The 57,111-nt window shown below is 40.2% G+C and carries 55 protein-coding genes and 1 tRNA gene (2 of these 56 only partly in view); 30 read left to right on the top strand and 26 right to left on the bottom strand.

Annotated elements, in window-relative coordinates; genetic code table 11:
• The 9 genes in view from flgE to fliP are tightly spaced (at most 42 nt apart) and all read left to right on the top strand, a layout consistent with a single transcriptional unit that may run on beyond the window.
• Nucleotides 1-914, top strand: the 3' portion of a protein-coding gene (gene flgE, locus TDE_RS13030) for a flagellar hook protein FlgE (RefSeq protein WP_002680830.1). Its footprint begins 478 nt before the window's first position; the window shows 914 of its 1,392 coding nt (coding positions 479-1,392); the start codon falls outside the window, past its left edge; the stop codon is at nt 912-914.
• 25 nt (nt 915-939) lie between these two features.
• Nucleotides 940-1,137, top strand: coding sequence for a flagellar FlbD family protein (locus TDE_RS13025; protein WP_002680829.1), 198 nt, complete (start codon nt 940-942; stop codon nt 1,135-1,137).
• A gap of 21 nt (nt 1,138-1,158) precedes the next feature.
• Nucleotides 1,159-1,938: a motility protein A gene (locus tag TDE_RS13020; protein ID WP_002666986.1), complete on the top strand. Its 780-nt coding sequence runs from the start codon at nt 1,159-1,161 to the stop codon at nt 1,936-1,938.
• A gap of 1 nt (nt 1,939) precedes the next feature.
• Nucleotides 1,940-2,659 carry a flagellar motor protein MotB gene (gene motB / locus TDE_RS13015; RefSeq protein ID WP_002666988.1) on the top strand — a complete coding sequence of 240 codons (720 nt, stop codon included), beginning with the start codon at nt 1,940-1,942 and terminating at the stop codon, nt 2,657-2,659.
• 42 nt (nt 2,660-2,701) lie between these two features.
• Complete coding sequence (locus TDE_RS13010; RefSeq protein WP_002666989.1) at nt 2,702-3,247, top strand: flagellar basal body-associated FliL family protein; 546 nt, start codon at nt 2,702-2,704, stop codon at nt 3,245-3,247.
• Nucleotides 3,248-3,261: 14 nt separating this feature from the next.
• The gene (gene fliM, locus TDE_RS13005) at nt 3,262-4,296 is read left to right on the top strand and encodes a flagellar motor switch protein FliM (protein WP_002666990.1); all 1,035 of its coding nucleotides are present in this window, start codon (nt 3,262-3,264) and stop codon (nt 4,294-4,296) included.
• The gene (gene fliN / locus TDE_RS13000; RefSeq protein ID WP_002680828.1) at nt 4,289-5,470 is read left to right on the top strand and encodes a flagellar motor switch protein FliN; all 1,182 of its coding nucleotides are present in this window, start codon (nt 4,289-4,291) and stop codon (nt 5,468-5,470) included. Before fliM ends, fliN begins: the two co-directional genes overlap by 8 nt.
• A 25-nt stretch (nt 5,471-5,495) precedes the next feature.
• Nucleotides 5,496-6,155, top strand: coding sequence for a flagellar biosynthetic protein FliO (gene fliO, locus TDE_RS12995; protein ID WP_002680827.1), 660 nt, complete (start codon nt 5,496-5,498; stop codon nt 6,153-6,155).
• Complete coding sequence (fliP, locus tag TDE_RS12990; protein WP_002680826.1) at nt 6,152-6,967, top strand: flagellar type III secretion system pore protein FliP; 816 nt, start codon at nt 6,152-6,154, stop codon at nt 6,965-6,967. Before fliO ends, fliP begins: the two co-directional genes overlap by 4 nt.
• Here fliP and TDE_RS12985 read toward each other — a convergent pair.
• The 3 genes from TDE_RS12985 to TDE_RS12975 are packed head-to-tail and all read right to left on the bottom strand — an operon-like array spanning nt 6,962 to nt 8,310.
• Nucleotides 6,962-7,672, bottom strand: coding sequence for a ClbS/DfsB family four-helix bundle protein (locus tag TDE_RS12985; protein ID WP_002680825.1), 711 nt, complete (start codon nt 7,670-7,672; stop codon nt 6,962-6,964). The two genes, fliP and TDE_RS12985, sit on opposite strands and share 6 nt — an antisense overlap.
• Entirely contained in the window at nt 7,662-8,018 is a 357-nt protein-coding gene (locus TDE_RS12980) for a HepT-like ribonuclease domain-containing protein (protein ID WP_002680824.1), read from the bottom strand. Before TDE_RS12980 ends, TDE_RS12985 begins: the two co-directional genes overlap by 11 nt.
• Entirely contained in the window at nt 8,002-8,310 is a 309-nt protein-coding gene (locus TDE_RS12975; protein ID WP_002667001.1) for a nucleotidyltransferase family protein, read from the bottom strand. The genes TDE_RS12980 and TDE_RS12975 overlap by 17 nt, the downstream gene beginning before the upstream one ends.
• Nucleotides 8,311-8,515: 205 nt before the next feature.
• Here TDE_RS12975 and TDE_RS12970 point away from each other — a divergent pair, with 205 nt between their 5' ends.
• From TDE_RS12970 to TDE_RS12960, 3 genes are all read left to right on the top strand, one after another.
• Nucleotides 8,516-10,135 (top strand): peptide ABC transporter substrate-binding protein, encoded by a 1,620-nt coding sequence (locus TDE_RS12970; protein ID WP_010957310.1) that lies wholly within the window; start codon nt 8,516-8,518, stop codon nt 10,133-10,135.
• 117 nt (nt 10,136-10,252) lie between these two features.
• Nucleotides 10,253-11,272 (top strand): ornithine cyclodeaminase, encoded by a 1,020-nt coding sequence (locus tag TDE_RS12965; protein WP_002680822.1) that lies wholly within the window; start codon nt 10,253-10,255, stop codon nt 11,270-11,272.
• Between the two features lie 111 nt (nt 11,273-11,383).
• The gene (locus TDE_RS12960) at nt 11,384-12,475 is read left to right on the top strand and encodes a peptidoglycan DD-metalloendopeptidase family protein (RefSeq protein ID WP_002680821.1); all 1,092 of its coding nucleotides are present in this window, start codon (nt 11,384-11,386) and stop codon (nt 12,473-12,475) included.
• 117 nt (nt 12,476-12,592) lie between these two features.
• Here TDE_RS12960 and TDE_RS12955 read toward each other — a convergent pair whose 3' ends face one another.
• The 6 genes from TDE_RS12955 to TDE_RS12930 form a co-directional block, all read right to left on the bottom strand.
• Complete coding sequence (locus TDE_RS12955; RefSeq protein WP_002667009.1) at nt 12,593-12,865, bottom strand: glutaredoxin domain-containing protein; 273 nt, start codon at nt 12,863-12,865, stop codon at nt 12,593-12,595.
• A 3-nt stretch (nt 12,866-12,868) separates the two neighbouring features.
• Nucleotides 12,869-14,581 carry a hypothetical protein gene (locus TDE_RS12950; RefSeq protein ID WP_002680819.1) on the bottom strand — a complete coding sequence of 571 codons (1,713 nt, stop codon included), beginning with the start codon at nt 14,579-14,581 and terminating at the stop codon, nt 12,869-12,871.
• A 55-nt stretch (nt 14,582-14,636) separates the two neighbouring features.
• Nucleotides 14,637-14,709, bottom strand: a tRNA-Ala gene (locus TDE_RS12945).
• Nucleotides 14,710-14,774: 65 nt separating this feature from the next.
• On the bottom strand, nt 14,775-15,950 hold the full coding sequence (hflX, locus tag TDE_RS12940; RefSeq protein ID WP_002667011.1) for a GTPase HflX: 1,176 nt from the start codon (nt 15,948-15,950) through the stop codon (nt 14,775-14,777).
• A gap of 56 nt (nt 15,951-16,006) precedes the next feature.
• On the bottom strand, nt 16,007-16,357 hold the full coding sequence (locus TDE_RS12935) for a type II toxin-antitoxin system HicB family antitoxin (protein ID WP_002667012.1): 351 nt from the start codon (nt 16,355-16,357) through the stop codon (nt 16,007-16,009).
• A gap of 59 nt (nt 16,358-16,416) precedes the next feature.
• Nucleotides 16,417-16,875 carry a GNAT family N-acetyltransferase gene (locus TDE_RS12930; protein ID WP_002680818.1) on the bottom strand — a complete coding sequence of 153 codons (459 nt, stop codon included), beginning with the start codon at nt 16,873-16,875 and terminating at the stop codon, nt 16,417-16,419.
• Nucleotides 16,876-17,090: 215 nt separating this feature from the next.
• On the opposite strand from TDE_RS12930, the gene TDE_RS12920 reads away from it, so the two are divergent.
• Genes TDE_RS12920 through TDE_RS12905 form a run of 4 tightly spaced genes read left to right on the top strand, consistent with a single transcriptional unit; the run spans nt 17,091 to nt 23,778 of the window.
• Nucleotides 17,091-19,895, top strand: coding sequence for a type I restriction endonuclease subunit R (locus TDE_RS12920; protein ID WP_002680808.1), 2,805 nt, complete (start codon nt 17,091-17,093; stop codon nt 19,893-19,895).
• Nucleotides 19,896-19,897: 2 nt separating this feature from the next.
• A complete protein-coding gene (locus TDE_RS12915; RefSeq protein ID WP_002667015.1) occupies nt 19,898-21,340 on the top strand; it encodes a type I restriction-modification system subunit M in 1,443 nt (480 codons plus the stop codon).
• Entirely contained in the window at nt 21,337-22,152 is an 816-nt protein-coding gene (locus TDE_RS12910; protein ID WP_002667016.1) for a Fic family protein, read from the top strand. Before TDE_RS12915 ends, TDE_RS12910 begins: the two co-directional genes overlap by 4 nt.
• 27 nt (nt 22,153-22,179) lie before the next feature.
• A complete protein-coding gene (locus tag TDE_RS12905; RefSeq protein ID WP_002680807.1) occupies nt 22,180-23,778 on the top strand; it encodes a restriction endonuclease subunit S in 1,599 nt (532 codons plus the stop codon).
• Between the two features lie 7 nt (nt 23,779-23,785).
• Here TDE_RS12905 and TDE_RS12900 read toward each other — a convergent pair whose 3' ends face one another.
• Entirely contained in the window at nt 23,786-24,313 is a 528-nt protein-coding gene (locus TDE_RS12900; protein WP_002680806.1) for a restriction endonuclease subunit S, read from the bottom strand.
• 60 nt (nt 24,314-24,373) lie between these two features.
• Between TDE_RS12900 and TDE_RS12895 the strand changes: the two genes are divergently transcribed.
• Entirely contained in the window at nt 24,374-25,183 is an 810-nt protein-coding gene (locus TDE_RS12895; protein WP_002680804.1) for a tyrosine-type recombinase/integrase, read from the top strand.
• A gap of 157 nt (nt 25,184-25,340) precedes the next feature.
• On the opposite strand, the gene TDE_RS12890 is transcribed toward TDE_RS12895, so the two are convergent.
• The 10 genes from TDE_RS12890 to TDE_RS12845 form a co-directional block, all read right to left on the bottom strand.
• The gene (locus tag TDE_RS12890; protein WP_002680802.1) at nt 25,341-26,120 is read right to left on the bottom strand and encodes a tetratricopeptide repeat protein; all 780 of its coding nucleotides are present in this window, start codon (nt 26,118-26,120) and stop codon (nt 25,341-25,343) included.
• A gap of 172 nt (nt 26,121-26,292) precedes the next feature.
• Nucleotides 26,293-26,769 (bottom strand): restriction endonuclease subunit S, encoded by a 477-nt coding sequence (locus TDE_RS12885; RefSeq protein WP_245522429.1) that lies wholly within the window; start codon nt 26,767-26,769, stop codon nt 26,293-26,295.
• Between the two features lie 124 nt (nt 26,770-26,893).
• Nucleotides 26,894-27,310, bottom strand: a complete 417-nt coding sequence (locus TDE_RS12880) for an EamA family transporter (protein WP_002667028.1) — start codon at nt 27,308-27,310, stop codon at nt 26,894-26,896.
• A 179-nt stretch (nt 27,311-27,489) separates the two neighbouring features.
• Entirely contained in the window at nt 27,490-29,220 is a 1,731-nt protein-coding gene (locus tag TDE_RS12875; protein WP_002680798.1) for a M3 family oligoendopeptidase, read from the bottom strand.
• Between the two features lie 152 nt (nt 29,221-29,372).
• Nucleotides 29,373-30,113, bottom strand: a complete 741-nt coding sequence (locus tag TDE_RS12870) for a leucine-rich repeat protein (RefSeq protein WP_002680795.1) — start codon at nt 30,111-30,113, stop codon at nt 29,373-29,375.
• Between the two features lie 333 nt (nt 30,114-30,446).
• A complete protein-coding gene (locus TDE_RS12865) occupies nt 30,447-31,829 on the bottom strand; it encodes a leucine-rich repeat domain-containing protein (RefSeq protein WP_010957306.1) in 1,383 nt (460 codons plus the stop codon).
• Nucleotides 31,830-32,201: 372 nt separating this feature from the next.
• The gene (locus TDE_RS12860; RefSeq protein WP_002680792.1) at nt 32,202-32,912 is read right to left on the bottom strand and encodes a DNA-binding domain-containing protein; all 711 of its coding nucleotides are present in this window, start codon (nt 32,910-32,912) and stop codon (nt 32,202-32,204) included.
• 24 nt (nt 32,913-32,936) lie between these two features.
• Nucleotides 32,937-33,410 (bottom strand): hypothetical protein, encoded by a 474-nt coding sequence (locus TDE_RS12855; protein ID WP_010957305.1) that lies wholly within the window; start codon nt 33,408-33,410, stop codon nt 32,937-32,939.
• A gap of 199 nt (nt 33,411-33,609) precedes the next feature.
• Nucleotides 33,610-34,620: a tRNA dihydrouridine synthase DusB gene (gene dusB, locus TDE_RS12850; protein WP_002680788.1), complete on the bottom strand. Its 1,011-nt coding sequence runs from the start codon at nt 34,618-34,620 to the stop codon at nt 33,610-33,612.
• 3 nt (nt 34,621-34,623) lie between these two features.
• Nucleotides 34,624-35,397 (bottom strand): TatD family hydrolase, encoded by a 774-nt coding sequence (locus TDE_RS12845; protein WP_002680785.1) that lies wholly within the window; start codon nt 35,395-35,397, stop codon nt 34,624-34,626.
• 178 nt (nt 35,398-35,575) lie between these two features.
• Here TDE_RS12845 and TDE_RS12840 point away from each other — a divergent pair, with 178 nt between their 5' ends.
• The 8 genes from TDE_RS12840 (at nt 35,576) to TDE_RS12805 (ending at nt 45,037) form a co-directional block, all read left to right on the top strand.
• The gene (locus tag TDE_RS12840; protein WP_002667037.1) at nt 35,576-36,277 is read left to right on the top strand and encodes a lysoplasmalogenase; all 702 of its coding nucleotides are present in this window, start codon (nt 35,576-35,578) and stop codon (nt 36,275-36,277) included.
• Nucleotides 36,278-36,687: 410 nt separating this feature from the next.
• The gene (rsgA, locus tag TDE_RS12835; RefSeq protein WP_002680783.1) at nt 36,688-37,782 is read left to right on the top strand and encodes a ribosome small subunit-dependent GTPase A; all 1,095 of its coding nucleotides are present in this window, start codon (nt 36,688-36,690) and stop codon (nt 37,780-37,782) included.
• Between the two features lie 81 nt (nt 37,783-37,863).
• Nucleotides 37,864-38,832 carry a GGDEF domain-containing protein gene (locus TDE_RS12830; protein WP_002680781.1) on the top strand — a complete coding sequence of 323 codons (969 nt, stop codon included), beginning with the start codon at nt 37,864-37,866 and terminating at the stop codon, nt 38,830-38,832.
• Complete coding sequence (locus TDE_RS12825; protein ID WP_002680778.1) at nt 38,825-39,793, top strand: GGDEF domain-containing protein; 969 nt, start codon at nt 38,825-38,827, stop codon at nt 39,791-39,793. The genes TDE_RS12830 and TDE_RS12825 overlap by 8 nt, the downstream gene beginning before the upstream one ends.
• 112 nt (nt 39,794-39,905) lie before the next feature.
• Entirely contained in the window at nt 39,906-41,162 is a 1,257-nt protein-coding gene (locus tag TDE_RS12820; protein ID WP_002667047.1) for a ribose-phosphate pyrophosphokinase, read from the top strand.
• Nucleotides 41,159-42,367 carry an FGGY-family carbohydrate kinase gene (locus TDE_RS12815; protein ID WP_002680777.1) on the top strand — a complete coding sequence of 403 codons (1,209 nt, stop codon included), beginning with the start codon at nt 41,159-41,161 and terminating at the stop codon, nt 42,365-42,367. Before TDE_RS12820 ends, TDE_RS12815 begins: the two co-directional genes overlap by 4 nt.
• A 60-nt stretch (nt 42,368-42,427) precedes the next feature.
• On the top strand, nt 42,428-44,200 hold the full coding sequence (locus TDE_RS12810) for a DNA repair helicase XPB (RefSeq protein ID WP_002680776.1): 1,773 nt from the start codon (nt 42,428-42,430) through the stop codon (nt 44,198-44,200).
• On the top strand, nt 44,201-45,037 hold the full coding sequence (locus tag TDE_RS12805) for a 16S rRNA (uracil(1498)-N(3))-methyltransferase (protein WP_002680775.1): 837 nt from the start codon (nt 44,201-44,203) through the stop codon (nt 45,035-45,037).
• Between the two features lie 10 nt (nt 45,038-45,047).
• On the opposite strand, the gene TDE_RS12800 is transcribed toward TDE_RS12805, so the two are convergent.
• Nucleotides 45,048-45,938 (bottom strand): Rpn family recombination-promoting nuclease/putative transposase, encoded by an 891-nt coding sequence (locus TDE_RS12800; protein WP_002680773.1) that lies wholly within the window; start codon nt 45,936-45,938, stop codon nt 45,048-45,050.
• A 184-nt stretch (nt 45,939-46,122) separates the two neighbouring features.
• Between TDE_RS12800 and mgtE the strand changes: the two genes are divergently transcribed.
• Together mgtE and TDE_RS12790 are read left to right on the top strand one after the other, a co-directional pair.
• On the top strand, nt 46,123-47,481 hold the full coding sequence (gene mgtE / locus TDE_RS12795) for a magnesium transporter (RefSeq protein WP_002680769.1): 1,359 nt from the start codon (nt 46,123-46,125) through the stop codon (nt 47,479-47,481).
• Nucleotides 47,482-47,485: 4 nt separating this feature from the next.
• Nucleotides 47,486-48,112, top strand: a complete 627-nt coding sequence (locus TDE_RS12790) for a diacylglycerol/polyprenol kinase family protein (protein ID WP_002680767.1) — start codon at nt 47,486-47,488, stop codon at nt 48,110-48,112.
• A 19-nt stretch (nt 48,113-48,131) separates the two neighbouring features.
• Here TDE_RS12790 and TDE_RS12785 read toward each other — a convergent pair whose 3' ends face one another.
• Nucleotides 48,132-48,788: an HAD family hydrolase gene (locus TDE_RS12785; protein WP_002680765.1), complete on the bottom strand. Its 657-nt coding sequence runs from the start codon at nt 48,786-48,788 to the stop codon at nt 48,132-48,134.
• Nucleotides 48,789-49,153: 365 nt separating this feature from the next.
• Here TDE_RS12785 and TDE_RS12780 point away from each other — a divergent pair, with 365 nt between their 5' ends.
• Nucleotides 49,154-51,406, top strand: a complete 2,253-nt coding sequence (locus TDE_RS12780) for a formylglycine-generating enzyme family protein (protein ID WP_002680763.1) — start codon at nt 49,154-49,156, stop codon at nt 51,404-51,406.
• Here TDE_RS12780 and TDE_RS12775 read toward each other — a convergent pair.
• The gene (locus tag TDE_RS12775; protein ID WP_155116693.1) at nt 51,369-51,542 is read right to left on the bottom strand and encodes a hypothetical protein; all 174 of its coding nucleotides are present in this window, start codon (nt 51,540-51,542) and stop codon (nt 51,369-51,371) included. The genes TDE_RS12780 and TDE_RS12775 overlap by 38 nt on opposite strands.
• A 166-nt stretch (nt 51,543-51,708) precedes the next feature.
• Here TDE_RS12775 and TDE_RS12770 point away from each other — a divergent pair, with 166 nt between their 5' ends.
• Nucleotides 51,709-52,476, top strand: coding sequence for a TrmH family RNA methyltransferase (locus tag TDE_RS12770; RefSeq protein WP_010957298.1), 768 nt, complete (start codon nt 51,709-51,711; stop codon nt 52,474-52,476).
• Here TDE_RS12770 and TDE_RS12765 read toward each other — a convergent pair.
• The 3 genes from TDE_RS12765 to TDE_RS12755 form a co-directional block, all read right to left on the bottom strand.
• The gene (locus TDE_RS12765; protein ID WP_002680759.1) at nt 52,448-52,975 is read right to left on the bottom strand and encodes a TDE2712 family protein; all 528 of its coding nucleotides are present in this window, start codon (nt 52,973-52,975) and stop codon (nt 52,448-52,450) included. The genes TDE_RS12770 and TDE_RS12765 overlap by 29 nt on opposite strands.
• 96 nt (nt 52,976-53,071) lie before the next feature.
• Complete coding sequence (locus TDE_RS12760; protein WP_010692188.1) at nt 53,072-53,971, bottom strand: PD-(D/E)XK nuclease family transposase; 900 nt, start codon at nt 53,969-53,971, stop codon at nt 53,072-53,074.
• A 117-nt stretch (nt 53,972-54,088) separates the two neighbouring features.
• On the bottom strand, nt 54,089-55,453 hold the full coding sequence (locus tag TDE_RS12755; RefSeq protein WP_002673471.1) for an MATE family efflux transporter: 1,365 nt from the start codon (nt 55,451-55,453) through the stop codon (nt 54,089-54,091).
• A 221-nt stretch (nt 55,454-55,674) separates the two neighbouring features.
• On the opposite strand from TDE_RS12755, the gene TDE_RS12750 reads away from it, so the two are divergent.
• Nucleotides 55,675-57,111, top strand: partial view of an Ig-like domain-containing protein gene (locus tag TDE_RS12750; RefSeq protein ID WP_002680753.1) — the 5' portion only. Its footprint extends 3,228 nt past the window's final position; the window shows 1,437 of its 4,665 coding nt (coding positions 1-1,437); its start codon is at nt 55,675-55,677; the stop codon falls past the right edge of the window.

Below are 57,111 nucleotides of genomic sequence, written 5' to 3'. Positions count from 1 at the left end.
TTCCTATAGGTCAAAAACTTGATGCAAAGGCAACCACAAGTGTAAACTATGCTTGTAACCTTGATAAGAGGCTGCCTGAATTGCCCGAAGGAGCAAACCGGGCTCAAATTTTGGAATCTACTTGGTCTACCGAATTTAAGGTATATGACAGCTTCGGTGAAGCCCACGAGCTGCAAATCGATTTTGCCAGAGTTCCCGGGGAAGTAAATGCTTGGCGGGCAACCGTAAATGTCGATCCGACAAATGCAGACGCTACAGCTACCCGTGTAGGAATTGGAACAACCGACGGCGTTCAAAACAGCTTCATAGTCCGTTTTGACAATAACGGACATCTTGCTTCCGTTACCGACACTGCAGGAAACGTAACGTCTCCCGCAGGGCAAGTTTTGGTTCAAATTTCATACAATGTAGTAGGCGCAAACCCTGATGAAGCCGGAGCTCCCACAAGACATACATTTGACGTAAACTTAGGCGAAATCGGAACTTCCAAAAACACCATTACTCAGTTCTCCGATAAGAGCACTACAAAGGCCTATGAACAGGACGGATATACTCTAGGTTATCTTGAAAACTTTAGAATCGACCAAAGCGGTATTATTACCGGCGTTTATTCCAACGGGGTAAGGCAGGAAATAGGTCAGATAGCTATGGCCGGTTTTGCCAATCAGGGCGGTCTTGAAAAAGCGGGACAAAACACCTATGTTCAGTCCAATAACTCGGGTATTGCCAATGTTTCCACATCGGGAACCGTAGGTAAGGGCTACTTTATCGGCGGAACACTCGAAATGAGTAACGTAGATTTAACCGACCAATTTGTAGACATGATCGTTACTCAAAAAGGCTTTCAGGCAGGTGCTAAAACAATACAAACTTCGGATACAATGCTTGAAACAGTCTTGAACTTGAAACGATAGTATGGTATAATATAGGGTATTATTTATGATACAGGTAACGCGGCTAAACGGAACAAAGTATTGGATTAATCCTCATCAAATTGAAACTATTGAGTGTAATCCGGATGTTACTTTGCAGATGCTTTCAGGAAAGTATTATGTAATTAAGGAAAGGCCTGAAGAAATTTTGGAAGCTATAGTCGCGTACCGCCGTAAAATCGGTATATTTAAAAATGAGTTGTAGTAGAAGCAAAAAGGGGTAGATATGGATATAGCGTCGTTTATAGGAATATTCGGAGGTATAGCAGTTGTTGCATTCGGTGCCATCCTCGGCGGTTCGGCCGGAGGGCTTATTCACCCGGCTTCAATGTTCATTACAATTGGCGGCTCCTACATGTGTCTTTTTTTAACCTATCCTTTATCCTATACGATAGGAATTTTCAAGGTTGTTGCAAGAGTTTTTAAGGTAACCGATTACGGTGAAAAGGCTCTGGTTCAACGTTTTGTTGCTCTATCCGAAAAAAGCCGCCGCGCAGGTCTTCTTGCATTGGAAGAAGAAATTGAAGACTTTGAAGATCCCTTTATGCGCTCAGGTCTAAGGAACGTAGTTGACGGTATTGACGGAGAGGCTATCCGCTCTCTTATGGAGAACGAGCTTAATCAAATGGAAGAGCGCCATAACACATGGATATCCTTAGTAAATGCTTGGGCAACCCTCGCCCCCGGTTTCGGTATGTTGGGAACGGTTATAGGTCTTATCGGTATGTTGTTAAACTTGGATGATAAAACTGCTCTCGGCCCTAACATGGCTACGGCTCTTGTTACAACCTTTTACGGTTCTCTTATGCAGAACTGGCTCTTGGTTCCTATAGCAACAAAGCTTATGTACCAAAACAATATGGAAGTTAAATCCAAAGAAATGATTATAGAAGGTGTACTTGGAATTCAAGCCGGAGATAACCCTCGAATTTTGGCTCAAAGGCTTATTACGTATTTGACGCCTTCCGATAGAAAAGCAATTGAGGCGGAAGTATTAAAGGATTAAAATGGCAAGGAAAAAGAAACACGGTCCAAGCGCCGCCGGAAGCGGTTGGCTTACCACTTATGCAGATATGGTTACTCTCATGCTTTGCTTTTTCGTAATGCTTTTTGAGCCGTCTGAGGTCGATGTAACTCAGCTCATGGCTCTTTCCGCATCAATAAGCGGTGATCCGACCGGAGGCGGTCTTTCTGTTTCTGCAGGCAGACTTTCAGACCTTGGAAACACCATAAGCTCAATGCCTTCAATGGAAAAAGGGAAAATGCTTGCAAGTGCCTTAAAAAAGGCTGTTTCGCTTTTTGCTCCCGAAATCAAAACAAATAAAATTGCAGTTACAAGCGATGAGAGGGGGATAGTAATCAGCTTGGCATCGGATGTTTTCTTTTATCCCGGAAGTGCAGAGCTTAATATTGCCGAATCCAGAGATACGCTTTTAAATCTCGCTCAGTTTTTATCTTCTCAAGATTTGGCTTCCTATAGGTTTAGGGTTGAAGGGCATACCGATTCGGGCGTAACGGATCCGAATGTATGGAAAAGTAATTGGGAGCTTTCATCTGCAAGGGCAATAAATATTTTGCACAGCCTTACGGACTTCGGAGCTCAAGAATCCAGATTTTCCGTAGCAGGCTACGCAGACACTCGCCCTATCTTTTCAAATGATACGGCAGAAGGAAGAGCCTACAATAGGCGGGTTGATATAATTATTCTTGATGATGCACATTTTTAGTAAAAATAAAAATGTGCCGATTATAATAGTAAGGAGAAAATTATGGCTGATAATGACTTAATGGATGACGATGATATTCAGGAAAATATGGCTTCATCAGTAGATACCAAAAAAAGAGGTGCAGGTCTTATACCCATGCTGATAAAATGGGTTGCTATTGTATTGGTTGCTCTAATATTCATTGTTACCGTTGTAGTTATTACAATGAACATAAGAGATAAAAAAGGCTCATCTCATTCAATATCCCCCGTTTCTGAAGAGTACAGGGAAACAAGGGATGTTTTGCAGTGGTATCAGGCAATCGGTATTTTGAAGGTACATACGGCAGATAGAATTCCTGCAACCTTGATAGTAGATGTCGCCTTAGGCTATACCAACAACGATAAGTCGACACCTCAAGAGCTTTCTGCAAGAAAGGTCGAAATAATAGACTTTTTACGCTCTTATTTTAAAGGCAAGACTACTGCCGAATTAAGACAGGAAGAAAAAATAAAGATTGAAATAAAGCACGAAATAAACGATAATGTACTTACAAAAAATAAAATAAAGGATGTTCGATTCACGCAATACGATATTGTTGAACAATAAAGGATAGGAGAGCCATGACAGAAGTTCTTTCGCAGGATGAAATAGATCAGCTTCTCACCGCAATAAGCTCAGGAGATACGGATACAGAAGATTTTCGTGCCGTTAATGACACCCGTAAAATAAAAATTTACGACTTTAAACGTCCCGACAAATTTTCTAAGGAGCAGATGAGGACGGTACAGATGATGCATGAAACCTTTGCCCGTCTTACAACCACTTCTCTTTCCGCTCAGCTGCGAAGCATGGCTCATGTTCACGTAGCAACCGTAGAACAGCTTACGTATGAAGAATTTATAAGATCAATACCTACGCCGACAACCTTGGCGATTATAAACATGGATCCTTTAAGGGCCAGTGCTCTTTTGGAGATAGACCCCTCGGTTACCTTTTCGATTATAGACCGTTTGTTCGGCGGTAAGGGACAGGGTTCAAAAGTTCAGAGGGAATTGACCGAAATAGAAAGCTCCGTTATGGAAGGCGTTATAGTACGTATCCTTGCAAATATGAGGGAAGCTTGGACTACCGTAGTCGATTTACGTCCCCGTTTGGGAAACATAGATACCAACCCTCAGTTTGTTCAGATTGTAACCCCCTCTGAAATGGTACTTTTGGTAACATTGGAAACTAAGGTTGGAGAAGAAGAAGGAATGATGAATATCTGTCTTCCTTATATTACCCTTGAACCGATTATATCAAAGTTATCGACACAGTTTTGGTTTTCGTCGGTCAGAAGGGCTTCGACAGGACAATATGCGGCAGCAATTAAGGATAAGCTTTCGACCGTTGAGGTTGATATGGTTGCCGAGGTAGGCTCCTTGGATGTTTCAATCAGGGATGTTCTTAACTTGAGAGCCGGAGATGTTGTACGCTTACCCAACGTAAGGGTAGGGGATCCTTTTAAGCTTACAGTAGGAAGCAGGCCTAAATTCTCCTGCCAACCCGGCGTGAAGGGTAAAAAATTAGCAGTTCAGATTTTGGAAAAAATAGAAGATATTAGCGGTGATGAATTCGAAGAATTAACATCGGAAGGAGATGAGTTGTATGAGTGATGGTTCAATTTCTCAAGATGAAATAGATGCTTTGTTATCGGGAGTAGGAGGAGGCGGAATTGCATCGGCTCCTGCTGCAGGTGCAGGCGATGATTTGGCCGGTTTTAAAAAAACAGCCTTACTTCAATTTACAAAAGAAAACATCCCCGGGCTGTCTTCGAACTTGGAGTCCATGACGGGTAAAAGTGTCAGCATTTCCGAGCCGGTTATCGAGTTTTCCGATAGAGAGTCCTTTTTACGAAAAGTATCCGAAATGACTGTTGCCACCCTCATTGATTTTTCGGGATCTATGAGCGGTGATCATGCCTTTATGATGAGTCCTGAACTTGCAAAGAAAATAGTCAGTTTGGTAAATCATGAAGACAACGTAGAAATAGACGATATGGCCCTTTCTGTTATAAGTGAGACAATCGCTCAATATGTGGGTACGGAACTTAGTTACCTTGAGCGTGCCGGACTTACCGGTGTTGCATCTTCTCCGGCAGAATCTTCACATGTTCCTAAGGCTATGATGAGACTACCTCAGCGTAACTTTGTAAGCATAACTTATAATGTTAAGCTTGATGATTCTGCATATCAACTGTGGGAAATTCTTTCTGAAGATGTTGTCGATAAAATAGCTTCTACGATTGCGGGTCCTGATCCTTCAATGCAGGGTATGGCTGCAATGGGAGGTATGCAGAATATGGGTGCAATGCAAAACAATGGAATGATGGGCGGTATGCAGATGGGAGCTACGCAAACAGGCGGCCCCGCACAGCAAATGTTCGGTTCAGGTATGCCCCAAGGATCGCCTCAGCAAGGAGGAAATATGCAGGCTATGAATAATATGGGCATGATGCCCCAAATGGGAATGGGCGCCAGTGTTCAGCCTGTTCAATTTCCGCCCCTTCAGGGTTTTGTAAGTCAGGAGGAGCAGGGTAATATCGGTCTTATCATGGACGTTTACATGGAAATGACCGTAGAACTAGGACGAACAAAGCGCATGATTAAGGAAATTCTTGGAATGGGCGAGGGTCATATTATTGAGCTTGATAAGCTTGCCGGTGAACCTGTAGATGTTCTTGTAAACCACAAACCTATAGCTAAGGGAGAGGTTGTAGTTATAGAAGAAAGTTTCGGTGTCCGTATAACCGAAATTTTATCTCCGGCTGAGCGTATTTCGGATATATAAACCTAAAAATCGGGTGGGGGTTTTAATGAGCTTGGGGAAAAAGCTGTTTTTTATTATTTTCTTTTTGTTTTCGGTGACCTTATTTGCAGAAAATGACGGAACTTCTTCGGATGGAGATTCCCTGCCTTCAGAGTCGGGTATTCTATTGGACGCAGGTAAAAAAGGAAATATTGAAAGAAATGAGGGGGATGCATTACCTGCCGGAAATGGAAGTGCTTTTGATTTGAATGTTGCAGAAAGGACTCAATCTCCTATTTCCAGACTTTTACAAGTTCTTGTATCTTTAATTATAGTATGTATTTTGGCCTATGTTGTGCTGAAATTTTTAAAAAAATCTTCACTATCTTTTTCTTCGGATAGTCCTTATCTAAAAAGCGTTGCCTCAATTAACATTGCTCAAGGAAAAAGTATTCATGTTATTACCTTGGGCGAAAAGGCGTACATTGTAGGCGTTACGGATGCTTCAATAAATATGATAGGGGAAGTTGAAGATAAAACCCTTGTCGATACCATGAATTTGGATGCTGAAAGACGCAGCTCTTCTCCCAAACAAGACTTTGCTTCTATGCTGTCATCGGTTTTTAAAGGCTCAAAAAACAATGACGTTGATGTAAATTTTTTTAAAGCACAACGTGAAAGGTTAAACAAGGCTGCTAAGGCTCAAGTACCGGAGGAAAAGGAATGAAAAAAAATCTTTTAATTCTGGTTTTTTTCGGTATGATTCTTTTTATTCCGGTTCAAGTTTTTTCTCAGTCGAGGTTTCCCGAAGGTACTACTGCCGGAAGGACGGATGCCGATCCTAACAGGCAGGCAGGGAGAATTCCTTTTATCGATTTTTCGATAAGAGAACCTTCGACAAATAAAGATGTTGCTTTTTCGGTTCAGCTTTTAATTTTTATCACGCTTATTTCAATAGCTCCAAGTCTTTTGTTATTGATGACGAGCTTTTTGCGTTTAAGTATTGTTCTGGATTTTGTTAAAAGGGCCTTATCTCTTCAGCAAGTGCCGCCGACTCAGGTTTTAAACGGAATCGCTTTTTTTCTTACCCTGTTTATAATGTGGCCGACCTTTACCCAAATATACAATAACGCTTATAAACCTATGAGTGAAGGACAAATCGGAATAGAAGAAGCCTATAGGGAAGCTGAAAAACCCATGCGGTATTTTATGTACAAACAAATGCAAAAAAATCCGACCCATATCCGCACATTTATGGCTATGTCTAAACTCCCAAAGCCTGATACTCTTGCAGATGTGCCTACTCATATTTTAATAGCTGCCTTTATATTACATGAGCTTACAATAGCTTTTCAAATCGGAATATTTTTGTACCTGCCGTTTATTATAATAGATATGATTGTCGCCAGTATTCTTATGTCTATGGGTATGATAATGCTTCCGCCCGTCCAAATATCCATGCCGTTTAAATTGATTCTTTTTGTTATGGTTGACGGCTGGGGACTCCTTTTCGGTAAATTATTTGAATCGTTTTTATAAAAAGATCATTTCGTCCAAAACGAATGTCAGCGTTGAAGTGCGGGTGTTAGATGTTCCATCTATTTTATTGGCTTTTAAAACTGCATGTATCATATCATCATTTTTATACTGCTCGCCTAATTCTTTTATATTCTCAATAAATTTCTTACTATCTTCAATATATTCATAAAAAGAATACACCTCAAGATTTCCTTTTGCATAACAATAAAATATGTCATTATATTTTTTACACAATTTGAAAAATAACTTATAGTTTTTTGTTTTAATTAAATAATATAATAAATGCATTACAGGATGTATAATAGTATCCATTACCATATACCGCCATAATTCAAATGAAAAACCTATTGGCAAATCTTTTCTTTGTAAATCCGCTTCTGTATACAACAGCACAATATTTTTATATTCATTCAGTTCAAAGATTAGTTTCTTCTGTAATTCTATAATATGCCTATTCTTATTTTTTATATAATTTTGTTTATTGAATATATCGATATTATTTATTTCTTGAAAATCTTGGTTATGTACAATAGCGTTTAGTTTATTTTTTGAAAACATAATCCATTCCAAAAGATGCGCAATGACATCTTTATAATTCCAATCATTGTAATTACTGACAAGTCGTTCACTTCTGTAACTACTTATAAAATCAACAATATCTATTTCTATTTTATTGATTTCTGTTATTATTTCTTTAATTGTCATTTTTCTTTTTTTCTGTATCCATGATTTTTATCAGCTGGTTCTTAAATTCAGGAATAATGTTTTTTGCAACATCCCACACAATTTCATAATCAACGGAAAAATAACCATGAATGAGTTTATCTCTCATACCGGCAATATTTCTCCATGGAACTTCTTTATATTTAATGATTATATCATTTGAAATGTTTTTAACGGCTTCTCCAATAATTTCAATACTCCGTGCAAAAGCTCGTTGCGTTTTTTCATCTTTTAAAAATACTTCTTTTGATATGGTCCTTGTTTCAGATTCCAAAAAAACAATTTCATCAAAAATATGCTTAAATAACTCTTCATTTGATCGATACATATTCAACCTCATTGAGTATTCTCTGACCAATATAAGGACTTAAACTTTCTATGGTTAATAAATCTATTTTTGTATTCAAATTATCTTCCAAGTAATAAACTAAATTTATAAAGTTATTATAATTTTTTTTATCAGTATGGAATTCTACTAATATATCAATATCGCTATTTTTATTTTGTTGATTATGTACATAAGAACCAAAAAGACCTATTTTTTTTACGCCATAGGACTGGAGAATGTTTTTATTATATTCTAAGAAATTAAAAATCTCTTTTTTTTCTTTAGGTTTCATACTTCTATTATACCTTTTTTTAATATTAAATCTAGATTTATACCTGAAAAATTCAGCTCGTGCAGTAGCACGTGTCCGTCTAACCTACATTAGATCTATCCAAATAATACACCGGCAAATTATTTTTTTCAAGGTATCTTATAAAAATACTATTGACTGCTGGAAGAATTATTTAAAATTTGTTATATTGTCAGCCGAGGTTTATATGAAAGGTAGAAAATTATTTTGGTTGGCAGCGCTGATGCTGCTTTTTTTTGCTTGTGGGGGCAATAAGAAAATTAGTGAGCCTAAAACAGTTACGGCTTCATTGGGCGCGGAACCGAGTATTTTGGATGCTGCAAAGGCTTCAGACAGGTACTCTTTTATAATATTGGACTATATAAACGAAAATTTGACCGATATTTTAACTGAAGATAATGGGGAGATAAAAATTCTTCCGGCCCTTGCCGAGTCTTGGACTCATAATGCCGATTATACGGAATGGACTTTTAACTTACGCGAAGCCTATTGGTCTGACGGTGTAAAGATAAGGGCTGAAGACTTTGTTTACAGTATCCGCCGTATCATCAATACCGAATCTGCCTCACCTATGGCAATGTATTATGACTATATCAAAAATGCTCAAGATATTTTAAAGGGTAAGCTGGACTACTCCGAAATAGGAATCAAGGCTCTTGATGAAAGAACTCTTCAAATAATAACCGAAAATCCTATAAAAAATCTTCATGAATTTGCCGCAAAAATTCCGCCGCAAAGGGAAGATATTATAAAAGAATTCGGTCTATCCTACGGCAGCGAGGCCGAAAAAATAATTTGCAGCGGGGCTTTTAAAGTAAAAACTTGGGTGCATAACAGCAAGATTGAGCTTGTTAAAAACGAAAAATTTTGGAATGCTAAAAATGTAAAAATAGATGCTCTTACATTTAAAATCATAAATGAAGAAAATGCCGCCCTCGGGGAGCTTTTAAACGGAAGCATCGATATTGCAAATGCTTATTCCATAAGCTGGATAAATAAGCTGAAAAAAGAAAACCGCTTTGCCGAAATAAACGGAGTTGACAGCCGCGTTCAATATATCTTTATGAATCAAAAAGACAAGTTGTTTTCAAACAAAAAAATTCGCCAAGCTCTTTCGGCAAGCCTTGACCGCAAAGAAATTTGCACAGACCTCTTTGACGATATTTATAAACCTGCCTACGGTTTTGTTTCGATTGCTACCGAGCTTGAAGGTAAAAATTACCGCAACCTTGCGGGCGAACCGATTCAAGAATTGATAAAAAAAGTTCCTGATCCTAAGGCTCATTTTATTGAGGGCTTAAAAGAATTGGGACTTGGAGATGACCCTTCAAAGATAACAATTTCGATAATGTTCCCGTCAAATGAAAGCTCGAAATTTGATGAATATTTACAAAACAGGCTTTCAAATGTTTTGGGAGTAAATGTAGAGCTTGATAAAATCGAGGGAACGGTCTTTAAAAAACGGAATAAGAGCTTGGACTATCAAGTCGGTTTTAAATCATGGGGCGGCGGTATTGATACACCCGCCAGATATTTGGACCTTTTTTTACCCGGAAATAAAATTGTTCCGATAGGCTGGGGAAATAATGAGTACACCGATTTGGTTCTGCGGGCAAAAAAAAGCTCCGATTTTAACGAAAAGCTGGAACTTTTTAAAAAAGCGGAAATGATTTTATTGGCAGAAGAATGCGGTATTGCTCCTTACGCAAACCAAACCTATAATATCTTTATGCAAACAAAATTAAAAGGAGTTAAACAGTTTTATCCGGGAACCTATAATCTAAAATACGCCTTTATTGAGGATTGACGTCTCCTACTGCTAAAAATAAGGTTAAAAGCTTATTTTTAAAATTCGGCATTTTTTGGTGGACAAAAGCTATAAAATGCGTTAGCATAGTAGTATACAATCAACACATGGAGGCTTATGTTGAAGACGAAGTATATTGATTTGCCTACAATGGCAAAGTATCTTAAATCTGTCGGTGCCGAAACGGTTATTAAACGGCTTGTTCCTTATTTGGAAGAAGATTATAAAAGATGGAATGACTTTGACAAGGTTCCAAGGATGGCTCATCACAGCCCCGTAGGGGTTATTGAGCTCATGCCGATAGGAGACTCCAAAACCTATTCGTTTAAGTACGTAAACGGTCATCCCGAAAACCCTAAGCACAATTTTTTAACCGTTATGGCTATAGGAGTTTTAGCTGAAGTTTGTACAGGATTTCCTCTTCTTTTGAGTGAATTGACTTTGACAACGGCGGTTAGAACTGCCGCAACCTCGGTAATGGCTGCAAAGTATCTTGCAAAACCTAACCCTAAAAAGATGGCCTTAATAGGAAACGGCTGTCAAAGCGAATTCCAAGCTCTTGGATTTCATCATATTTTGGGGGTTGAAGAAATTTATTGCTATGATGTTGATCCTGCTGCAACAGATAAACTCATGGATAATCTTAAAGATGTAAAGGGCTTAAAGCTTATCAAATGCAGCAGCACAAAAGAGGCTTGTAAGGGAGTCGATATTATTACGACAATTACGGCCGATAAAAAAAATGCCATTATCATTACACCCGATATGGTTGAGCCCGGTATGCACATGAACGCTGTTGGCGGCGACTGTCCCGGAAAAACCGAGCTTGATTCAAAGGTTCTTTTTATGGGAGACGTTTATGTAGAATTTGAACCTCAGAGCCGAATCGAGGGCGAAATTCAGCATATGGACGATAACTTTAAAGTTACCGAAATTTGGAATGTAATCAAAACAGGTAAACCCATAAACCGCAAGCCGGATGAAATTACCATTTTTGATTCCGTAGGTTTTGCTCTTGAAGATTTTTCAATTCTTCGCTTGATGTACGATATAGCAAAGGACGAAAATGTCGGCATTCCTCAGGAACTTGTCCCCGTTTTGAAGAACCCGAAAAACTTGTACGGTATGTTAAGATAATCTTTACCCCATTATAGTTTTTAACGAAAGGCTTAAAACTTTTATAAGTTTTAGGCCTTTTCTTATTTAATTTAGCCTAAAAACATATTTTTTTATGCCGATATACTGGATATGGATATCATAACTTATTCGGATGCAGTGCATCATAACAATAGATCGTATCATAGCAATAGATATAGAAAGCCGAATACCGTAAAAAAGAGCAGACTTAGCTCTAGGGATGAATCTTTGATTGTTTTCGGGCTCTTAGCTATGCTCACGGCAGGATTCCTATTTTTTTATTTCCCGATTTTAAAGCTTAATTGGGGGCTTTCATCAATAAGGTCTATATCATTTTGGGAAGAGCCTTCATCTATAAATGCAATGCGCCAATATACCATGCCTTCTTCCGAGATTGTAAAAGAAGATGGTCTTCCTTATTCGGAAACTGCAGAAGGCTCCTCTTTTTCCCCTGCTGATGTGCCCGATTTTATTACTGCCGTCGATTTTGAAGAATATATGGTTTCAAAGGGAGATACGGTAAGCGGTATTATTCAAAAATTCGGTCTTAAAAATTTAGGGACACTTCTTTCAGTAAACGGAATAAGCAGCGCAAAGAAGTTAAGGATAGGCCAAAAGCTGATTATTCCTTCGATTGACGGGCTTATTTATACGGCCGTAAAGGGCGATTCCTTGAGCTCTATTGCCGGTAAATTTAACCTGTCTATCAATGCAATCTTGGATGCAAATGACCTTGAGAATCAGACGGTAAGCATAGGACAAAAGCTTTTTATTCCGGGGGCAACGATGAGCTCCTTTGAGCTTAAAAAGGCCTTGGGGGAGCTTTTTATTTATCCTGTGATTGGAAGGCTTACTTCGCCGTTTGGTTACAGAAGAGATCCTTTTACCGGAAGGAAGAGTTTTCACACAGGTATCGATATTGCTTCTCCTATAGGAACTCCTATTAAGCTGACCCTCGACGGTACGGTTTCTTATACAGGTTATTCTGCCGTTTATGGTAATTATGTTATAGTTACTCATTCGGGCGGTTATCAGTCAATGTATGGGCATATGAATTCGATAAAGGTAAGGAGAGGCCAAATTCTAAATCAGGGCGGTATTATTGGAACTGTAGGAAATACGGGAAGATCTACGGGCCCCCATGTTCATTTTTCCGTATATAAAGACGGAAAACTCATTAATCCATTAACCGTATTAAAATAAGAATTACATAAAAAAAAGCAGGACGTGTCCTCACACGTCCTGCAAGATTGTATTTAGGATCAACCTAAATACCAACCGGCTAAGATACATGACTTAGAGCAAGAAGGTTGGTTAGCATTAAGACCATTTTGATAGGTCTGCTTCTTCAATGTCGAATACAAACTCTTCGCCGTCTCCAACCATCAAGCATGGGATGCCGATCTTTCCCTCCTTTTTGAGCTGATCAAATTCAGCTCTCTCGTCCCGATATTTTAACAAAAACTTTAGATAACCTAAATCTTCAGTAATGTCAAAATAGCGGAACTTTACTCCTTTTCTTTCTAAATATTCCTTTGCAGGCCCGCAATCGGGGCATAATTTACTACCGAATAAAAATAATTGTTTTTTCATAGTCTAGTACCCATCCGACATCTGGCGGTTTAAGTCTCTTTGACAAAGCTCTTGATATACCAAGGCCCTATCTTTTAGTTTTGCCTTAACCGAGTCAGAAAAGGGCATGTACCTCCAAAATACTTCTCTAACTTCCTTGTCTAATTTTTGAATGCCTTCGCTTTCTTTTATCATCCAAGTTATATAATCCTGAATAAAATATTCTTTTATGTCACCTTTTAGTTTTTGGTTTTGGAACCATTGATAATAATTGCCGGTCAGGCCTTCTTCCATCCAATAGTAGGAAGCTTTTTCCTTTGCAACCTGCCAGCGTAAATCTGCAGTAGCCATTAAGAGGGAAACTTTAAGACTTTTAGGATACATCGGGATTACTATTCTGCCTCTACTTGTAACCCTGTTATAGCGGTCAAAAGGTTCCCAGCAAAAGCCTATATCTCCATAAGTCGGAACCAATATGACAAAGGGAGGAATCCTGTTTAATTGATTTTTATATTGTCGGCAATAGGCTTGCACGTCTATATCTTCAAGCCATTTCATTTCTCTTAAAATGTTCTCGCGAGTTCCCAATTCTTTTGAAGAGCTTCTAAAATATTCACGGGATAGGATTGGAAAATGATTACCTTTGCGTCCGCAGGTCATTTTTGCCATCTGCTTAACAGTATCGAATTCTCCTTCGGCCCCGGACATATTGGTCGTGATTCCTCCGGAAGCATCAGCCTTCTCCCTCAAGCTGCGTACATCTGCATCGGCTTCTTTATAATCTGAAATACAGTTTTGTAATTCTTTGTCGAAATTGAGCAGTTTTTTCAGCCTTTCGTTTATTTGCATGATTTGCTGTTTTTGCGATTCCGAATAAGGCGATTTTACATTGGAAAAATTTGCCAGCATATCATGAGAGAACATGCTGTCAATTTGCTGTTTTATGGAGTCTTCATAACGGCTGATTTCTTCCGATTTTGCCCTCAGTAAATTATCGGCAGTTTGGAGTTTTCCCTTTGCCTTTTCTAAAAGCTGATTAAATCTTGAATTATCGTCTCTTTTTGAAATTTTAACTTCGTCCGTTGCCGAAGGGTTGATTTTTCCTATTCCGATTTCTCTGAACCACTCATCCAAATAATAGACTGCCTCACAATATTTATTTTCGTCTATTACTTTTGCAAACATATCTTTTTGTTCTGTGGTTAAAAGCGTAGGAAGAACAAGTCCGTATCTTACTGCATATTGTTTTTCTTTTGAAGATTTTCCTGAGGCTATTTTCATGACCATATCGGAAACAAGATTCCAATAGGCCGATTCGACTTGCTGTCTGAATACGGTTCGGTCTTTAGGGTCAGTAGTCGTTAAAAATTTGGTAAGGGAGGTATGAAGACGCTGGGCATTTTCGCCTTCACCTTTTAGAACAGCCTTGTAAAACTCTGCAGTATCAAATAATGTATGGGGGGTATCGGAAAAAAACTTTTCAACTTTTTCAAAATGCGTTAATGTAAGATCCGGTTCGCTCGGATCCCGCTTTGCTTCTCCTCTGGCTTCAGGAGCCATGGAAAACATCGTATCTCTGCTTAAACCGCCGGCCTTAATATCGGGGAATGGAGCTCTTTGACCGACATCAAAGTCAAAACCGGAAGAAACCGGAGGCGGCTGTACTGACGTATCACCTGAAGGCATTACTACATCTTTGAGAAGTTCATCAAGATCTATTTCAGTTGTCGAATCCACCGATTAAACCACCTTAATTAAACCAATAAGTCGGAAAACTAATAACTTTAAACATTGGAGATAAGGGGAATTGAACCCCTGACCTCTTGCATGCCATGCAAGCGCTCTACCAATTGAGCTATATCCCCATCAACATGTGCTGATTATATCAATAAAATGAATAGTCTGTCAAGTGTATTTTAAGAATATCTTGTTATTTATCAAAAATAATTATATCGGTTATTTTTTTCTTTAAACCTTCAAGACCCTGTCCCGTTGTAACCGAAATCTCGACGGCTTCGGGATAACGCTCTTTTAAGTTTAGTAATTGAGCCTCATCAAAAATGTCATCCATTTTGTTTATGGCAATTATGGAGGGCTTATCACTGCAAGAAAGCTCGTCTAAGACCTTTTTTGTTACTTCAAGACATTCAGGCATTGCAGGATGGGCTGCATCGCATACTATGATTAAAAAATCTGCAAGGGCGGCTTCTTCCAAGGTCGAGCGGAAGGCATCAATCAGCTGGTGAGGCAGATTACTTACAAAGCCTACGGTGTCAGTCAATAAAATTTGAATATTTTTTTCGCCCGTTTGTAAAAAAACTTTTCTGGTTTCGGCATCAAGGGTGGCAAAAAGCTTGTCTTCGGTAAATACTTCCGCTCCCGAAAGTTTTTTTAAAAGGGAGGATTTTCCGGCATTTGTGTAGCCTACGATGGCTCCTATTTTTTTATCCCCGTTTAAGCGGGTTTTACGCTGTTCACTCCTTTGAAGCCTTACCCGCTCCACCTCTTTTTTAAGCTTGGTAATTTCGGTTTTTAAGCGCCTTCTGTCAAGCTCCAGCTTTTTTTCACCCGCACCTCTGGAAGCTCCTCTTGTGCCCTTTGCCCCGCCCCTTTGTTGGGCAAGGCTCGTCCATCTTCTGGTAAGGCGGGGCATAGAATATTCTAAACGGGCGAGTTCAGCCTGCAAGACGGCCTCCCTCGTTTGAGCCCTGTCCGCAAATATTTGGATAATAACCTCGGAGCGGTCTATAACGCAGGTGTTAAGGGCTGCTTCAAGGTTTCGCTGAATACGGGGGCTTACCGCACTGTTAAAGACAACAAGGTCGGCTCCTTCTTCTTCGATCGCTTGAGCAATTTTTTCAAGCTGCCCCGATCCTACAAGAGTTGCAGGGTTTTCTTTTGCTATTCTAAAACGGAGGGAGGATAGGGGCTTTAAAAAGATGGTTTCAACAAGACTTTTCAGCTCCTTTTCTTCTATTTCTTTTAGGGCTTTCGCACTTTTTTCCTGTAATGTGGAGCGGCTTATATGAGAGTTTGAGGCCGGGCCTGAAAATATATCGGTAAAAATAAGTAAGGCCTTTTTTGTTTCGTTATCGGTTATATACATGCGGTAAAGCTCCTTTGTAAATTATCAATAATCGGCTTTATTAAAATTATGATAAATTAAATTTGCCGAGCATTGTATGTTACTGCCTGTTCAACAGCCTGCTGAATAAACTGGTTTAATGATATTCCTTGCATAATAGCTTGTCTTTTAGCCTTTTTATGGATTGCAGGAGAAATTCTTATATTAAAACTTCCTTTATACGATTTTTCAGCCGGTTTTCCGGCTTCTTTGCATAGTTCAATATAATCTTCAACTGCTTCAATAAAGGCTGTTTTTAGATCATTTACGGTATTGCCTTCAAATGATATTAAATCATCAATACATTCTATTTTCCCATAAAATATTTCATCATCAGCATTAAAATGTACCGATCCTAAATAATCTTTATATTCTAAAAAGTCTTTCATAGTATCCCCCTTAACTGTAATTCAGCAATAATCTGCTAGACTATTATGCAGTTGCGTTTTTATAATTTTTGGATCATTACCAAGCAAGGATTCCACTCATCCCAGAGTGTGGGAAAAACTTCTAATTTTTTAAATCCTTGTTTTTTATAAAAGGCTATTGTTTGGTCATATTCTTTATAATGGCCTTCATCTACCGTTTTTACCTGTATATAATCATATTTAGTTGAAGCAAATTTTTTCAGCTCATTAAATAATAATGTGCCGATTCCTTTATTGTGATATATTTTTTTTACTCCCATACAATGCACATCAGCACAATCTGAGCTTGATTCGGTTAATGTTATAAACCCGATAGTTTCATCATTTTCCTTTGCGGCCCATAAATCCAATTCTTTTGAATCATTGATATACTCTTTTGTGCTTTCAGGCAAGCCGAACCATTCAGGTAAATCCGTCAAAACCTCTTCGACAATTTTTGCTTTTTCGTCTTTGTTTTCTATTTTTAGAATTTTTATCATAGCAACTCCTATTTTTTACCAGTATATTACTTAAAGTGCAGTTTATGCAATAGATGGTAAAAAAGTAACAAACTTTTGAAACATCCCCGAAACTAAAAAACACTGCGGCCATTCAGCGGCGGCCTTTTAACCATTATAAGGTACTATTAAAATAACTAAAATAGTGTTATAATTGTTCCTATAGTTTTGGGATATGAGAACATTAGGATATATTTATGACGGAATACAAAAACAATCATAATTTCAGATATGACGGCCTATTGCCTGAGCAAAAAGCGCGTGTTTATATAGATGCATATCTTGAAGATGCCGGCTGGACGGTAGTCAACCGGAATGAGTTTGTTCCCGAAGCGATAAATGCGCAAGCCGTTCGTGAAAATATCTTAAAAGGTAATAAAGAAGCTGATTACATTCTTTATCTTGACGGAAAGGCTATAGGGGTTCTTGAAGCAAAAAGAAAAGAGAATAATTTAGGCCTTGAAGTTGCAGAACAAGCGCAAAATTACGGAAATATTCTGCCCGATTGGATACGGGCATGGAAAACTCCGCTTCCGTTTATTTTTCTTTCAAACGGTGAGACCTTGCTCTTTAAGAATATGCATGACGAAAAACCGAGTTATAAAGTTCTTAAAAAAATGCTCACTCCGAAAGATATTGTTAAATTGGCAGGCGGCGACATTGATTCGGAATATGCAAAACTTCCTTCTATCCCGGCTGTAGGGTCAAAAGGTTTAAGGGAATGTCAATTTGAAGCAATCACGAAGCTGGAACTTTCATTTAAGCAGGGATTCAAAAAGGCTCTTATCGTTTTAGCTACGGGTGCCGGAAAAACATTTACTGCTTGTACCGCAGCGTATCGGCTTTTGAATTATACATCCGCAAAGCGGGTTCTTTTCCTTGTCGACCGTAACAATCTTGGTAAGCAAGCCGAAGGCGAGTTCGGAACATATAAACTTACGGAAACAGGTAATCCTTTTTCCGATGAATACATTGTTCATCGTCTTAAAAGCGTTGAAAAAATAGGAAATGCAAGTGTCGTCATTTCAACGATCCAACGGCTTTTTGCAGTACTCACGGGGCAAGAAATAAACGATGCCGGCGATGACGAAGAAACGGATAATGATGAAAACGCACCGGGAAAACGGATTCAGTTTACCGGAAACATACTTTTACCGCCGGATTTCTTTGACGTAATTATAATTGATGAATGTCATCGTTCGATTTACGGAGATTGGCGGCAGGTTCTTACCTATTTTAATAATGCAAAAATCATCGGACTGACGGCAACTCCGACTCCGGAAGCTGAAGCGTTTTTTAATAAAAACCGAGTAGTAAATTACACTTTGGAAAAATCTATTGCCGATGGTGTTAATGTTCCTCCGCGTGTGTATAGAATTAAAACCGAAATCTCGGAAAGCGGCGGCACCATTAAAGACGGTGAAAAAATCAAAAAAGTTTCCAACTGGAGCGGTAAAAGAAAAACACAAAAGCAGCATGAAGACCGGCAATTCACCAAAACGGATATAGATAGAAGTGTCGTGATTCCGGCACAAATTGAAACGGTTGTTCAAGCATATAAAGATTCCATCTATGAGTCTCTGTACCCGGACAGAAAAAAAGATTGGACTATGATTCCAAAAACGCTTTTCTTTGCAAAAACAGAAAACCATGCAGAAGACATATTGAAAGCAATCAAAAAGGTTTTCAAAAACGAATTTCCTAACGGAGAAATCCCCGAACATTATGCCCAGTTGATTACGTGTAAATCCGGAAATTCAAATCAACTGATTAGCGATTTTAGAAATAACAAAGATTTTCGGATTGCAATTACCGTTACCCTTGTTGCAACAGGCACCGATATCAGGCCTTTGGAAATTCTTGTTTTTATGCGCGATATACATTCCGAAGTTCTCTACACTCAGATGAAGGGACGCGGATGCAGAACATTTGCCGACGATAAACTAAGAAATGTAACCGCAAATGCGGCCTCAAAAGACTTTTACTATCTTGTGGATGCTGTCGGCGTAACAGAACACGAAAAATCAATGCCGACTCCGGGCGGAAACGGCGATATAAAAAAAGTCTTGCCGCTCAAGGACCTTCTTGAACATCTTGCACACGGAGAATTATCCGATAATAATTTGGAACTTTTAGCAGACTATCTTTCAAACGTAAATAAAAAAGCCGAATCGGAAGATATTATCGAACTTAATGACTTACTCGGCGCTATTACCGTAAAACAATTGGCTGTAAATATTTTTGAATCAATCGCACCCGAGTCTTGCAGTTTACCCCCCTACAAAGATATTAACGAGCCGAACACAGAAAGAAAGATTTTGATTTCCCCGCTCATAAACAACGTAAAAGCCCGCAAAAAACTTTTGGAAATCAATGCCGGATTTATTAAAATTGCCCTTGAAAAACAGGATACGTTAATTTATGCAGGATTTTCAAAAGAGCAGGCAAAAGAATATATTGCGACATTTGAAACCTATCTTGATGACAATAAAGATGAAATTGAAGCGTTACGGATTCTTTATAATCAGGAAAAAATCGCCATCACGTATACAATGCTTAAAGATTTGGAAAAGAAGCTGATTGCGTATAATAACCAGTTCAAGCCGGAATTCTTATGGACGTGCTATCAAACGCTGGACGGAGAAAGCGGAAAAGTAAAACCTCTAAACAGAGAAACGGAACTGGGCGTTTTTACCAATCTTATTCAACTGGTAAGATACGGATATAAGTTGGATGATGAGCTTGTGTCCCTTAAAAGGCGATTCGGCAGCTATTTCAACCTTTATTGCGGACAGGCTTGGCGTAAATTTACGCCGGAACAAATTGAAATCGTGCGGCAGATTGCAGAATATATCGTTCAAAACGGCTGTATCACGAACATTGAATTAAACAATGCAAAGCATGATTTGTTTGTAAAAGCCGTTCCAATCTTCGGAGCCGACAAACTAAATGCGGAAATGCAGACAATTTCAAAATACTTATTCTACGGAAAGGCAGCATAAAAATGGCAAAAAAAGAAGCAACACAAGCAAAACCGGAACAGGCTCTTACGAAAAAAGTTTGGAACATGGCAGACGTTCTTGCGGCAGCCGGTATCGGATTTACTGATTATATTATTCAGCTGACATATCTCTTATTTCTAAAAATGGATTTTGAAAAAGAATCATACGGTTTAGGCAGTGCACTTCCTGACGGAAGTAAGTGGAAAGATATCGTTCAACTGGATGGGCCAGATCAGCTTGCAAAATATGAAAAGATTCTGGAAGTTTTACAGGCAGCAGACGGACTTATCGGCGCAATTTTTACGGAAGCGCAAAATAAAATTGCAAAACCGGCACTTCTTAAAAAACTGATCGGAATGATTGATGAAGAAAACTGGTTCAGTATGGACGGAGACCTAAAAGGCGCAATTTACGAAAGTATTCTTGAAAAAAACGGACAGGATAAAAAGTCAGGAGCAGGGCAGTACTTTACGCCGCGCCCCTTGATTAATGCTATGGTTGATGTTGTTCAGCCGAAAATTACGGAGACCGTTGCCGACCCGGCATGCGGAACCGGAGGATTCTTGCTTTCTGCGTATGACTATATGCGTAAACAAAGCGACGAACAGAGTAAAGTGGAGTTCTTACAAACGAAGGCTCTTAGGGGAAATGACATTACGCCTCTTGTCGTAACGTTGGCTTCTATGAATCTTTATCTTCACGATATTGGAGTGGACACCACGCCGATTAAATGTGAAGATAGTTTGGAACACGAACCCGAACATCTTGTAGATGTAATTCTTGCAAATCCGCCTTTCGGTGCTCGGCCTGCAGGAAGCGTCGATATTTCGACCATGCGTTCCGATTTGATTGTAACGACAAGCAACAACCAGTTAAATTTTTTACAGCACATGATGGTCATGTTAAAGGATGGCGGAAGAGCCGGAATAGTTCTTCCCGATAATGTGCTTTTTGCAGATGGTGCCGGAGAAATTCTCCGCAAAAAACTTCTAAAAGATTTTAATCTTCATACGATTCTTCGTCTGCCGACCGGTATTTTCTATGCAAACGGCGTAAAAGCAAATGTACTGTTCTTTGAAAAAGGAAGCCCGACACAAGAGACATGGTATTACGATTACCGGACAGGGATTAAACACACACTTGCAACGAAACCGCTTAAACGTTCCGACCTTGAAGACTTTGTAAGCTGCTACTGTGCAGGACATGTTGAAGACCGCAAAGAAACATGGTCGCCCGAAAATCCGAACGGCAGATGGCGTAAATATCATGTCGATGAACTGCTTGCACGGGATAAAACCGGTCTGGATATTTCTTGGATAAAAGACGGTTCCGATACAGTGGACTGTTCACTCGCCGAGCTTATGCAAACCATTCAAACCAAAAGCGCAAACATTGCCGCAGCGGTTACCGAACTTTCCAAACTGATTGAAGGAATTGAAGAATGATAAATCGGAACGAAGAACAAAACTTTAATAAACTTTCAGAAGTTATAAACGAATACAACAAGCTGCAAATTTCTCAGCAGATTGATTATGATAAATTCTATTTATATTCGATTATCACACATTCAACGGCAATAGAAGGTTCTACCATAACGGAAATTGAAAATCAGTTACTTTTTGACGAAGGGATAAGTGCGAATAAGCCGATTCATGAACAGCTTATGAACCTTGACCTAAAAGCTGCATACGAAAAGAGTTTTGAACTTGCAAAACAGCATACGCAAATCACACCGGAAATCCTTTGTGAACTTTCAGTTCTCGTAATGAAAAACACCGGCACTGTATACAATACAATCGGCGGAACATTTTCTTCTGCAAAAGGAGAGCTCAGATTGGTAAATGTCAGTGCGGGGCGAGGCGGAAAAAGCTATATGGCATGGCAGAAGCTTCCGCAAAAACTGGAAGAATTTTGCAGTTGGCTCAATTCGGAAAGAAAAAGCATTGCAGAAAAAGATATAGAAGCTCAATACGCTTTTAGCTTTCTCGCTCATTATAAACTTGTTCACATTCATCCGTGGGCGGATGGAAACGGACGGATGAGCCGGCTCTTAATGAATGTTATCCAATATGAAGCGGGTCTAGTTCCTGCAATAATCAAAAAAGAAAACAGAGCGGAATATATTCAAAGTCTCGCTTCTTCACAAGACAAGGATGATCCTGCGGAGTTCTTACATTTTATGTTTTCGCACCATATACGGAATTTGAGCGAGCAGATAGAAGAATATAAAAACTCGCTTGAAATGAGCGGCAGCTGATAATGGCTGTTACAGGGAGATTATAACGTGAACACAAATGCATTACGCCAAAAAATATTAGACCTCGCCATTCACGGAAAGCTGGTAAAGCAAGATCCGTCCGATGAGAGTGCAACCATACTCCTTGAAAAAATCCGTGCAGAAAAAGAGAAAAAAATCGCTTCAGGTGAACTGAAACGCGGTAAAAATGATTCGTATATTTTTTTCGGTGATGATAACAGGCACTATGAGAAGTTCGCAGACGGCAGAGTAAAGGATATCGAGGACGAAATCCCGTTTGCCGTGCCGGAGGGCTGGGCGTGGTGTAGGTTGGGGGAGATTTGCGAATTCATATCTAGAGGGAAAACACCGGTTTATACAAAAGAAAGTCAATATCCTGTTTTGGCACAAAAGTGTAATCAATGGGATGGTATACGATTAGACAAGGTTCTTTTTTTAGATCCAAATTCATTATCAAAATGGACTAATGAATATCATCTGCAACACGAAGATATTGTAATAAATTCTACGGGGACAGGTACTATTGGGAGAGTTGGTATCTTTGATATCGGAATTCTAGGTCAATATCCTTTTATTGTTCCTGACTCACATATATCCGTTGTGAGATGTTATAAAGTATATATACATCGAAAATATATATATCACATTTTTACATCTGAGTATCTGCAAACTAAAATTAATAAGGTCGCAACCGGATCTACCAATCAAAAAGAACTCCCGAAAAAAGTTCTAACTGAATTTTTTATTCCCATTCCGCCGTTATCTGAACAGCAACGCATCGTCGCAAAAATTGAAGCAATCTTTGCACAAATCGACCTGCTGGAACAAAATAAAGCCGACTTACAGACAGCCGTCAAACAGGCAAAGTCAAAAATCCTCGATCTTGCAATCCGCGGGAAACTTGTTCCGCAAGATCCTGCCGACGAACCTGCAAGTGTTATGCTGGAAAAACTCCATGCTGAAAAAGAGGCGAAAATCGCAGCCGGCGAGATAAAACGCGGCAAGAATGATTCGTATATTTATAAAAATTCTACTGATAATTGTTATTATGAGAAGTTCTTTGAAAAAAAAGATCTTTGTATTGATAATGAGATTCCTTTTGAACTACCGGAAAACTGGCAGTGGACAAAATTAGGACGAATTTGCGATAAGCTTGTAGATGGAGATCATAATCCACCTAAGGGTATCGAAGAAAAAACAGAATATATAATGGTTTCTTCAAGAAATATTAATCATAATACAGTAGAAGACTTAGAAAATGTCAGATATTTAACGAAAGAGATGTTTGATGCAGAAAATTTGAGGACCAATGCTACAGCGGGTGATATATTTTTCACATCCGTAGGTTCATTAGGAAGAAGTTGCATTTACGACGGCCGAATGAATATCTGCTTTCAACGGAGTGTTTCCATTCTTAACACCAAGGTTTACAACAAGTATGTAAAATTCTTTTTTGATAGTAATTTTTATCAAAATTATGTAGCTGAACATGCTACCGGTACTGCTCAAATGGGATTTTATTTACAAGAAATGGCAGAATCTTTTATTGCTATTCCTCCAATTTCAGAGCAAAAAAGAATTGTTGCTAGAATTGAAGAAATATTTTATGTTTTAGATAATATTTAGATAATATTTAGATAATATTCAAAGCAATCTTTTCTAATTGGCTAAAAAGCTCATCAATTTTATCTAAAATCCGTTGTTGTGCAACGAATGGCGGTAATGGAAATAAGATACTCCGAATACTTGTTTTGGTTAAACTCGGCAAGGTTGTACTGCTGTCCAATGATGTAAAGTCAAATGATTTACAGAAATAAAATAAATATCGAGGTAGAACAATTGATGATGGTGCAAGACCAAAAGCAGTGTCGACATTCCAGAACTTTTCTTCCACAAATATAGGATTGTTTATTGAACCTTTGCGTCCGATTATTGTGCAATTTTTCGGGCAAATATAGTCATTAGCGTATCCCATAATACCGCCGCTTCCATAAATTGGATATTCACCAGTGTCATCTTCTACCTGTGATTGATTTTTTCCGTTTATTACATCAGCAACATCGCCAAAATGACACCATGTCCACGATTCAGGAATAGCAGAGAACATTTCTACAGCTGTTTCGGTTACATCACCAAACTTCTCATAATAACAAGAAAGCACATTACAAGTATACTCTCTGGTAAGCGAGAGATCGCTAATCTTGTTTATTGGGAGGTCGTTATGGAAAACGGCACAAGTTTTGAAGAGTATTTGAAGAAAAGCAATCTTTCTCAGAATACTCTTACATCGTATTTATGGACAGTTAAATACTACACAGAACATTATGATTCTGTCAGTAAGGAAAATCTGCTTGCATACAAAGGCTATCTGATTGAGTTCTTTAAACCGAAAACGGTGAATTTAAGGATTCAGGGAATTAACAAGTATTTGCAGTTTATACATAAAGATCAGCTGCAGTTAAAATTTGTAAAAGTTCAGCAGAAGAACTTCCTTGAAAATGTTATCAGTAACGCCGACTATCAATTTTTGAAATCGAGCCTTAAAAGAGATGAAAATCGAGAATGGTATTTTGTCGTGTGGTTCCTCGCAGCGACAGGGGCGCGAGTCAGCGAGCTTATTCAGATAAAAGTTGAGCATGTTAAGTTGGGATATTTTGATCTATATTCAAAGGGCGGAAAGCTCAGGCGGCTCTATATTCCAAAAATTTTGAAAGAAGAAGCCTTACAATGGCTGGAATCAATCGGACGCGACTCCGGCTATCTGTTTCTAAATCGCTTTGAAAAGCATATCACCACCCGAGGAATTGCGCAGCAGCTAAAGAATTATGCCAGAAAGTACGGGATAAATGAAAAGGTAGTGTATCCGCATTCATTCCGGCACCGCTATGCAAAGAATTTTCTTGAAAAGTTCAATGATATTTCTCTTCTTGCCGATTTGATGGGGCATGAAAGTATCGAAACAACGCGTATTTATTTACGCCGCACCGCAAGCGAGCAGCGGGAACTGGTTGATAGCATTGTAACGTGGTAAAAATTGAAACTGTCCAGAAACTTCAGTTTTTGGACAGTCTTCTTACTTTAAACGGCCCATCTTTTGAAAAACCATATCGGCAATTCCAAGTAATAATTCTTATAACAAACTCCTTACTGCAACTGAATTTGCCTCTGTTGTCAGCTTGAAGCGAATGTTATTCATCGCTTATCTCTTTTAGTTTTTTAATAGTATCTTGATCTTTTAGCCATACATCCATAGAACCAAAACAATATGTTACAGCTTCATTTTCATCGCCAAATCCATAATAGTCCGGCAAATATTCAGGCAATTCATTTTCCTTGAGTAAATATTTCACTACATACGGATTTGCATTTTTGGCTTTTATGTATTTTTTTAAGATTTTTGTGTCGCTTTCTTGCTTTTTTATAGAAAGTAATAGATCGCTAAACAGCATAAAAGCAGTTCCTTCTTGATACTCTTTTAGTAATTCCGTTACTTTGTCCAACTGATTTTGATCTATAAACCAATTGATCAAAGTGTATCGTAGGCCCTGATTATCATTTGGATTTAATTGTAATAACTCTTCATATATTTGTACCGCTTCATCCTTTTTCTCATTATTCCATAATAATTGCCCGTATCCTGCAGAAAGCCGCATAAAGGGTCTTGTTTCAAATATTTCCCAGAAATCTCCTCTATTTTCTGAAAAGAACTTCTCCCCATACTTCTTTCTGAATACTTCTATTCCTTTTTTGTAATACTCATTTTTCTTTTTATATGATGTATACTCTGCTGCCAGAATGCAGTATGCATCTACACAGTTCGGATCAAGTTCAAGAGCTTTTTGTGCTAATCGTTTCCGTTGTGCGGATGAATCACTGTCCCATGCATCATAAACAATATCTTGAGCTTTTTGCTCATTATTTTGTTCAAATTCAAATGGAAAGTCAGGGAAATCTAAGATATCAGTCATTTGCTTATCCTCCTATATATTCTATTCTTATGCATAAGAATAAGTCTTTATTTCTTCAAGTGCGGTGCAAGTTTCTATTTTGCATTGTCTATTATCCTTATAAACAAGTTCTGTTTCTTTATCCGCAAAACTCTTTATCTCATTGGTATTATAACCGTATTATGTGTATATGTCAAAGCACAGCTGTGATAGAATCAAGCTGAGCAAACAGTTCTTCAATTTTGGCAACGATGCGTTTTTGTTCCGATGAAGGAGGTAGAGGGATAAGTATGTTTTTAATTAACTCAATTGAAATTGCTTGAAAAGTTGTTCCTGTTGATTTCTGTTCAAACGTATCTTTTTGACATTGCAGCCAATAAAACCAAAATTCTGATTGAATTCTATATTTCGGATATACAGAACAAAGACCGCGACCAATGCAAATTTCTCTTTCTGTGATATTCACAACTCCAACAGGTGCCCGTACACAAAGCAAAATTGCATTTTTAGGAGCAATTTTTGTTATGTTGAATGTATAATTATTCGCTTTTTGTATATATTTTTCAGTAAAATGTATTTTACCTTGATGGAATTCCATTCCGTCAGAATTATTTGAAATAAAAGAACTTTCTGGAGACTGCCCCATAGTAATAGAACAAATCTCTCCCAACCTACACCACATCCATCCTTCCGGTACGGTAAACGGAATTTCATCAGAAATATTTTCCTCGCAGCCATCGGTATATTTTTGATAATAACAATTATGTCATATTCTTTTCGTTACAGGGCTAGTCTTACAAAACCATGCAAAGTGTGCCTGCCGTAATCAGCAGCGCACCGATTATAGATTTCACATTGATATTCTCGTGTAGAAAAATTACCGCTAATATCAATGTAATAACTACGCTTAATTTATCGATAGGAACGACTTTGGATGCTTCACCGGCTTGCAATGCCTTGTAATAACACAGCCAGGAAGCACCTGTCGCCAGCCCCGAAAGAACCAAAAATACCCAGCTTTTCTTGCTGATATCCATTATTCCGTGTTGTGCATTGGTAATAAAAACCATGCCCCACGCCATTGCTAATACCACGGCCGTTCTTACCGCTGTTGCCAGATTTGAGTTTACTCCTTCAATCCCGACTTTTGCCAAAATAGAAGTAAGGGCCGCAAAAACAGCGGATAAAAATGCAAAAATCACCCACACCATTTTACTGCCTCCAATTCAAAAAGCTGTATAAATAGGATAATATTTTCATTGTCTTATGTCAACAAAAGCATTTTACTCCTTTCCCATTTGTTCCGGTGCACTTTAGTTTCAACCGTTGCTTTGAAAGCTGTGTTACTTAACATCAAATGCGGCGATAGGCTGGGGCTTCATTTATGCTGCTACAGTTTTGAATCGTCTATCGAATTAAGCCATTTTTCACATTCGGGGGTAACCGAAGCGATGCAGCCTTCTTCAAAGGGATTTTTTAGGTTTGCAAGTTTTAAAAGCTCCAAGAAGGGAAGGCTTCCGCCGGCCTTGCAAAGGCGCAAATAATCTTCCCAAGCCGTTTTGCGGTCGGCATTGGCTTTTACCCAGAACTGTAAGGCACAAACTTGAGCCAATGTGTAATCTATGTAATAGAAAGGAGAAGCAAAGATGTGACTCTGCTTTACCCAAAAGCCGCCTCGGTTCAAGTAGGCATTATCGGCATAATCAATTGAAGGATTATACTTTAATTCTATTTTATGCCATTCGGCCTTTCTTTCGGCAGGGCTTGCTTCAGGATTTTCATAGACCCAGTGCTGGAACTCATCGACTGTCGCTCCATAAGGTAGGAATTCGAATGCTCCGGAAAGATGGGTAAACTTAAATTTTTCGGTTTGGTGTTTAAAGAACAGCTCCATCCATGGCCATGTAAAAAACTCCATACTCATCGAGTGGATTTCGCAAGCCTCAAGCGTCGGCCACCCGTATTCAAGAAGGCGTGCATTTCTGCTCTGATAAGCTTGGAAAGCATGGCCCGCTTCGTGGGTCATAACCTCGACATCGTGCTGGGTTTTGTTAAAGTTTGCAAAGATAAAGGGAACCTTGTACAAGGGGAAGCCCGTACAATAACCGCCGCCTGCCTTTCCTTTGGTTGAAAGTAAATCCATGAGTCCGTAATCGGTCATCATCTTAAAGAATTCGCTTGTTTCGGGCGAAAGCTCATTGTACATCTTCTTTGCCTGTTCTACAATCCAATCAGGCTCGCCTTGAGGAACGGCATTTCCCGTAAGGTATTTAAGCCCGGTGTCATAATAATAAACCTTATCGAGCTTTAACCTCTTGCTTTGGCGTTTTTTTAAACTTTGGGCGATGGGAACAACAAGCTCGTAAATCTGCTTGCGGTATTTTGCGACCATTTCGGCATTGTACTCGGTTCTGCCAAGGCGGTCATAAGCAAGCTGAACAAAGTTTTTGTAGCCCAGCTTTTTTGCTATCTTTGTACGGACCTTTACAAGTTCATCATAGATAGAATCGAATTCGGCTTCATTTTCTTCAAAGAAACCGTAGAAGGCCTTTGCTGCCGCCTTTCTTACCTCCCTGTCCATGTCCTGCATAAAGGGACTTAATTGGGAAAGGGTGCGCTTTTCGCCTTGGAATTCGATTTGGGCAGAAGCTATGAGTTTACTGTATTTGCTGGTCAGTTTGTTTTCGGCCATGAGGTCATCCATAATTTCGGGGCTGAATACCTTTAAGGATAGATCGGTTAAATCAAAGACTTGATGACCGAATTCTTTTTCGAGCTCGGCTCTGAATTTGGACTTGACCATTTCTGCGCCGAATTCGTTTGAAAGCTTACTAAAAAGAGGTCCTGCTTCATCATAAAAGTCGTTCTCTTTATCGTAGAATTCATCCCTTGTGTCTATGGTATGCCTGACCGAGGCCAAAGAAGACATAGTGCTGTACTCACGGTTGATAGCCTGCACCATATCGATAGCTTCGATTTGTTCTTTTACCGAAGCGGCTGCCTTAAATTTAGATAGGGCATCGGCAAAGCCCTTTTCAATAGCCTTCATATCCGGCCGTGTATAAGGCATTTCCTTAAACGGAACCAAAGGCAAAGTTTTTACTGTAGATGTGTTTGACATAAGTCCTCCTATGAAAATAAGTATATAGAAGAATAAGCCTTATGTCAATTGAAGGTTTTTCCGGTGCCGCCTCAGGATAAAGTATAGCCTCTGCGTCGTCGCCTTTCGTCGGATTAGGGGCTGTACCTCCCCTAATCCATTATCCATTGAATTTACGGATTAAGTTCCGCAAGGCCTTTAAACTTTGCTTTTTTTTCGGCTTCTGTGGCGCCGGGAACAGCCATTTTATTAAGCGCTTCAGCTGTGATGAACTGATGATAAGCCGCTTTAGGCACTTTTATGCTGTCTACGCCGAGAGCATTGCAGTCCTTGAATGTGTCTTCAAACCAATCAGGAGTACAACCGCATTTAAGCGTAACGGAGGTGAGGCTTTTGCAGCCTTTAAAGCAGTACGACATCTCCAGAACTCCATAAGGTATTACCGGAGCGGTCTTTAATCTTATGCAGCCTTCAAAGCACCCCCTCATATCCCGAACGCCTGAAGGAATGTTTGCCACGCTCACAAGGTTTTCGCACTCGGCAAAGCAATTGCTCATATCGGTAAGACCTTCTACTGTTTTGGGTAACTTAAGCGCAACCTTTTTATTCAAGCCGAAGTGCAGTATGCTTCTGAGCGAGCCGCTGCCGCTGTCGTTTAAGTGTTCCTTTTTAAGACCGGTTACTTCGATTTTGTGTACGGTATCGCCTGCAGGCAGATTTTGTATGTACTCTTTAAGTTTGCCGTGGGCGACGGGTGTGTACTCAGGCGGTGTGGGCTCCTCGGCCTTAGGTTTTGCCTTTTGCGGGCAGCCGGTAAATAGCAGTGCCAGCGTTAAAGTTGCGGCTGTGATGAGCGCCGCGGCTCCCGTTTTTCTCAAGGCAAATGCCTTATTTTTTGTTCTAAACTTTATCATATTTTAACTCCATAAAATTTATTTTGTTTTAAGGGGCGTGCCCCTTAAAAATCCCCCGGGTTAGGGGTGCTTTTTTCTTTTTTCCGACAAAAGAAAGAAGCACCCCTATGACCCCGAAAAAAGAAAAGTGCGGCTTAAGGCTCCGCCTTAAGAATCCGGCGGGTTCAAGGTTCGGGGTTTATTCTGTATTTTTTGGATTGACGGGTCTCAATCCGTAAGACCTAATGTACGCCGCACAGGACGTGCGGTGGTTTAAGCGTACGATGTTTTAGGCGGTAAGCCTAAAACTCGCCGCCCAAAGTCTGCAAAGCGGACTTTGGGCTTACCCGCTAGCTATGGTGCGGCAACAAACCTGTCTGGCTGTGTGCCCATATCGTCGGCGCCGGCTTTATATGCATCAACCTGGTCCGCCGGAACTTTTATGGTGCCTGCAGTCAGCTTATCGCAGGAAAAGAAAGCCTCCTTAAAGTCGTCCTCACCGCCGTAATTACATTCTAGCGTAACCTCTGTAAGCTCTCCGCAAAATTTAAAGCAGTATTTCATATACGTAACGCTTTTAGGAATGACGGGAGCCTTTGTAAGCTTTCTGCAGTTGAAAAAGCAAGAGTACAGATTGGTAACGCCTTTAGGTATTGCCGAAGGAGCTTGTGTAAGCTTTACGCATTCTTTAAAGCAGTTTGTCATCTCCGTAACGGAAGCAGGAATTTCGGGCGCTTGTGTAAGGTTTTTGCACTTAACAAAACAGTTGGTTATATCCGTAACGGAAGCAGGAAGAGCGGGAACCTGTGTAAGGCTTTCGCACTCGACAAAGCAGCCATTCATATTTGTAACCTTTGCGTTTGCAGGAAAAGGGGAAATCTGTATAAGGTTTGTGCAGCCGTTAAAGCAGTTATTCATATTTGTAACACTTTCGGGTATTTCAGGCGCTTGGGTTAAGCCTTCGCAGTTGTAAAAGCAGTCACACAGATTTGTAACGCTTGCAGGAAGCACAGGCGCTTCGGTTAAACCTTCGCACTTGTAAAAGCAGCTTTCCATATTTGTAACGCCTTTGGGTATTGCCGCCGCGCTCACAAGGTTTTTGCAGTCTTTAAAGCAGCTGTTTATATCAGTAACGGCGGGCAGTTTACCGAACTTAAGCGCAACTTTTTTAGCCGGCTGAGCTTGCAGTATTTTTGCAAGCGGACTCGATTCGTGCATATCGAGATTTCCTTTTAAGTGTTCCGCCTTAAGACCGGTTACTTTGATGTAATAGATGCCGTCGGCTGCCGGTGTACCGCTGTTTAGATAAGCAGCCAAGTCTGCGCCGTCTGTGCCGAATGCAACGCTTTTATACCGGCTAAATTTTACCTTTACCTCCGTTTCGCCGGTAATTTGTACCGTTGCGGTAGTATCGCCGTCTTTGCCTCCTGTTTTAAACGAACCGCCTTTAATAGTCCATTCATCGGCGTAATGCTCGGCAGCCGTTACCGTTGCCGTAAAGGTTACGGTTGTGCCGTACGGAACCTTGCTGCCCGAAGTAATTTCGGTACTGCCGGCCATTGCTTTAAGCGTGCCGTTTGCAGGTGTGCCTTCTACACTAAAGGTTACCTTTTGCGGTCCCGGAGGCGGTGCGGGCTCCTCGGCCTTAGGTTTTGCCCTTTGCGGGCAGGCTGTCATTCCAAATAGCGCTATAAGCGCTAAACCAATAAACAAGACTGTTTTTACTCTTTGTCTCATAAGAAACTCCTTAATTTAGGGGGAGAGAGCACCCCGTCCAGAGCAGGGTTCACCTCGAAACTCCGTTGGTTGTACTCTCCCCCTATAACCCCCTCTCTCTCCCGCGCTGTTTAGGGGCGCTGCCCCTAAAGACCCCGGCGGGTTCAAGGTTCGGGGTTTATTCATGTATTTTTTGGATTGAATTGTCCCAATCCAAAAGGACTTTATCATTATATTGGTAGACCGGCTACCATTATGCTGGTAGACTGCCCACCATTATGCCGGTAGGGTGTCCACCATTATGCTGGTAGACTGCTCACCATTACGTTGGTAGACAGTCTACCATTATGTTGGTAGGGTGTCTACCATTATGCCGGTAGACCGGCTATGTTTTTATGCGGTAACGGTAAGCGGTTTGGCAAACCGTCCGGTTTTGAGCGTTTTCAGTTTTTTACCGCCCATATCTATTTTCGTCCTTACCTCTATGTAGTAGGTGCCGGCTTTAAGGCCGGCGGGGATGATGGCCATGAGGCGGGCGGGTTTGTTTTCGGCTATTACTGTTGCCCTCACCGCTTCTCCCGTTTCGGGGACAAAGAAGATGCCTTGAGCCGCATCTTTTGCGTCGAATTTAAGGCGGCTTCCTACCAGCTGGACGACCCCGCCTTTGGAGAGTACTTCGTTCACCTTGCCCGAAACGACGTCGGTAACTTCGGTGATGTACGGGTCTGTGCCGGCACTTTCGGTTTTTTCGCATTTGATTTTGGTTACAGCGTCGCGAAGGAGCGTGCCTGCCGTCAGGTTCAAGTTGATTGTGTGCCGCTTTTTATCGAAGCTGTCGTTTGCTCCGTCAAATACGCCGGATATGCTCATCGAGGTGTTCATAAGCGGTGTGTTAACGGCCGAGCCGTCTTTGATAATGGCACTTACTACCTCTCCGTAGACTTGCAAGGTTGCCGCCACATCCGCACGCGTGAGCGTGGTACCTTTTTCCATCATCAGGTCGATAATCTCGTCAAGAGTGTACGAGCGCACGTCCTGCGCCTGCGCCATGTAGTCATCGGGTGCAGGCGTCAGTAAGTTTTCTCGCAAACAATACTTTAACATCTTGTTCTCCTTATATTTTTTAATTTAACCGCGGAGCACGCCAAGGACGCAAGATGTTTTAAGAGAGGCTGTGTAAGACATTCTTTTATAATCCTTTGCGTTCTCTGCGGGCGTTGCGGTTTCCTTAAACGGTGTAATGTAAAAAACGCACGAAGACAGTGCTTCTGTCCTGTGCGTGTTATTAGTTGAAGAAATTTGTGTGTGTTCTGGGTGCATTGAGCAGATTGCGCGCTTATACCGCTCTGTCCGCTTGTTGCTTGTTGCTTGTTGCTTGTTGCTTGTTGCTTGTTGCTTGTTGCTTGTTGCTTGTTGCTTGTTGCTTGTTGCTTGTTGCTTGTTGCTTGTTGCTTGTTGCTTGTTGCTTGTTGCTTGTTGCTTGTTGCTAAAAATTATGAGGTGCGTTTCGGCTTTGTCAAGTCCTTTTGCAAAACTTTTTGCACTTTTTTTGTGAGAATGGTTGTAGTTTCTGTCGGTGCTTTTCCAGCGTTTTTCTATCATTACTTATATTATAACCCGTTTTTATGCGGATTTCAATGTTTTGGGAAAGTTTTTTTTAATTTAACCCCAAAGATACTAAGAGCGCAAAGGAGTTTTGGTGAGGTTTTGATGACATATTCTTTCATTTTCCTTGGCGTTCCTTGCGGGCTTGGCGGTTTTTTTAATTTAACGCGGATTCCAATGTTTTAGACATTTTTATTTAAAAGCAAGAAATATTAAAAGCACTTTGAATTATAGCTTTATACTCCGCTATTGTTGAGGCTTGTACCAATTCTTGGCGGAGGCGGGAGCCGTCGGGTATGCCCTTGGTGTAGGCGGCAAAGCGTTTACGCATTTCGCGGCAGCCTTTTTCTTCTCCCTTTTCATCGCATAAAAAGATGAGTTCTTTAAAACCGGTGCGGATTTTTTGTTCCGTGCTTATTTCGCCGTATGTTCCATTGGTCAAAAGCTCCCTTGTTTGGGTAAAAATAAAGGGGTTTCCCATAGCACCGCGGGCAAACATTATGCCGGCACAGCCTGTTTCTTCAAGCATTTTTTTTGCATCCTCAGGTGAAAATAAATCTCCCGATCCGAAAATCGGAATTTGATAAGGCTTTGCAAATTGAACCAGCTCTGCAAGGATGTTCCAATCGGCCTTGCCTGAATACACCTGCGAGCGGGTACGGGGATGGAGAGTAAGCATTTTAACCCCGGCATCTATGGCGGCTGAGGCTGCTTCTTTCCAGTTAAGTTTGTCGGCGGTAAAGCCTGAGCGTATTTTAAGGGTTACGGGTATCTTATAAGGGGCCATAGCATCGTTTACTGCCTTTACAATCCTGTACAAAAGAGGAATGTCTGTCATCAGGGCTGATCCGGCGCCGTTTTTGGTAATCTTTGCCATGGGGCAGCCCGAATTTATGTCGATACATTCGGGGGAATATTTTTCGGCGATTATGACGGCGGTTTTTGCCATGTATTCGGGGTTTGAGCCGAAAATCTGTACGGCATAAGCTTTTTCGTTAGGTGCCCTTCCTATGAGGCTTTCGGTTTTATCGGAATCCCTCACGAGGGCTTCCGAGGATACCATTTCGGTGTATGTAAAATCCGCACCGCAGTCCACGCAGATGGAACGGAATGCCTTGTCGGAGTAGCCTGCAACAGGGGCTAAAAAGATGTTCCCCGATAAAAGAAGCCCGCCTATTGAGACGGGCTTGTAAAGCAATTCTTCCATGTTTTATTCGGGCAGCCGGAAGAGCGTACAGCTGTTTTTCCAAAGTTGATCGGCAAGTTCTTCAATATCCATCGAAAGCATCTCAGCCATAAACTTTACGGTTTCGATTGTGTTGGCTGGCATATTCCTTTGGCCTCGGTATACCGAAGGCGGCATAAAGGGGCTTTCGGATTCGACAACGATGCGGTCAAGAGGAAGGGCTAAAACAGTATCATGTAAATTTCTTGCATTGCGGTAAGTCAAATTTCCCGCAAAGGAGAAGTATAAAGGAAGTTCTAAAGCTTCTTTTGCATAAATATCGTCTTCGGAGTAGCAATGTAAAACTCCTCCTTCTTTGGGAATCCTTTCCTTTAAGATATCAAGAAGATCCTTTCCAGCCTCTCTATTGTGAATAATTACCGGAAAACCTGCCTTTGAGGCAATGTCAAGCTGGGCGATAAAAAGCTCAATCTGGGAGCGTTTATCTCCGTATTTTTTGCAGTAATCAAGGCCTATTTCTCCTACGGCCACTACATTGGGTAATTTTAAGCTTTCTTCTATTGTTTTTTGCCAGTCTTTTCCGGGAGATGTAACTTCAGAAGGAGATACACCTACGGCATGGTATACCGCCGGTGAAAACCTAAGAGTTTCATACACCTTGGAAAAGTCGTGGAGACTGTTACATATACTTACTATTCTCGTTACAGAGCCTTGTCGGGCTTCCTGTACAACGCGTAATTGCTCAATCGGATCGGAATAGATCAACCCGACATGAGCATGAGTATCAAAAATCTGCATATTATTCTTCCATGTAAAATTGATATAATAAATTTTTACCTATTAACTAAGGTAATATTACCGTCCTGTACAGGATAGCATAGAAAAGCTTAATCGTCAACTTAAATTTTAAAAATATCTTGCTTTTTTGATGATTTCGGTATATGATTATTGTATAAGTATATTTTTGGAGGTATATATGTATAATGAATGTTTAGATCCTTTGTGTATCGCAGCTCTTGCCTTGTTTTTAGTTATTTCGATTATTCATTTAATCAAGTGCTTTCAGCAAAGACAAAAATGGGCGGATATGACAAAATTTATGCTGATGCCGGCTCTTCTTTTATTCTTTTTGGCTTTCAGCTTTGTAAGTATTAAAACGTTTTCGGTATTAAATGTTTTAATAATAATTGCCTTGATTTTCAGCTTTTTGGGAGATGTTGCTCTTCTTTTTGATTGGGAAAAACAAAATTTCGCTCTTGGTATATTCTTTTTTGCAATTACGCAAATATCTTATATAGTTTTTGCAATACTCGGTGTTAAGGTCGATAATATTCCCCTTATCCCCGGAATTGTTACGGCTGTGATTTTTTTAATTTCGATTATCTATGCCGTAATGAGAACAAAAAAGTATTTAAAAGGGTTTAAACCTATTGTAATAGTTTACGCTCTTATAATATCATCGATGAGCTGGCTTTTTATAGTTTTTGCCTTTGCAACCCAGTCTTTAGCGCTTATATTGGCTGCTATAGGAAGTGTTTTCTTTGTCATATCGGATACCATGGTTGCAACCAAATACTTTTTGGGAGGCAAGGCCGGAATGCGCTTTCTTATTATGAAAACCTATATTCTTGCCCAACTTTTAATCGTATTAGGTGCAATAGGAATTATAGGAGCCTAAGAGCTTAAAACTTTTGGCTTGGGAAGCGGCAACGGTTAAGATTCTTATCCGCTGCCGCTTATTTTTTGCAGTTACAACAGTAGGGTATTTTTTTTGCAAATCGGTATTGCTATTTGCAAGAATACCTGCTTGACAAAATCTTTATTTTAGCTTAATGTCTTTTTACTAAATTTTAAAACTTATGGGAGGTGCTCTATGATTACAGTATTATTTTTAACAAGCGGCAAAGACCTTACTCCCGGAAGTTCTTTATAAACCGCATTTTATCAAATCAATTTTCTTTATAAAATTCTCACCTTAAATTCATTCTCTTGATTTTTATCTGTGCTCAAGTTTACAGATTTTTAAATCCGAATTTTTTGTGATGTAGATCCCGGGAGAAAATAATTCTCTGTATATAAGGAAACATTATGGAAACAATTTTAAATTTCGGCTTTGAAGATTTTTTTAAGGATAAAAAGATCGAAAAAGAGGTTGGGCGTATTATTTTTTTTGGCGGGACTTCCTATAAAATAATATGTAAAGATGTCGAAAAAGAAGCCCGCTTAAAAGGCTCTTTTAAAAAAGAATGCGAAATATCCGGTTATTATCCTACGGTAGGAGACTGGATCGGTTTTGAATCTCAAGAAAATTCTTCGATTGCACTTATAGATTTTTTATATGAGCGCAAAAATAAGATTTCGCGAACGGATCCTAGGTTAGGCATTGAGCTTGAACAAATTATTGCTGCCAATATTGATACAGCTTTTATATGTATGTCCTTAAACAAGGATTCTAATTTAAACCGCTTGGCTCGATATGTTTTTGCTTTGCAAAATATTGAAACCGTTTTGCTTTTGACTAAGGCGGACTTATCTGAAACAAGGGAGGATGCCGAAAATTTAATAAAAAAGATTTATCCTCATTTAAAAGTCTATTGCATAAGTATTTTTGAACCTGACAGTTTAGAAAATATAAAGTATTACTTTAAAAAGGGAAAGACTTCGGTATTGCTCGGTTCTTCCGGTGTTGGAAAATCAAGCCTCATAAACAGCCTAACCGGAAAAGAAATTTTACGCACAAGCGAAATAAATAAAAAGATAGACAAGGGCGTTCATACTACAACGAACCGGCAGATAATTTCTTTAGGAGAAGATGCGGGAGTTATAATGGACACTCCCGGAATGAAGGTTCTGGGTATCTGGGATTCGGACAGCGGGGAAAATTCTTTTGCGGATATTACCGAGCTAAAATCCAAGTGTCTTTTTAGCGACTGTACGCATACATGCGAAAAAGGCTGTGCCGTTTTAGAGGCTCTTAAAACGGGTTTGTTGGATAAAAACAGGTATGAACTTTACCTGCAATTATTAAAAGAGGATAGAATAAAAATAAGACGGGAAAAACGGCAGGAAAAATTCTTAATAAAGAAGGAAGAAAAGTCCAAGTCGGCAAAAAGGCGCTTTAAAGAAAAGAAAAACATAAAACAAACCTTTAAAAAAGATTTGGATGACCTGCTTGATGAATAAGTTTTTGACTTCTTTCCCTATTTTTTAAATATGCACTTTTATTTTACCGAAAATATGCTATAATGCTTTTAGGTGGTATAAATGATTAGTGATGGACAGAAGATAAAGGCTTTAAGTAATACTCCTCTTTTTGCAGGATGGGATGAGGTTTACTTAAAAGACATAGCCGATATGGTAGGAATAGACAGCTATCAAAAAGGCGATATTATTTTTAAGCAGGATACACGCGGTGACCGATTTTACATTATTGTAGAAGGAAATGTTATAATTTTATCCCCTGAAGATAATTCCGTTCTGGCCGAATTTGTAAGCGGTGAAATGTTCGGTGAGACAGCTATGCTTACTCAGGAAGAACAAAAAGCCATAGCTTCTGCCAATGAAAACTCTATCATCCTCTCTTTCCCTAAAGACGGAATTCCCATGGAAGAGGTTTTTAAGGATAATCCCGTAACTTATGCTCAACTGCTAAAATCGTTTTTGGTCATGGTTTCTCGTAGGACTCGAAAGGCTAACTCTTTAATAAAAGAAAACTCTCCCATTATGCAGGAACTGCAAAAACAGGTTTATGGAGATAAGCTTACGGGACTTTTAAATAAGGCCTATCTTGAAGAAAATATTGCGGACTTTATGAAAGGCTCTTTTTCTCTTATTATGATGAAGCCCGATAATTTTAAGGCTATTAACGACACCTACGGTCACGAAAAGGGAGATGCCTGTCTTACCTTTATAGGCAATCACTTGAGCCATTTTTTAGATACGGATTCCGTTTTAATCCGTTATCAGGGAAACGAATTTGCCGTTTTAACGCCTGATCAGGGTAGGGATGGGGCTGCAAGTTTAGCGGAAAAGATAAAGGCTGCGCTTGAAAACTTAGATATTTCTCCGGTAGTAAACAGTCCTTTTAAGTTGAGTATGAGTTTAGGCGTTTTATTATATCCCGATACGAAGATTGAAAAAACGGAATTTATAAAACAATGCTCCGAAATGCCCCTTATCGGACGAGCCCGCGGAGGCTCCCAAATTCTCTTTGAGGAGGATATAAATGAATAGCTCAAAACAAAGATGGCTTGAAATTTTACAAAAAGCACGGCTTTTTGCTCATCTTTCGATAAAAGAAATAGAAGTCTTGGCTGAAGCTATGTTTTATTCCGAATTTGAAGCGGGCCAAGCCTTGGTTTATGAAGGTGAATCGGGCAATGAGCTTTTTATCATTGTAAAAGGTACTATTTCCGTTTCGGTAAAATCCGAAGGGAAAGAAATTGAACTTGTCCGTCTTGGAGCGGGAGATTTTTTCGGTGAAATGGCTATGCTCGAACAAGAGCACCGTTCGGCAACCTGCAAGGCTGTAGAATCCACCTCCTGCCTTGTTTTAAAATCTCAAGATTTTTCTTCCCTTATTATAGACCAACCGAAAATCGCTTCAACGGTTTTGTACAATATGCTTAAAATCACCGGCGGACGTTTAAGTAAGACGGACGGCCTCTTATCGCAGATAATCCGATGGGGTGATGATGCAAAAAGAAGAGCCATTACCGACGAGTTTACAGGACTTTATAATAGAAGATATTTAGATGAGTCCTTTGAAAGCCTTCTTAAACGCTGTGTCCGTCAGCACATCGGTGTAAGTTTTGCTATGGTGGATATCGATCACTTTGGCCAGCTTAACAGAGATTATGGAGCCGTCTTTTGCGACAAGGTCCTGCTGGCCATTGTCGAAGTTTTTAAACGTAATTTTGATACCGACGATATTTTAATCCGGTACGGAGGGGATGAGTTTTCCTTTATTATCAGAGGAATGTTGGAAAGAGCCGAATATCAGTGCAAAAGAGTATGTACCGAAGTTAATGCTTTAACCTTTCAAGAGCATCCCGAGTTACGAGTATCATGCTCAATCGGCCTTGCCGTATATGACGAAAAGATGACTACACCAGAACTCTTAAAATTTTCCGATACAGCCCTTTATTCCGCTAAAGAGGGCGGCAGAAACAGGGTCTTTGTTTATAAAAAATAGGCACGGTTTAAGATTATTGTTAAAATAGCCGAATCTTCCCCTATTGTAATTTTCCTCAACAAGTGATAAAGTAAGCCAAGTAACATTTTTTTATATTCTTTTTGGAGGCAAAATGAATTATCTTGAATCGAATAACCTCGCAATCATTGCTTGTCCAGGTGGCGAAGAGTTTGCAAATTTAACGATTAAGAATCTGAAGCATATCTATGCCCGTAAGCTGTACCAGCAAAGCGAAAAGTTAGCAAAGAGGTACAACACCTCCTCTGAGGATATGATTCAAAAGTTTAACTTTTATAGCGATTTATTTGCCGGCAGAATGTCGGTAAACAAAGATACAAATAAAATCCACGTACCCAAATTCAAGGTAGATGCCCGTTTTACATATTTTATGAATGGGGAGTTTAAAACCGAGCTCCTCGAAACAGTCCGCGGAAAAGATGTCTATATTTTTCAGGATGTTGAAAACAAGCAGGAAATTACCATCAATGAGGGAAAAAACAAGGAGGTCTTTTCCGTAAACGATCATCTTATGTCCCTCATCGTAACCATAGATGCTGTCCGTCATGCAGGAGCAGGGAGAATATCCTTAGTTCTTCCGGTTTATCCTTACAGCCGCCAGCACAAAAAAAAGGGAAGAGAAGGCTTGACTGCCAGCTTGCTTGGGCATATTTACGAAGACCTTGATGTGGAGCAAATTATAACCCTCGATATTCACTCCCGCGAAATTGAAAATTCCTTCCATTCTGCACGCTTACAAAACCTTCATGCAAGTTATCAGATTATACGTGAGCTTACAAGAATACTCGATTTAAGTGCCGATTCGGAAGAACAATTTGTAGTTGTTTCTCCGGACTCCGGAGCTGTAGACCGAAATAAGTTCTATTCGTCGGGCTTACAAAAACCCCTCGCCATGATTTATAAAGAAAGAGATTATTCCGTTGTTACTCAAAATGCAAAGCAGTCGAATATCATAAGCATTAAGCTTTTGGGCGATGTAGAAGGAAAAAATGCCTTTATTGCAGACGATATGTTGGGAACGGGCGGAACTCTTTTAAAGGCTATGGAATTCTTGAAGAGCAAGGGAGCAAAAAAGGTTATAGCCGCCGTAAGTCTTCCTTTCTTTACAGGCGACGCCATTCAGCAATTTGATGAGGCTTATTCCAAGGGGCTTTTTTATAGGGTTATAGGTACGAATGCCGTTTATCATACCGAGCTAAAACAAAAAGAGTGGTATATTGAAACCGATGTATCGGGTCTTTTTGCCCAAGTTATCACGCGCCTTCACGAAAACCTCTCCCTTTCGAGCCTTCTCGACAACAGGGATATAATCGAAAAATTGCTAAAAAACGCTGCAATACCTAAAAAATGATTTTTTGTGCAGCCGTCTTTGACATAGGTACGTCTTCCCTGAAGGGCGCTCTTATAGCCGAAGACGGAAAGGTTTATACGCAAGGCCGTTTATTTTTTCCTCAAAACCTTGAAGCCGAAACATGGCTTATTTCTTTTGAAAACCTTTTTAAACAGTTTTCCGACTTTGCAGAACAAAAAAGCATTAAGATTTGCGGTATCTGTATTTCGGGAAACGGCCCCAGCTTGGTTGCCGTATCCGAAGATTCTGCAGAAAGAGATTTTTTACTTTTGTGGAACAAGGCCTCTTCCAAAGCTTCGAATGAGAACTCTAACAAAAATTCGAATGAAAATTCCATGAAAAAAAGTCCTCTTTACGGTAAATCCATCTTTTTACCTCGTTTGGATTTTTTCCGAAATTCTTATCCCAAAATATTTCAATCTGCAAAATATATTTTATCGGGCCCAGAGTATTTAATTTATAAACTTACAAAAACGAAGGTAACGGTTTTGCCCGAAGAACGCTATGTGCCCGCTTATTGGACTGATGAAGAATTAAAAGCCTTATCCATACCGAAAAATAAACTTGCCCCATTTGTTCCGCTGGGAGAAGATTGCGGTCTTTACCGAAACATTCCCGTTTTTGCAGGCCCTCCCGATTTTATAGCTGCCCTCATTGGAACAAACACATTGAAGCCGGGAACTGCCTGCGATAGGGCCGGCTCAAGCGAGGGAATAAATATCTGTCTTGAAGCTCCTCCGGAAAGCTCCAAGTTGAAGGGCTTACGCCTTCTTCCGTCTCCGATTCCGAACCTTTGGAACATATCCTACCTAATAGAAAATTCGGGGAATGTTTTTTATGAGTATATAAAAAAGCACGGAGGCAATTTTATGGACTTTGACGCTTTTGTGCATAATATAAATACTAAAACCGCACATAAACAAAATGAAGCGGAAGGAAGATCTATAATGGAAGCCCTTGCTTTTAAGGTAAAAGCGGGTATGGATTTACTTGAAAAGGCCGCAGGCTTCCGTCCCATATATACAATCTCAGGAGGGCAGGCCAATAATAAACTTTGGCGGGACTTAAAGGCCGAAATCACCGGCAGAGAATTCAAGGTGTTGCAAATAGCCGATGCCGAGCTTTTGGGCAATGCCGCGATAACTTTTACTTCTCTTAAAACCTATAGCTTGATAAGTGAGGCGGCCTCTGTAATTGTTTGGTAATTTGAACTTCGCTTTCCCCTAACTTGAACTGTCCCCTCTAAAAGTGTATAATGGCAGGCTATGCAAGAATCTAAACCGCTTATAATTCAAGGAGACCGCTCCATTCTTTTGGATATTCACGACCCGGAAGCCAATGAGGCTCGTTTTGCCCTTATTCCTTTTGCGGAGCTTGAAAAGTCGCCTGAACATCTCCATACTTACAGGCTGACCCCCCTCTCGCTCTGGAATGCGGCAGGTGTCGGGCTTTCAGCCGATTCTATTATGAAAACCCTCACAGGCTTTTCCCGCTTTAAGGTTCCCGATTCTATCTTGGTTTGGATGAAAGAGACGATGGGCCGCTACGGTAAAATAAAGCTCCTCCCCCTTGAAAAGCCTCAAGAAGAAAAAAATGGAGCTGAGGAGAAGACCGATGTTGAAGAAAGCGGCGAAAATCAAGCTGATGGAATAAGGCACGAAACTCCCGATGCGGAATTTTTGCGCCTTAAACCTGAAAATGCTCTTATCTTTAAGGAATTAAAAAGCAGCAAGATTCTTTTAAAATATTTAATAGAAGATCCCGATGAGGAAAATTCTTTTTTGATTTCCCTTTTAAACAGGGGAACTGTAAAGCAGGCTCTTTTAAAACAGGGCTGGCCCGTGCAGGATGAGGTTCCCCTCCGTGACGGAGAGCCCTTGGATATTTCCCTAAAAGAAAAGACTTCAAGCGGTGCCGAATTTGAAATAAGAGATTATCAGCGGGATGCGGCCTCTTCCTTTGTCGGTGATAAGTCGGCAGGAACCGGCTTCGGCACAATTGTTCTTCCCTGCGGCTCGGGAAAAACCATAGTCGGAATGCTTACGATGAGCCTTCTTAAAACAAGCACCCTTATTCTAACTCCCAATGTTGCTGCCGTTTATCAGTGGAGACGGGAACTTTTGGATAAGACAAACATAAAAGATGAGGATATAGGCTTATATACGGGCGAGGTAAAGGAAATAAGGCCTGTTACGATAGCGACTTATCAGGTGCTTACTTGGAGGCCCAACACCGATGCGGCCTTCCCTCATTTTAAGATTTTTAGAGAGAGGGCTTGGGGGCTTATCATCTACGATGAGGTTCACCTATTACCGGCTCCGGTTTTTAGAATTACGGCAGAGCTTCAAGTTATAAGAAGACTCGGGCTTACTGCGACCCTTGTGAGAGAGGACGGCTGTGAGGGCGATGTTTTCAGCCTTGTCGGCCCTAAGCGGTTCGATGTGCCCTGGAAGGACCTTGAACAAAAGGGCTGGATAGCAAAAGCTTATTGTACCGAAATCAGGGTAAACATTGCTCCTTCAAAAGAGATAGAATACGCAGTGGGTACCACTCGCGAAAAGCACCGCATTGCAAGCGAGAACCCTGCAAAGCTCGAAATAGTAAAAAAACTTTTGACCAAGCACAAGGAAAATCAAATTCTTATAATCGGGCAATACTTGTCCCAGCTAGAAGCGATTGCAAAAGAAATAAATGCTCCTCTGATCACGGGGAAAAATACAAATGCCGAGCGGGAGCTTTTGTATGATTCATTTAGAAAGGGAGAGATAAACGTTTTGGTGGTTTCTAAGGTTGCAAACTTTGCGATTGATCTGCCTGATGCTTCGGTAGCTATTCAGGTTTCGGGCGTTTTCGGCAGCCGGCAAGAAGAGGCTCAGCGTTTGGGCCGAATCTTGAGGCCTAAAGAATGTGATTCCCATTTTTACAGCATTGTAACCCGCCAAACTATAGAAGAGGGCTTCGCCGAAAAGCGTCAAAAATTTTTAGCAGAGCAGGGTTATGACTACTCGATTCTTACCGAAGCCGAATTGGATAAATAAATGAATATTGTTTTGTTTTCAGATGATGATTGTGCAGCTCCCGATTGTATAAACGATGGCTGTGTTTTTTATAAACACGATAAAAGCATAAACAACTGCTTTGTCTTTTACAAAAATGATGAACGCTATCTTCACATAAAAAAGATTCTGAACTTAAAAGAAGGCGATGTTTTTAAGGCCGGAATCATAAACGGAAAAATAGGCGAAGCTCAGATCTCTCACCTTTCAGAAGAAAAAATCGTTTTTTCTTTTTGCCCGAATCCGCCCGATAAAGGCATTGCTGATAATGGTGCAGATAAAGTTGAGACGAGACCTCTGCCCCTTCCGCCCATAAAAATAATTCTGGGCTTTCCCCGCCCCATTCAGTTGAGGCGTATCCTTCGGGATGCGGCAAGTTTGGGCTTTGCCGAAATCGTACTATGCGGTACCGACTTGGGAGAGCGTTCCTATTTAAAATCGAACCTTTCAAGCCCCGAAGAAATAAAAAAATATCTTTTAGACGGTATCTCGCAAGCCGGCCAGACCATGCTACCGGCCTTTTCTTTTTGCAATTCGGTAAAAGAAGCCTTAAAAGATTTAAAGGCCGCCTCGTTCAAAGGCAGTAAGGTGCTCCTCGACATAGGAGATTTTCCTTCTCTTTCAACATTTAGAATGACAAAGGGTGAAAGTGTTCTTATCACAATTGGAAGCGAAAGAGGTTGGACTCAAAATGAAAGGGATGTCTTTTTTTCCGAAGGCTTTATTCCTTATTCTATGGGAAAACGCATTTTACGAACCGAAACCGCCCTTACTTCTGCCCTGTCCGTTCTCCTTGCAAACAACGGTTTTTGGGAATAGATGGTAATCTTTATAGAGCTTCTACTTCTTTAATGCTTAAACCTGTGACTTTTGCGATATTTTCTATAGGGAAATTCATTGCAAGCAGGTTTTTTGCCGTTTCGAGTGCTTTTTGGTAAACCCCTTTATCAATACCACGCTCAAGGCCTTGTTGTATTCCCTCTTCAATGCCCTGTCGATAACCTTCACTTATACATGATGCCCTGTCATGTTCATATTTCATTCGAGAGTCATAAAGCCATTTATCTCTAGGACTCATTTCCATTAATTCTATCGTTGTATTTGCCTTTCTCATCATCGGCGATTCTTGTTCTAACATTTCCCGCACCTCCGGATTATCAGTTTCAATAAATTTCAGCCAGTTTAATAAGCGTTTAGCTTTATTATCTTTAAATTGACATTCTTTTGAGAGCTTTGCCTTTTCAAGGTTCAATATATGAATCTCAAGTTTTGAAACTAAAGGCTCTTTTGTGTCTTGTTCAAGAACAAGGTACTTATTGTGCAAACGCTTATTTTTATTAAAGCCTTTTCCTATCAAGTTTATTGTAATACACTTTGGCAGTTTTGTATAGTCTTGACCTTGTTTTATGTTTTCGTTGTACATTTTAGACCAATAATACAGGGTTCTTTCAGGAAAATCAAAATGCCAGTTGTTTTGAATTTCTATATCTATAAAAGTTCCATCTCTTAGCCTTAACTTGATGTCCAAAACACCGAGCTTTTCACTTAAAAGTTCCTTATGAAACTCCTTATCCAAAAGTTCCAAGCCCGCGATTGTTTCAGGCGGAATGTCTAAGATACATTCCAATAAATCCTGTAGTACATCCTTGTTTTCCTCCACCCCGAAGACACGCTTAAAAGCATAGTCATTGCGGAGGGTGATTTTAAATAGTTGCTTCATTTTTCAACTCCCATAATTTTTTTAAAAAGAGAAAAACTTTTCCCCTTTCATAATTATTATAGAAATTGTTTGCAATAAATAGTAAAATTTAGTAGATTCAACTTCACTTAAGGCCATCTTCCGCCCCTATATTTTTTCCTAAAAATATGATATACTCCCTAAAATATCGTTCGGAGGGTATCATATGGAATTGAAAGAAAACAAGTTTGAACAAATAAAATATTTATTATCCGAAAAACGGTATATTGAAGTACAGCGGACATTGGCCGAGCTAAACGAAGTCGATATAGCCGAATTCCTTGAAACCGAATCCGCACAAAATGCCATTCTTATGTTCCGAATGCTGCCTAAAAGCATGGCGGCCGAAGTTTTTACTCTTTTACCCACGGAACAGCAAAGCCGTTTTATAGCCGCAGCTACCGATAAGGAGCTGGTTTCAATATTGGACGAAATCTTCTTGGACGATATGGTAGACATTGTTGAAGAAATGCCTGCAAATGTTGTTAAAAAAATCCTAAAAAATACCGGCAGTGAAGAGCGTATGCTCATCAATCAGTTCCTAAAGTATCCTAAAGACTCGGCCGGAAGTCTTATGACTATCGAGTACGTAGACTTAAAAAAAACTATGACCGTAAAGCAGGCCCTTGATTATATCCGCAAGATAGGTTTGGAAAGTGAAACCATTTACACGTGTTATGTTACCGATAAAAATAGAGTCCTTGAAGGTTTTATTTCTCTTAAAGAATTGGTGCTTGCTGATGAGGATAAAAAGATTGAACAGATTTTTAATAGAGAGTATATATGTGTAAACACCCATGATGATCAGGAAAAGGTTGCCTTCACTTTTAAGAAATACGGCTTTTTGGCTCTCCCCGTTGTCGATAACGAAAACCGCCTCATCGGTATTATTACCGTCGACGACATAATGGATGTTATGGAGCAGGAGGCTACCGAAGACTTTCAGAGGATGGCCGCTATGCAGCCTAACGAAGAAACCTACCTTGAAACGGGAATCTTTAAACTTGCAAAACACCGAATAGGCTGGCTTCTTTTACTAATGGTATCCGAAACATTTACCGGAACTATAATCGAACGCTACACCCATTTGGTTGCCTCAATGACTATTTTGACCGCCTTTATTCCTATGTTGATGGACACAGGCGGTAATTCCGGCAGTCAATCTTCAACCTTGATTATCCGAGGTTTGGCTACGGGAGAAATCGACTTAAAGGATTGGAAAAAGGTTTTTTTTAAGGAGTTGGGCATTGCCGTGTTGGTGGGCTTTACCTTAGGCCTTTTCAGTTTTTTAAAATCGGTCTTCCTTGGGGGGAGAAATCCTATGATAGCCCTTACTGTGGGTGCAACCCTCGTTGCAACCGTAACTGTAGCAAAGATTACCGGCGGGCTTCTCCCCATTATGGCAAAAAAATTAAAACTCGACCCTGCGATTATGGCCGGCCCCCTGATTACAACTATTGTAGATACCGTAAGTTTGATTATCTATTTTAAGATAGCTTCAGTTTTGTGTGCAGGAATGTTTTAAGCCTATGAGTTTTTTAAGAAATCTGCGATATAAAAAACTTTCTCAAAATGCAAGGGTCGAAGATTTGATAAAGGAAACCTTCCGCAAAACTATTCATCTTTGTGCAGCCCTTGTTCCTCTCGTTGCAAGATACTTTTTCTATCCCACAGTTATAGCCCTGTCCGCCATAACCTTTTTTTATGTTATCTTTGAAATTTTAAGATTAAAGGGCTATCAGATTTTTATGATTTCAAACATCACCGGCTTTGCTGCACGAGAGAGGGATAAGGGGAAATTTGTGCTGGGCCCCGTAACTCTTTCGATAGGCGTTATAAGCACCCTCCTTATCTTTCCGTTTAAGGAAGCAAGTATAGGGATTATGGCTTTGGCCCTCGGAGACGGTCTTGCAAGCCTTGTCGGAAAATTCTGGGGAAGACAGCATCTGAATATTTCCAAGGATAAAACAATAGCGGGAAGTATAGCCTGTTTTACGGCGGTTTTTATTTCTACCATTGCAATAAGCAGGAGTTTTATAAAAAGCTTTTTTATAGCAGCCATTGCAACGGGAACGGAAGCTCTCCCCTTAAAAGACTTTGACAATATACTGATACCTCTGGTGTGTGCAGGGGCTGCCTTAATATTGGCTGTTTAAGGTAGAGGCTATATAAATGTTAGCCTAAGGCTATCTTTAGGATTTCTTCAGGGCTTGAGATTATTGCATCAGCTCCGGCTTGTTCCAATTCAGGGCGTTTTCTAAAACCCCATAAAACACCGATTGTAAAAAGGCCTGCATTTTTTCCGGTTTGAACATCCGTTGCCGTGTCTCCTATGTAAAGAAAGTCTTTTTTTTCGAGCTTGAGCATTTTTAAAATTTCGTAGACACCTGCAGGGTCAGGTTTTAAGGCCACCGAATCCCGGGCTCCTAAGATACATGAAAAAGTGTTCTCGCCGAAGATTGTCTTAACAACCTTTTCTGTTGTGGGATGAGGCTTGTTTGAAAGCACATTTACGGAAATTCCGTTTTTTATTAAATCCGCTAAAAGCTTTTTAATTCCCGGATAGGCCTCGCATAGATAAACGGGATCGGCATCATAGGCGGCATTATATTCTGTAAGAATTTTTTCTTCCAAATCTTTATCGTTTTTTCCTGCACGTTCAAGAACTCTTTGTACAAGTTTTCTCGCACCGTTGCCTGTTAAGATTTTAAATTCTTCCGCATCTACAGGCGGTATACCGTATTTTGCTGTTTCAGCATTTAAAAAATGAGCTATCGAATAAAGGGAGTTGGTTAAGGTCCCGTCCAAATCAAAAATACATGCTTTTTTCATAAGGCCTCTATTCTAACAAAAATCAAAAATCTATTCAAGCTAAAAGATGTTATGCATAAAAATTAATTTTATGATAAAAAGGTATTGAACAAGGCTTTTCCGAAGGTTCATACCAAACAAAGCTTGAAACGGCAAAGCTGATGCGTATGCATAATTACCCGATTGCAGAAATTTGTACAATGACCGGCCTTTCCAAAGAAGAAGTGGAAGCGCTGAATTAATTGATAATTTAAGAAATTACCCATTAAAAATCTCCCCCAAAACGTTGAAATCCGCCGGAAAGCGGGTTATAATAACTATATCAGACATCTTAGTCAGCCCGCAAATCCTTAAGCCGATTAAAACAACTTTGACAGGAGGAGTCTATGAAGTTTAGAATAAACAAAATGAAGGGAACCGCGGCGCTCATCACAGCCGCATTCATCGTACTTACCGCAGCACTGGTCTTTACCGCATGCCCCAACAGCGCGGGCGGCGGAGGCGGGGGCGGCTCTACCGTCAGCATCACCGTAAGAGGCGATGAGCACATAAACCTGCCGTCGAAGCCGGTTGCGGTACGGGCAGGTGCCAAGTGGGCGGAAGTTCAGTTAACGGTTAAAAGCAAGGTCAGCGCCAAGCCGAACTTTTTGATTGACTCGTGGCATTTGGGCACTGACGAAAGCGCACCGGAACTGAAAGACACGGATACTTTTTATACGAACGCAGTCGTGTTCGTCAAATCGCGGCCGGACTTGCCCGATCTTTCAAGTATACAGGGCACGGGCGATCAAGTCAAAATCACTTTAGCCGTAACGCTTGAAGAAGGAGGCGCCATACTGGGGCCGAAGTCGATCAGCGTCAACAAGGGAACCCGTTGGAATTCGGTTCTTAAAACCTATGCCAAAGCTGCGCTCAAAGTGAAATACGGCTTTCAGTGTAACGGGTGGAAAAAGAACGGCAATACGGTGAACGATACCTACACCTTCGATGACGACACAACCATCTTTGCAGAGCTGGAAGACATGCGCATTAACATCACCGTAAAGGGCGACAGCAACGTGAGCGTACCGGACAGCACGCCGCTTGTTGTGCTGAGCGGAAGAAAGTGGCAGGACATAAAAGAGTTGGCCGCAGGCAGGATACAGGTCAGCGATCCTTCAAACATTGCCGTAACCGCATGGCATCGGGGAGAAAGCGCAAGCGCTCCCGTGTTGACCGACGAATACGAGTTCAAAAAAGCCGAGGGGCAAAACCGCACTGTCTATGCCAAAACGGGCGACCGGCGCATCACGCTTACCGTTACATACGGTTCAGGCTCGGGTACACCGGCGACCGCCGGTACTATCACCATATACGACGGTGATGAGTGGCACAACGTACAAAAGCAGGTTGCACCGCTGGTAAGCGTTCCCGAAGACCACTCCATACACTGGTATTTGGATAATGCAGGCGGGGAGCTTATAAACTTTTTCTATACGTTTAAAGCGAGCGACGGGAATGCGCGCACGGTGTATGCCAGAGTGTCGCCGCCCATACAGCTTACCGTTACATACGGCAGGGTTACGGGGGCAACGGTAACGATCGGCACCGTCACTACACACCACCGCAGGCTATGGTACTCCGTACAAAATGAGATTAAGTATAAGTATCCTCTTTTGTCCAATACGGAGGTGGAATGGCATTGGAATGATAAAAACGGAGCGCTTATAAGCGATACCTATGAGTTCGATGCCGGCAACGTGCCGTCGAACACGGTGTATGCGTTTGTCAGACCTAAAATAATTACGTATTACGGCGGACTGAGGTATATCGCACCGATAGGCTCTAACGGTTCGTATGAAGATTACAATATGAAAAAGATAGACGCGGTAACGGACGGCTATGTCGGAGGCGATGCCTACCACTACGTCTACAACGATCCGCATAAGGTCAGTTTAACCGCCTATCGGATAGGCACAACGGAAGTTACGCAAGAGTTGTATGAGCTGGTAATGGCACACAATCCGAGTTACTTTCAGGGCAGCTCACATCCGACTGCATCAGGCGAGAGCCAAGAAAAGCGCCCGGTAGAACAGGTAAGCTGGTTTGATGCGATAGCTTTTTGCAACGAGCTTACGCGCTGTTGTTACTCTTTGGGAGAAGCGCAATGCGTGTATACCTATAACGGGCATACCTACACGGTAGAAGATGCACAGGCACACAATGTGCCCGTCATGGATATGAGCAAAAAAGGCTTCCGCTTGCCGACCCAAGCCGAATGGGAGTGGGCTGCCCAAAGCGGCACTGCATGGCAGAAATGGGCGGGCACTAACGACGAAGACAAACTTTCATACTACGCGTGGTACGATGCGAACGAATACGGCAGAACGCACCAAGCGGGACGTAAAAAGGCAAACCCGTTCGGTCTTTTTGACATGTCGGGCAACGTAAGCGAATGGTGCTGGGATTGGTGGATCCAGACTACGCCTGAGGGCGGTACCGATCCTGTCGGGCCGCTTTCGGGCACTAATCGCACCACCTGCGGCGGCGGTTATTCTTTCTTCGACTCTGCGTGTTGTTGTGCGTATCGCGGCCTTGAAGAACCCGACAAGAACAAGGATACTACCGGCTTTCGCATAGTGTGCAGGTATGAGTTTTAGGCTTTCCGCCTAAAACATCGCACGCGTGGAACCACCGCACATCCTGTGCGGTTAAGCCAAAAGCGGGCAGGATGTCTGCCTTACGGCAAACATCGCGTGTCGGTATGGGAATTGCACCTCCGTGTGCAATTTTCATACCGAGTTTGTCTTCGCCAAACTCGCAAGACTTATGACGTTTTTTTTGCCGTCCGTGACAGGACACCGCTAAGGATAGGTTTACCGTGGAGTAATGGATTATTGGATTCATTACTAATTAATAACCGCTACTTCCATAGACCATGTTTTTTGTGTATGATAAGCCCATGGGTAAAAAATTTGAAAAAGAATTGCCGGTTTGCGGTTTTGAAAGCTGTCTTGCTTTGGCAAAACATCATCCCGAAAAAATCTCCCGCCTGTTTTTTTCGGAAAAAAGAGCAAAACAGTTCGGCGAGGTTTGTAAGTATTTGGCTTCCAATAAAAGGTTATATAGAATAGTTTCCGATGATGAATTGGAAAAGCTCTCGGAATCGGTGCATCATCAGGGTGTAACAGCGATGATCTTTGAGCCTGAAATTCCTGTTTTAGAGCATGAAGAAATAAACCTTTGGGCTCAAAATAAGGAACACGTTTTAATGCTCGATGAAATAGGAAATGCAAACAACTTGGGAGCAATAATAAGAAGTGCCGCTTTTTTCGGTATAGAAAATATAGTTTTAACAAAGGAAGATAAACAGGCCTCGATTACCACCTCGGCTTATAGGGTAGCGCAGGGCGGAATGGAATTTGTAAAAATCTTTAAGGTTTCATCGACGGCTTGGTTTTTGCGCCAGTGCCGAGGACGGCTTACCTGTATAGGCACGGACTTAAGAGCTCACCACGAAATAGCCGACCTTGGAAGATTGATTGAAAAAGATGAAGCTTGCGTGATTGTCTTAGGAAATGAAGAGAGGGGAATCAGCGAAGAAGCAAAAAAGCTTTGTGTCCACCTTATAAAAATAAAGGGAAGCGGCAATGTGGAAAGCTTAAATGTCGCTCAAGCCGCAACCCTTTTTTGCCATAGTCTTAGTGCAACAAACCCTCGATCTTTTTAATTACATATTCTTTTAAGGGGAGACCAGCAATCTTAATATCTTTTGGGTCTTCATAATTCGGAATAAGTTTAAAAAAGTTAATATAAATTTTATTTCCTTTAATATAAAATTCTTCTGCATGGGCAGGAATAAAGATGAGCTCGATCTCATCGAATTTCGTCGAAGTCTTGTACTTTTCCGTAAGTTCTGCAAGGTTTAAGGTTTTAATCGGAGCCATCATATTGTGCATGGTCTGCAAGTCTTCCAAAATCCACATATTGTTATTCCAAAAACGGCTTTCGCTCAAGGTGCGGTTATTCAGTTTTTCCCTATTGGAAATTGCAGACATAACCCTGCGGACGGAATCTTTCGAAAAGTCGTCACTGTAAACGACTTCCATCTGAGGCTTTTCGGCAATACTCATAAAGTAATCGTCTCCCATCTTATCCTTTGAGGCTACGCTTTCCCAAAAGAAAATCATCATTTCCAAAACGTCAAAATCAATCTTTATATTTTTCATAAAGAAACCTCCATAAGTTTTAACCGCTTAGAGTTTACACCTATTACCGTTTTTTTTCAATGAGTAACAGTTAAAAGCCGACACAAAAGTTATGACCTATAATTTTCCGACTTCTTCTTTAGAAAGCCCTGTGATTGTATAAATATCTTCAAGCGGATAATTCATGTTTTTCATGATTTTTGCCGTTTCAAGTGCTTTTTGATGTGAGCCTTCAGCTCGGCCTTCAGCCAACCCTTCTGCTAATCCTATACTTCTTCCTTTTTCCCGCCCTTCGGCCAAGCCCTCTCTCCTGGCTGCACTGCGTTCATCTTCCACATACATCCGGTATTTTTCATCAGAGAGTTCTATTGCCATTCGCCTCTCTTCATCAGTTACCCTAAAGAGTGTTGCTTCTGCCATTTTTATACCCTCCTCTAGTCTACACAATTCTTCCAACATTCCGCTTTTTTTGTCTTCTTCATAGTTGGCTAAAAATCTTATCCAAAAGTCTTTTAAGCTATACTCTTCCAATCTCTTTTTCATAGTATAAACTATTAGCTCGTTTAATTCAACATAAAGATATTGAATTATTGAGCTCTCAGACATCTTTACAAGCTCTGCGCTTTTAGGAACATCGCAGCCGAAAACGGAAAGACTTATGGCGTACAAAAAGTCGTCTTCTTTGGGCTCCGTCTTTAAAAAGCGGGAAGCTAGACGCATAAGGTATAGTTGACTTCTGCGATGATAATTTGTTTTCCAAAACTGCTGCATCTCAAGGTCTACGATAAGGCCGTTGTCGGTTCTAATCAGAAAATCCAGGCGGTAAGTTTCTCCCGAAGGCCTATCGCGAATAAGCTCGGTGTTTATGATTTCTGCCTTATTGATTTTACCGTAAGAATCTTCCAAAAAAGCGTTTAAAAAGCTTATAAGAGCCTTGTTGCCTTCTTCACCTTTGGAAAACATCAACTTAAAAACCCAATCGGTTTTGGGGTTTAAAATAGTTTGTTCATTTGACATAACTTTTCTCCTTAATAATAATTAATCAATGGTTAGGATAAAGCAAAAAATTCTTTTATGCCTTATCATTATTATTGTAGGATTTTATTTCATTTAAGAGTAAAATTTAAAAAAAAATTATTTTTTAATTCCTGAAACCCACTTGGTGTTCAATATCAAGATAACTGCAACAAGGCCGGCAGTGATGTTTGAAAAAAGGTTTCCCCAATATATCGAATAGTAGGAGAGATATCTTTCGGTTGCAAGAATGAAAATATAGCGTAAAAGCCAGATACGCAAAACACCCAGCATTAACGGAATTTTCGTTTTGCCGAGACCTATAAAGGCTCCTTGAACTGTCATACAGACGCCGAAACCTATGACCGAGTAGGTATAAATATGCAGGGCTGCAACGGCAATGTCGCCGATTTCGGGTATTTCCGGCTTAAACATCGATACGAGATAGGCGGAAGAAGGCACGATAATGGCAATCAGCACCGCTCCGCTTATAGCACTTGTAATACAGCCTAAAAGACAGGCTCTTTTTGCTTTTTTAGGATTTCCGGAACCTATGTTCATGCTGACCATAGTTGTAACGGCAGCACTAAAACAGCCGGGGATATTAAAACAAATTGTCGAAATATTGCTTGCGATACTTTGTCCGTTTAAAATAACAGCTCCGTATGGCTCCATTTCGTTATTTATAAGAAAAAAGCCGAGAAAAACAAAGGCATAATTAAGCATTGCGGGGAAACCTACGTGTAATAGCTCTTTGAGAGTCGGATAAGAAAACTTAAATTTTTTTAAACTAAGTTTATCGGGGCTCTTTTTTAAAAAGAGATCATAGAACATCCACGCTGCTACTACGAGGTTGGCTAAAAGCGAAGCTAGTACGCAACCGTCTATTTTCATTCTCAAAAGATATAAAAATATAAAGTTTCCGATTATTTTGATTATAAGCATTATAATCATCCTAAAAAAAGGTGCCTCAGGTTTGCCGTTTGCATTTTTTATACCGTTGTATATGGATTCCATGAAGCTGAGAGGCATTACCAAGCAATAAAGAGAAATATACCTAAAAACCAAGGGGGCTATTTCGCTTTTGAGTGTATAGCTTATTATTGTTCCTATTATAAATAGGAGAGGAATTGAAACCAATCCCAACAAAAAGGCAAATACGAAAATTTGTGTTGCCGTTTTTCTACTCTCATCAATATCACCTCGTCCGTTAAGCTGCCCGATAATTGCCGTAGCTCCAACGCTTAAGCCCTGTCCAAGTGCTAAGACAATGGATATAATAGGTTGAGAAAAGCTGACTGCACTGGCTGTTACATGGTCCGTAAGCCTGTTTATAAAAAGGCCATCCGTAAAGGGCATCATAGCCTGCAGCATAGCCATCATTAGAGCCGGTAAAGAAAGAATGATTAGGGTTTTGAGAGGTGAAGCGGTTAAAATAAGCTCGCGCCTTTGTGCTGTGGTTTGTCCTAAAAATTTAAGCTTCATATTCTTTATATTCTACCCTATTATTTAAAAATAGGGAAGATGTATAATTATAAAAAAATATTAAAAATTACTTGATATTATTGACATTTTGTGTGTATATTGTATTGTAGATATATCCATTTTTATCATTTTTTTTAGTTTAATTTAGATATATTAAAGATTTAAGCTGTTTTAGCCGATAATCTATCGGTTAAATTACCGAATCGGTTTAGGAGTATTTGATGAAAAAAATAACAATTTATTTATTGATTATGTTTAGTGCCTTGAGTCTGCTATATGCAGGAGGGGCAAAAGATATAGATAGTGTACAGATGACCAATAAAGAAAGCTGGCAGCAATCTATAGATATATCCGGAAAGAAAAAAGGAAAATACAATGTATTGATAAAGGCTGTTGATATAGCCGGTAATGAGGGCTATGTAGGGCCTTTTAATATGTATATAGACCCTAATTCCGACTTACCGATAGTAAACATAAGTAATCCTAAAAGTGAAGCTGTAGTAGTCGGAAATATAAACGTAATAGGAACATGTGTAGATGATGATGCGGTAGACTATGTAGAGTTACGTATAGACGGCGGAGAAAATATCTACCGAGCCAAGGGTAAAGAATTTTGGTCATATTATATAAACACGGAAAATTTTGAAGAAGGAACGCACACGATAGAAGCTTGGGGTGTAGATATTAACGGCGTAAAGGGAAAGTCCGTAAAACACAGCTTTTACATAAACCGCTTATCGCCAATAACTTCAATAGAAAATAAGAGTGTAGGAGAGCTTGTTTCAGGTAAGATAACAATTGACGGAACAGTAGAAGACGGAAACGGTATAGAAAGGCTGCTGTATTCATTAAATAATGGAGAGAACTTTGAAGAAATAAAATTATCCTATAACAAAAAAACAAAGCAGTCAAAGTTTTCGTTAAAACTAAATACAAAAACAATAGAAGACGGGCCTAAGGTAATTTGGTTTAAAGCAATAGATAAGCAAGGAAAGATCGGCATTTACACATTTTTATTGTTTATAGATAATACGGCTCCTTTAGTAGAGTTTATCTATCCCGAGGGGGATAATCCGACGGAACCTGTATTTTCCGTAGCAGGAAAGGCTACGGATTTAGTTGGTTTATCAAGTTTATCTTGGAAGTGTAACAACGAAAGCGGTGAATTTGAACTTACCCCCGGAAATCATTATTGGATAAAAGAGTTTGATGTTGGTAAGACCGGAGCCAAGACTGCCGTTGTCGAAATAACGGCAAAAGATATAGCCGGAAACATAGTAAGGGCAAAAAAGACATTTTATATAGATCAAAATAAGGGAAAGCCTGTAATCGAAATGTTAAGCCCTGTGCTTGATGGAAAATTTTCAGAAGATGTCTATATCGCAGGAGCAATCTATGACTTATATGGTGCGAATGAGGTAAGGTACAGAATAGACAAGGGTGAAGAAAAGGCGATAGATGCTTTTGGTGCAGGCTTTTCTGTTATAGAACGAGGATTGAGCGAAGGAGCTCATACATTGACTATCTATGCAGTGAATAAAAAAGGTATTAAAGGAGAGCCTTTAACCGTAAAGTTTAATGTAGAAGGAAAGGCTCCTGTAATTTCTTTTGATAACGGAGAAACTATCATACCTGTATATACTGCACAAACAAAGAGC

The organism is Treponema denticola ATCC 35405 (assembly GCF_000008185.1).
In the GTDB taxonomy this organism is placed as follows: Bacteria; Spirochaetota; Spirochaetia; order Treponematales; family Treponemataceae; genus Treponema_B; species Treponema_B denticola.
Note: the sequence above shows the minus strand (reverse complement) of the source record. Positions and strands in the feature narration are given on the sequence as shown.

What these genes read in the sequence shown, in the direction of transcription:
- TDE_RS12970 (WP_010957310.1), top strand. Translation starts at nt 8,516, where the DNA reads ATGAAAGGTAGAAAATTATTTTGGTTGGCAGCGCTGATGCTGCTTTTT.
- rsgA (WP_002680783.1), top strand. Translation starts at nt 36,688, where the DNA reads ATGGAAACAATTTTAAATTTCGGCTTTGAAGATTTTTTTAAGGATAAA.
- TDE_RS12985 (WP_002680825.1), bottom strand. Translation starts at nt 7,672, where the DNA reads ATGACAATTAAAGAAATAATAACAGAAATCAATAAAATAGAAATAGAT.
- TDE_RS12960 (WP_002680821.1), top strand. Translation starts at nt 11,384, where the DNA reads ATGGATATCATAACTTATTCGGATGCAGTGCATCATAACAATAGATCG.
- TDE_RS12955 (WP_002667009.1), bottom strand. Translation starts at nt 12,865, where the DNA reads ATGAAAAAACAATTATTTTTATTCGGTAGTAAATTATGCCCCGATTGC.
- TDE_RS12855 (WP_010957305.1), bottom strand. Translation starts at nt 33,410, where the DNA reads ATGATAGAAAAACGCTGGAAAAGCACCGACAGAAACTACAACCATTCT.
- TDE_RS12840 (WP_002667037.1), top strand. Translation starts at nt 35,576, where the DNA reads ATGTATAATGAATGTTTAGATCCTTTGTGTATCGCAGCTCTTGCCTTG.
- mgtE (WP_002680769.1), top strand. Translation starts at nt 46,123, where the DNA reads ATGGAATTGAAAGAAAACAAGTTTGAACAAATAAAATATTTATTATCC.
- TDE_RS12860 (WP_002680792.1), bottom strand. Translation starts at nt 32,912, where the DNA reads ATGTTAAAGTATTGTTTGCGAGAAAACTTACTGACGCCTGCACCCGAT.
- TDE_RS12875 (WP_002680798.1), bottom strand. Translation starts at nt 29,220, where the DNA reads ATGTCAAACACATCTACAGTAAAAACTTTGCCTTTGGTTCCGTTTAAG.
- TDE_RS12915 (WP_002667015.1), top strand. Translation starts at nt 19,898, where the DNA reads ATGGCAAAAAAAGAAGCAACACAAGCAAAACCGGAACAGGCTCTTACG.
- TDE_RS12820 (WP_002667047.1), top strand. Translation starts at nt 39,906, where the DNA reads ATGAATTATCTTGAATCGAATAACCTCGCAATCATTGCTTGTCCAGGT.
- motB (WP_002666988.1), top strand. Translation starts at nt 1,940, where the DNA reads ATGGCAAGGAAAAAGAAACACGGTCCAAGCGCCGCCGGAAGCGGTTGG.
- TDE_RS12865 (WP_010957306.1), bottom strand. Translation starts at nt 31,829, where the DNA reads ATGAGACAAAGAGTAAAAACAGTCTTGTTTATTGGTTTAGCGCTTATA.
- TDE_RS12760 (WP_010692188.1), bottom strand. Translation starts at nt 53,971, where the DNA reads ATGTCAAATGAACAAACTATTTTAAACCCCAAAACCGATTGGGTTTTT.
- TDE_RS12775 (WP_155116693.1), bottom strand. Translation starts at nt 51,542, where the DNA reads ATGAAAATTGCACACGGAGGTGCAATTCCCATACCGACACGCGATGTT.
- TDE_RS12770 (WP_010957298.1), top strand. Translation starts at nt 51,709, where the DNA reads ATGGGTAAAAAATTTGAAAAAGAATTGCCGGTTTGCGGTTTTGAAAGC.
- TDE_RS13010 (WP_002666989.1), top strand. Translation starts at nt 2,702, where the DNA reads ATGGCTGATAATGACTTAATGGATGACGATGATATTCAGGAAAATATG.
- TDE_RS12895 (WP_002680804.1), top strand. Translation starts at nt 24,374, where the DNA reads ATGGAAAACGGCACAAGTTTTGAAGAGTATTTGAAGAAAAGCAATCTT.
- fliN (WP_002680828.1), top strand. Translation starts at nt 4,289, where the DNA reads ATGAGTGATGGTTCAATTTCTCAAGATGAAATAGATGCTTTGTTATCG.
- TDE_RS12800 (WP_002680773.1), bottom strand. Translation starts at nt 45,938, where the DNA reads ATGAAGCAACTATTTAAAATCACCCTCCGCAATGACTATGCTTTTAAG.
- TDE_RS12830 (WP_002680781.1), top strand. Translation starts at nt 37,864, where the DNA reads ATGATTAGTGATGGACAGAAGATAAAGGCTTTAAGTAATACTCCTCTT.
- TDE_RS12935 (WP_002667012.1), bottom strand. Translation starts at nt 16,357, where the DNA reads ATGAAAGACTTTTTAGAATATAAAGATTATTTAGGATCGGTACATTTT.
- TDE_RS12765 (WP_002680759.1), bottom strand. Translation starts at nt 52,975, where the DNA reads ATGAAAAATATAAAGATTGATTTTGACGTTTTGGAAATGATGATTTTC.
- TDE_RS12815 (WP_002680777.1), top strand. Translation starts at nt 41,159, where the DNA reads ATGATTTTTTGTGCAGCCGTCTTTGACATAGGTACGTCTTCCCTGAAG.
- dusB (WP_002680788.1), bottom strand. Translation starts at nt 34,620, where the DNA reads ATGGAAGAATTGCTTTACAAGCCCGTCTCAATAGGCGGGCTTCTTTTA.
- TDE_RS12810 (WP_002680776.1), top strand. Translation starts at nt 42,428, where the DNA reads ATGCAAGAATCTAAACCGCTTATAATTCAAGGAGACCGCTCCATTCTT.
- TDE_RS12845 (WP_002680785.1), bottom strand. Translation starts at nt 35,397, where the DNA reads ATGCAGATTTTTGATACTCATGCTCATGTCGGGTTGATCTATTCCGAT.
- fliP (WP_002680826.1), top strand. Translation starts at nt 6,152, where the DNA reads ATGAAAAAAAATCTTTTAATTCTGGTTTTTTTCGGTATGATTCTTTTT.
- TDE_RS12980 (WP_002680824.1), bottom strand. Translation starts at nt 8,018, where the DNA reads ATGTATCGATCAAATGAAGAGTTATTTAAGCATATTTTTGATGAAATT.
- TDE_RS12805 (WP_002680775.1), top strand. Translation starts at nt 44,201, where the DNA reads ATGAATATTGTTTTGTTTTCAGATGATGATTGTGCAGCTCCCGATTGT.
- TDE_RS12910 (WP_002667016.1), top strand. Translation starts at nt 21,337, where the DNA reads ATGATAAATCGGAACGAAGAACAAAACTTTAATAAACTTTCAGAAGTT.
- TDE_RS12930 (WP_002680818.1), bottom strand. Translation starts at nt 16,875, where the DNA reads ATGATAAAAATTCTAAAAATAGAAAACAAAGACGAAAAAGCAAAAATT.
- TDE_RS13025 (WP_002680829.1), top strand. Translation starts at nt 940, where the DNA reads ATGATACAGGTAACGCGGCTAAACGGAACAAAGTATTGGATTAATCCT.
- TDE_RS12920 (WP_002680808.1), top strand. Translation starts at nt 17,091, where the DNA reads ATGACGGAATACAAAAACAATCATAATTTCAGATATGACGGCCTATTG.
- TDE_RS12825 (WP_002680778.1), top strand. Translation starts at nt 38,825, where the DNA reads ATGAATAGCTCAAAACAAAGATGGCTTGAAATTTTACAAAAAGCACGG.
- fliM (WP_002666990.1), top strand. Translation starts at nt 3,262, where the DNA reads ATGACAGAAGTTCTTTCGCAGGATGAAATAGATCAGCTTCTCACCGCA.
- TDE_RS12890 (WP_002680802.1), bottom strand. Translation starts at nt 26,120, where the DNA reads ATGACTGATATCTTAGATTTCCCTGACTTTCCATTTGAATTTGAACAA.
- TDE_RS12870 (WP_002680795.1), bottom strand. Translation starts at nt 30,113, where the DNA reads ATGATAAAGTTTAGAACAAAAAATAAGGCATTTGCCTTGAGAAAAACG.
- TDE_RS12785 (WP_002680765.1), bottom strand. Translation starts at nt 48,788, where the DNA reads ATGAAAAAAGCATGTATTTTTGATTTGGACGGGACCTTAACCAACTCC.
- TDE_RS12780 (WP_002680763.1), top strand. Translation starts at nt 49,154, where the DNA reads ATGAAGTTTAGAATAAACAAAATGAAGGGAACCGCGGCGCTCATCACA.
- TDE_RS12965 (WP_002680822.1), top strand. Translation starts at nt 10,253, where the DNA reads ATGTTGAAGACGAAGTATATTGATTTGCCTACAATGGCAAAGTATCTT.
- TDE_RS13020 (WP_002666986.1), top strand. Translation starts at nt 1,159, where the DNA reads ATGGATATAGCGTCGTTTATAGGAATATTCGGAGGTATAGCAGTTGTT.
- fliO (WP_002680827.1), top strand. Translation starts at nt 5,496, where the DNA reads ATGAGCTTGGGGAAAAAGCTGTTTTTTATTATTTTCTTTTTGTTTTCG.
- TDE_RS12880 (WP_002667028.1), bottom strand. Translation starts at nt 27,310, where the DNA reads ATGGTGTGGGTGATTTTTGCATTTTTATCCGCTGTTTTTGCGGCCCTT.
- TDE_RS12975 (WP_002667001.1), bottom strand. Translation starts at nt 8,310, where the DNA reads ATGAAACCTAAAGAAAAAAAAGAGATTTTTAATTTCTTAGAATATAAT.
- hflX (WP_002667011.1), bottom strand. Translation starts at nt 15,950, where the DNA reads ATGTATATAACCGATAACGAAACAAAAAAGGCCTTACTTATTTTTACC.
- TDE_RS12755 (WP_002673471.1), bottom strand. Translation starts at nt 55,453, where the DNA reads ATGAAGCTTAAATTTTTAGGACAAACCACAGCACAAAGGCGCGAGCTT.
- TDE_RS12790 (WP_002680767.1), top strand. Translation starts at nt 47,486, where the DNA reads ATGAGTTTTTTAAGAAATCTGCGATATAAAAAACTTTCTCAAAATGCA.